The organism is Acetobacterium bakii, assembly GCF_001263355.1.
Lineage (GTDB): Bacteria > Bacillota > Clostridia > Eubacteriales > Eubacteriaceae > Acetobacterium > Acetobacterium bakii.
The window spans coordinates 94,283-151,576 of sequence record NZ_LGYO01000022.1 but is presented as its reverse complement, the minus strand read 5'-3'; the positions used below and the strand labels follow the sequence as shown (position 1 = coordinate 151,576).

62 protein-coding genes, 2 tRNA genes and 1 other RNA gene are annotated in these 57,294 nt (G+C 40.6%); 21 read left to right on the top strand and 44 right to left on the bottom strand.

Going from position 1 to position 57,294, the window contains the following annotated elements; genetic code table 11:
* Nucleotides 1-148: 148 nt before the first annotated feature.
* Both AKG39_RS20695 and AKG39_RS09635 read right to left on the bottom strand, forming a co-directional pair.
* Entirely contained in the window at nt 149-277 is a 129-nt protein-coding gene (locus tag AKG39_RS20695; protein ID WP_278277929.1) for a hypothetical protein, read from the bottom strand.
* A gap of 672 nt (nt 278-949) precedes the next feature.
* Nucleotides 950-2,233, bottom strand: a complete 1,284-nt coding sequence (locus tag AKG39_RS09635) for a mechanosensitive ion channel (RefSeq protein WP_050740177.1) — start codon at nt 2,231-2,233, stop codon at nt 950-952.
* 391 nt (nt 2,234-2,624) lie between these two features.
* Here AKG39_RS09635 and AKG39_RS09630 point away from each other — a divergent pair, with 391 nt between their 5' ends.
* Entirely contained in the window at nt 2,625-3,437 is an 813-nt protein-coding gene (locus AKG39_RS09630; protein ID WP_050740176.1) for a class I SAM-dependent methyltransferase, read from the top strand.
* A gap of 140 nt (nt 3,438-3,577) precedes the next feature.
* A complete protein-coding gene (locus tag AKG39_RS09625; RefSeq protein ID WP_050740305.1) occupies nt 3,578-4,828 on the top strand; it encodes a 6-phosphofructokinase in 1,251 nt (416 codons plus the stop codon).
* Nucleotides 4,829-4,869: 41 nt separating this feature from the next.
* On the opposite strand, the gene selD is transcribed toward AKG39_RS09625, so the two are convergent.
* Genes selD through yedE form a run of 4 tightly spaced genes read right to left on the bottom strand, consistent with a single transcriptional unit; the run spans nt 4,870 to nt 7,486 of the window.
* Nucleotides 4,870-5,907 carry a selenide, water dikinase SelD gene (selD, locus tag AKG39_RS09620; RefSeq protein ID WP_050740175.1) on the bottom strand — a complete coding sequence of 346 codons (1,038 nt, stop codon included), beginning with the start codon at nt 5,905-5,907 and terminating at the stop codon, nt 4,870-4,872.
* 33 nt (nt 5,908-5,940) lie between these two features.
* Nucleotides 5,941-6,189 carry a putative Se/S carrier protein gene (locus AKG39_RS09615; RefSeq protein ID WP_050740174.1) on the bottom strand — a complete coding sequence of 83 codons (249 nt, stop codon included), beginning with the start codon at nt 6,187-6,189 and terminating at the stop codon, nt 5,941-5,943.
* Nucleotides 6,189-6,404 carry a sulfurtransferase TusA family protein gene (locus AKG39_RS09610; protein WP_050740173.1) on the bottom strand — a complete coding sequence of 72 codons (216 nt, stop codon included), beginning with the start codon at nt 6,402-6,404 and terminating at the stop codon, nt 6,189-6,191. Before AKG39_RS09610 ends, AKG39_RS09615 begins: the two co-directional genes overlap by 1 nt.
* A gap of 11 nt (nt 6,405-6,415) precedes the next feature.
* On the bottom strand, nt 6,416-7,486 hold the full coding sequence (gene yedE, locus AKG39_RS09605; protein ID WP_050740172.1) for a YedE family putative selenium transporter: 1,071 nt from the start codon (nt 7,484-7,486) through the stop codon (nt 6,416-6,418).
* 173 nt (nt 7,487-7,659) lie between these two features.
* Between yedE and AKG39_RS09600 the strand changes: the two genes are divergently transcribed.
* Nucleotides 7,660-8,820 carry an aminotransferase class V-fold PLP-dependent enzyme gene (locus AKG39_RS09600; RefSeq protein WP_050740171.1) on the top strand — a complete coding sequence of 387 codons (1,161 nt, stop codon included), beginning with the start codon at nt 7,660-7,662 and terminating at the stop codon, nt 8,818-8,820.
* Nucleotides 8,810-9,712: a selenium metabolism-associated LysR family transcriptional regulator gene (locus tag AKG39_RS09595; protein ID WP_050740170.1), complete on the top strand. Its 903-nt coding sequence runs from the start codon at nt 8,810-8,812 to the stop codon at nt 9,710-9,712. Before AKG39_RS09600 ends, AKG39_RS09595 begins: the two co-directional genes overlap by 11 nt.
* A gap of 382 nt (nt 9,713-10,094) precedes the next feature.
* Here the strand turns inward: AKG39_RS09595 and AKG39_RS20690 are convergent, their stop codons facing one another.
* Nucleotides 10,095-10,286 carry a DUF4143 domain-containing protein gene (locus AKG39_RS20690; protein WP_201780272.1) on the bottom strand — a complete coding sequence of 64 codons (192 nt, stop codon included), beginning with the start codon at nt 10,284-10,286 and terminating at the stop codon, nt 10,095-10,097.
* Nucleotides 10,287-10,706: 420 nt separating this feature from the next.
* Nucleotides 10,707-10,943: an MAP domain-containing protein gene (locus tag AKG39_RS20870; protein ID WP_050740169.1), complete on the bottom strand. Its 237-nt coding sequence runs from the start codon at nt 10,941-10,943 to the stop codon at nt 10,707-10,709.
* Between the two features lie 279 nt (nt 10,944-11,222).
* Here AKG39_RS20870 and AKG39_RS09585 point away from each other — a divergent pair, with 279 nt between their 5' ends.
* Entirely contained in the window at nt 11,223-12,821 is a 1,599-nt protein-coding gene (locus AKG39_RS09585) for an MFS transporter (protein WP_050740168.1), read from the top strand.
* Nucleotides 12,822-13,059: 238 nt separating this feature from the next.
* On the opposite strand, the gene AKG39_RS20030 is transcribed toward AKG39_RS09585, so the two are convergent.
* The 8 genes from AKG39_RS20030 to AKG39_RS09550 form a co-directional block, all read right to left on the bottom strand.
* On the bottom strand, nt 13,060-13,218 hold the full coding sequence (locus AKG39_RS20030; protein WP_126981271.1) for a transposase domain-containing protein: 159 nt from the start codon (nt 13,216-13,218) through the stop codon (nt 13,060-13,062).
* A gap of 349 nt (nt 13,219-13,567) precedes the next feature.
* A complete protein-coding gene (locus AKG39_RS09580) occupies nt 13,568-14,335 on the bottom strand; it encodes a DUF4839 domain-containing protein (protein WP_050740167.1) in 768 nt (255 codons plus the stop codon).
* Between the two features lie 151 nt (nt 14,336-14,486).
* On the bottom strand, nt 14,487-14,900 hold the full coding sequence (locus tag AKG39_RS09575) for a hypothetical protein (RefSeq protein WP_050740166.1): 414 nt from the start codon (nt 14,898-14,900) through the stop codon (nt 14,487-14,489).
* A gap of 439 nt (nt 14,901-15,339) precedes the next feature.
* Entirely contained in the window at nt 15,340-16,698 is a 1,359-nt protein-coding gene (locus AKG39_RS09570; RefSeq protein ID WP_050740165.1) for a DUF6884 domain-containing protein, read from the bottom strand.
* Nucleotides 16,699-16,796: 98 nt separating this feature from the next.
* Nucleotides 16,797-17,117: a hypothetical protein gene (locus tag AKG39_RS09565; RefSeq protein WP_126981270.1), complete on the bottom strand. Its 321-nt coding sequence runs from the start codon at nt 17,115-17,117 to the stop codon at nt 16,797-16,799.
* 180 nt (nt 17,118-17,297) lie between these two features.
* The gene (locus tag AKG39_RS09560) at nt 17,298-17,603 is read right to left on the bottom strand and encodes a hypothetical protein (RefSeq protein WP_050740163.1); all 306 of its coding nucleotides are present in this window, start codon (nt 17,601-17,603) and stop codon (nt 17,298-17,300) included.
* Entirely contained in the window at nt 17,584-18,207 is a 624-nt protein-coding gene (locus tag AKG39_RS09555) for a hypothetical protein (protein WP_050740162.1), read from the bottom strand. Before AKG39_RS09555 ends, AKG39_RS09560 begins: the two co-directional genes overlap by 20 nt.
* A gap of 205 nt (nt 18,208-18,412) precedes the next feature.
* A complete protein-coding gene (locus tag AKG39_RS09550; RefSeq protein ID WP_126981269.1) occupies nt 18,413-18,610 on the bottom strand; it encodes a hypothetical protein in 198 nt (65 codons plus the stop codon).
* 31 nt (nt 18,611-18,641) lie between these two features.
* On the opposite strand from AKG39_RS09550, the gene AKG39_RS20865 reads away from it, so the two are divergent.
* Genes AKG39_RS20865 through AKG39_RS09540 form a run of 3 tightly spaced genes read left to right on the top strand, consistent with a single transcriptional unit; the run spans nt 18,642 to nt 19,335 of the window.
* A complete protein-coding gene (locus tag AKG39_RS20865) occupies nt 18,642-18,728 on the top strand; it encodes a JAB domain-containing protein (protein WP_083439489.1) in 87 nt (28 codons plus the stop codon).
* 57 nt (nt 18,729-18,785) lie between these two features.
* The gene (locus tag AKG39_RS09545) at nt 18,786-19,007 is read left to right on the top strand and encodes a hypothetical protein (RefSeq protein ID WP_152912171.1); all 222 of its coding nucleotides are present in this window, start codon (nt 18,786-18,788) and stop codon (nt 19,005-19,007) included.
* Nucleotides 18,988-19,335: a hypothetical protein gene (locus AKG39_RS09540; protein ID WP_050740159.1), complete on the top strand. Its 348-nt coding sequence runs from the start codon at nt 18,988-18,990 to the stop codon at nt 19,333-19,335. The genes AKG39_RS09545 and AKG39_RS09540 overlap by 20 nt, the downstream gene beginning before the upstream one ends.
* A gap of 154 nt (nt 19,336-19,489) precedes the next feature.
* Here AKG39_RS09540 and AKG39_RS19340 read toward each other — a convergent pair whose 3' ends face one another.
* The 11 genes from AKG39_RS19340 to AKG39_RS09490 all read right to left on the bottom strand — a co-directional run bounded on the left by AKG39_RS19340 (nt 19,490) and on the right by AKG39_RS09490 (nt 28,950).
* Entirely contained in the window at nt 19,490-20,446 is a 957-nt protein-coding gene (locus AKG39_RS19340) for a toll/interleukin-1 receptor domain-containing protein (protein ID WP_083439488.1), read from the bottom strand.
* A gap of 51 nt (nt 20,447-20,497) precedes the next feature.
* Nucleotides 20,498-21,430: a hypothetical protein gene (locus tag AKG39_RS09530; RefSeq protein WP_050740158.1), complete on the bottom strand. Its 933-nt coding sequence runs from the start codon at nt 21,428-21,430 to the stop codon at nt 20,498-20,500.
* Nucleotides 21,431-21,489: 59 nt separating this feature from the next.
* Complete coding sequence (locus AKG39_RS20685; RefSeq protein ID WP_278277928.1) at nt 21,490-21,624, bottom strand: hypothetical protein; 135 nt, start codon at nt 21,622-21,624, stop codon at nt 21,490-21,492.
* A 90-nt stretch (nt 21,625-21,714) separates the two neighbouring features.
* Entirely contained in the window at nt 21,715-23,664 is a 1,950-nt protein-coding gene (locus AKG39_RS20490; RefSeq protein ID WP_242852588.1) for an RCC1 domain-containing protein, read from the bottom strand.
* 10 nt (nt 23,665-23,674) lie between these two features.
* Nucleotides 23,675-23,980: a hypothetical protein gene (locus AKG39_RS09520; RefSeq protein WP_050740157.1), complete on the bottom strand. Its 306-nt coding sequence runs from the start codon at nt 23,978-23,980 to the stop codon at nt 23,675-23,677.
* Nucleotides 23,981-24,269: 289 nt separating this feature from the next.
* Nucleotides 24,270-24,734, bottom strand: coding sequence for an HNH endonuclease (locus AKG39_RS09515; RefSeq protein WP_050740156.1), 465 nt, complete (start codon nt 24,732-24,734; stop codon nt 24,270-24,272).
* Nucleotides 24,706-25,887, bottom strand: a complete 1,182-nt coding sequence (locus tag AKG39_RS09510; protein WP_126981268.1) for a site-specific integrase — start codon at nt 25,885-25,887, stop codon at nt 24,706-24,708. Before AKG39_RS09510 ends, AKG39_RS09515 begins: the two co-directional genes overlap by 29 nt.
* A gap of 383 nt (nt 25,888-26,270) precedes the next feature.
* Nucleotides 26,271-26,362: transfer RNA gene (locus AKG39_RS09505), tRNA-Ser, on the bottom strand.
* A gap of 47 nt (nt 26,363-26,409) precedes the next feature.
* Nucleotides 26,410-26,498: transfer RNA gene (locus AKG39_RS09500), tRNA-Ser, on the bottom strand.
* Between the two features lie 111 nt (nt 26,499-26,609).
* On the bottom strand, nt 26,610-27,671 hold the full coding sequence (locus AKG39_RS09495; protein ID WP_050740154.1) for a branched-chain amino acid aminotransferase: 1,062 nt from the start codon (nt 27,669-27,671) through the stop codon (nt 26,610-26,612).
* A gap of 202 nt (nt 27,672-27,873) precedes the next feature.
* The gene (locus AKG39_RS09490) at nt 27,874-28,950 is read right to left on the bottom strand and encodes a 3D domain-containing protein (protein ID WP_050740153.1); all 1,077 of its coding nucleotides are present in this window, start codon (nt 28,948-28,950) and stop codon (nt 27,874-27,876) included.
* 313 nt (nt 28,951-29,263) lie between these two features.
* Between AKG39_RS09490 and mutY the strand changes: the two genes are divergently transcribed.
* Nucleotides 29,264-30,364 carry an A/G-specific adenine glycosylase gene (mutY, locus tag AKG39_RS09485; protein WP_050740152.1) on the top strand — a complete coding sequence of 367 codons (1,101 nt, stop codon included), beginning with the start codon at nt 29,264-29,266 and terminating at the stop codon, nt 30,362-30,364.
* Between the two features lie 104 nt (nt 30,365-30,468).
* On the opposite strand, the gene amrA is transcribed toward mutY, so the two are convergent.
* From amrA to AKG39_RS09460, 5 genes are all read right to left on the bottom strand, one after another.
* Nucleotides 30,469-31,902: an AmmeMemoRadiSam system protein A gene (gene amrA / locus AKG39_RS09480; protein WP_050740151.1), complete on the bottom strand. Its 1,434-nt coding sequence runs from the start codon at nt 31,900-31,902 to the stop codon at nt 30,469-30,471.
* A gap of 143 nt (nt 31,903-32,045) precedes the next feature.
* Entirely contained in the window at nt 32,046-33,335 is a 1,290-nt protein-coding gene (eno, locus tag AKG39_RS09475; protein WP_050740150.1) for a phosphopyruvate hydratase, read from the bottom strand.
* A gap of 119 nt (nt 33,336-33,454) precedes the next feature.
* Complete coding sequence (locus AKG39_RS09470; protein ID WP_050740149.1) at nt 33,455-33,649, bottom strand: DUF6440 family protein; 195 nt, start codon at nt 33,647-33,649, stop codon at nt 33,455-33,457.
* Between the two features lie 100 nt (nt 33,650-33,749).
* Nucleotides 33,750-34,979 (bottom strand): phenylacetate--CoA ligase family protein, encoded by a 1,230-nt coding sequence (locus AKG39_RS09465; protein WP_050740148.1) that lies wholly within the window; start codon nt 34,977-34,979, stop codon nt 33,750-33,752.
* Nucleotides 34,980-35,497: 518 nt separating this feature from the next.
* A complete protein-coding gene (locus tag AKG39_RS09460; protein ID WP_242852587.1) occupies nt 35,498-37,810 on the bottom strand; it encodes an ATP-dependent helicase in 2,313 nt (770 codons plus the stop codon).
* A gap of 16 nt (nt 37,811-37,826) precedes the next feature.
* On the opposite strand from AKG39_RS09460, the gene AKG39_RS09455 reads away from it, so the two are divergent.
* Both AKG39_RS09455 and AKG39_RS09450 read left to right on the top strand, forming a co-directional pair.
* Nucleotides 37,827-38,141 (top strand): DUF6951 family protein, encoded by a 315-nt coding sequence (locus AKG39_RS09455; protein WP_050740147.1) that lies wholly within the window; start codon nt 37,827-37,829, stop codon nt 38,139-38,141.
* A 152-nt stretch (nt 38,142-38,293) separates the two neighbouring features.
* Complete coding sequence (locus AKG39_RS09450; RefSeq protein WP_050740146.1) at nt 38,294-38,596, top strand: hypothetical protein; 303 nt, start codon at nt 38,294-38,296, stop codon at nt 38,594-38,596.
* A gap of 149 nt (nt 38,597-38,745) precedes the next feature.
* Here AKG39_RS09450 and AKG39_RS09445 read toward each other — a convergent pair whose 3' ends face one another.
* Nucleotides 38,746-39,294, bottom strand: coding sequence for a permease (locus AKG39_RS09445; protein WP_050740145.1), 549 nt, complete (start codon nt 39,292-39,294; stop codon nt 38,746-38,748).
* Complete coding sequence (locus tag AKG39_RS09440) at nt 39,294-39,770, bottom strand: permease (RefSeq protein ID WP_423230039.1); 477 nt, start codon at nt 39,768-39,770, stop codon at nt 39,294-39,296. Before AKG39_RS09440 ends, AKG39_RS09445 begins: the two co-directional genes overlap by 1 nt.
* A gap of 203 nt (nt 39,771-39,973) precedes the next feature.
* On the opposite strand from AKG39_RS09440, the gene AKG39_RS09435 reads away from it, so the two are divergent.
* Entirely contained in the window at nt 39,974-40,831 is an 858-nt protein-coding gene (locus AKG39_RS09435; RefSeq protein ID WP_050740143.1) for a LysR family transcriptional regulator, read from the top strand.
* 67 nt (nt 40,832-40,898) lie between these two features.
* Here the strand turns inward: AKG39_RS09435 and AKG39_RS09430 are convergent, their stop codons facing one another.
* Together AKG39_RS09430 and ffs are read right to left on the bottom strand one after the other, a co-directional pair.
* Nucleotides 40,899-42,038 carry a 1-propanol dehydrogenase PduQ gene (locus AKG39_RS09430; protein WP_050740142.1) on the bottom strand — a complete coding sequence of 380 codons (1,140 nt, stop codon included), beginning with the start codon at nt 42,036-42,038 and terminating at the stop codon, nt 40,899-40,901.
* A 270-nt stretch (nt 42,039-42,308) separates the two neighbouring features.
* An RNA gene (gene ffs, locus AKG39_RS19335) (signal recognition particle sRNA large type) lies at nt 42,309-42,574 on the bottom strand.
* 208 nt (nt 42,575-42,782) lie between these two features.
* Here ffs and AKG39_RS09425 point away from each other — a divergent pair.
* The 9 genes from AKG39_RS09425 (at nt 42,783) to AKG39_RS09390 (ending at nt 50,723) form a co-directional block, all read left to right on the top strand.
* Nucleotides 42,783-44,468: a 2-oxoacid:acceptor oxidoreductase subunit alpha gene (locus tag AKG39_RS09425; protein WP_050740141.1), complete on the top strand. Its 1,686-nt coding sequence runs from the start codon at nt 42,783-42,785 to the stop codon at nt 44,466-44,468.
* Nucleotides 44,465-45,313 carry a thiamine pyrophosphate-dependent enzyme gene (locus tag AKG39_RS09420; RefSeq protein ID WP_050740140.1) on the top strand — a complete coding sequence of 283 codons (849 nt, stop codon included), beginning with the start codon at nt 44,465-44,467 and terminating at the stop codon, nt 45,311-45,313. Before AKG39_RS09425 ends, AKG39_RS09420 begins: the two co-directional genes overlap by 4 nt.
* A 14-nt stretch (nt 45,314-45,327) precedes the next feature.
* A complete protein-coding gene (locus tag AKG39_RS09415) occupies nt 45,328-45,762 on the top strand; it encodes a desulfoferrodoxin family protein (RefSeq protein WP_050740139.1) in 435 nt (144 codons plus the stop codon).
* 258 nt (nt 45,763-46,020) lie between these two features.
* Nucleotides 46,021-46,176 (top strand): hypothetical protein, encoded by a 156-nt coding sequence (locus AKG39_RS20025; protein WP_160316164.1) that lies wholly within the window; start codon nt 46,021-46,023, stop codon nt 46,174-46,176.
* Nucleotides 46,177-46,191: 15 nt separating this feature from the next.
* Nucleotides 46,192-46,956 carry a tetratricopeptide repeat protein gene (locus AKG39_RS09410; RefSeq protein ID WP_050740138.1) on the top strand — a complete coding sequence of 255 codons (765 nt, stop codon included), beginning with the start codon at nt 46,192-46,194 and terminating at the stop codon, nt 46,954-46,956.
* A gap of 81 nt (nt 46,957-47,037) precedes the next feature.
* Nucleotides 47,038-48,273, top strand: a complete 1,236-nt coding sequence (locus AKG39_RS09405; RefSeq protein WP_050740137.1) for an iron-containing alcohol dehydrogenase — start codon at nt 47,038-47,040, stop codon at nt 48,271-48,273.
* Nucleotides 48,274-48,507, top strand: a complete 234-nt coding sequence (locus AKG39_RS09400) for a MoaD/ThiS family protein (RefSeq protein ID WP_050740136.1) — start codon at nt 48,274-48,276, stop codon at nt 48,505-48,507.
* Nucleotides 48,508-48,517: 10 nt separating this feature from the next.
* Complete coding sequence (locus AKG39_RS09395) at nt 48,518-50,518, top strand: aldehyde ferredoxin oxidoreductase family protein (protein WP_050740135.1); 2,001 nt, start codon at nt 48,518-48,520, stop codon at nt 50,516-50,518.
* The gene (locus AKG39_RS09390) at nt 50,511-50,723 is read left to right on the top strand and encodes a 4Fe-4S binding protein (RefSeq protein ID WP_050740134.1); all 213 of its coding nucleotides are present in this window, start codon (nt 50,511-50,513) and stop codon (nt 50,721-50,723) included. The genes AKG39_RS09395 and AKG39_RS09390 overlap by 8 nt, the downstream gene beginning before the upstream one ends.
* A gap of 54 nt (nt 50,724-50,777) precedes the next feature.
* Here the strand turns inward: AKG39_RS09390 and AKG39_RS09385 are convergent, their stop codons facing one another.
* From AKG39_RS09385 to AKG39_RS09350, 8 genes are all read right to left on the bottom strand, one after another.
* Nucleotides 50,778-51,281 carry a GNAT family N-acetyltransferase gene (locus tag AKG39_RS09385; protein WP_050740133.1) on the bottom strand — a complete coding sequence of 168 codons (504 nt, stop codon included), beginning with the start codon at nt 51,279-51,281 and terminating at the stop codon, nt 50,778-50,780.
* 213 nt (nt 51,282-51,494) lie between these two features.
* On the bottom strand, nt 51,495-53,252 hold the full coding sequence (locus AKG39_RS09380) for a GGDEF domain-containing protein (RefSeq protein ID WP_050740132.1): 1,758 nt from the start codon (nt 53,250-53,252) through the stop codon (nt 51,495-51,497).
* 218 nt (nt 53,253-53,470) lie between these two features.
* The gene (locus tag AKG39_RS09375) at nt 53,471-53,782 is read right to left on the bottom strand and encodes a PRD domain-containing protein (protein ID WP_242852591.1); all 312 of its coding nucleotides are present in this window, start codon (nt 53,780-53,782) and stop codon (nt 53,471-53,473) included.
* A gap of 242 nt (nt 53,783-54,024) precedes the next feature.
* Nucleotides 54,025-54,882, bottom strand: coding sequence for an FMN-binding protein (locus tag AKG39_RS09370; protein ID WP_050740130.1), 858 nt, complete (start codon nt 54,880-54,882; stop codon nt 54,025-54,027).
* Nucleotides 54,883-55,009: 127 nt separating this feature from the next.
* Nucleotides 55,010-55,597 (bottom strand): chromate transporter, encoded by a 588-nt coding sequence (locus AKG39_RS09365; protein ID WP_050740129.1) that lies wholly within the window; start codon nt 55,595-55,597, stop codon nt 55,010-55,012.
* Nucleotides 55,594-56,184 (bottom strand): chromate transporter, encoded by a 591-nt coding sequence (locus AKG39_RS09360; RefSeq protein WP_242852586.1) that lies wholly within the window; start codon nt 56,182-56,184, stop codon nt 55,594-55,596. Before AKG39_RS09360 ends, AKG39_RS09365 begins: the two co-directional genes overlap by 4 nt.
* Entirely contained in the window at nt 56,181-56,882 is a 702-nt protein-coding gene (locus AKG39_RS09355) for a 4'-phosphopantetheinyl transferase family protein (RefSeq protein ID WP_050740127.1), read from the bottom strand. Before AKG39_RS09355 ends, AKG39_RS09360 begins: the two co-directional genes overlap by 4 nt.
* Complete coding sequence (locus AKG39_RS09350; protein ID WP_050740126.1) at nt 56,875-57,216, bottom strand: winged helix-turn-helix transcriptional regulator; 342 nt, start codon at nt 57,214-57,216, stop codon at nt 56,875-56,877. Before AKG39_RS09350 ends, AKG39_RS09355 begins: the two co-directional genes overlap by 8 nt.
* Nucleotides 57,217-57,294 lie beyond the last annotated feature (78 nt).

Sequence of the window (57,294 nt, the reverse complement as noted above, 5' to 3'; positions counted from 1 at the left end):
ATCTTTTCAGTATTTTCACTTACCATCACTTATTTATTAAACTCATATAAATTTTTTATCCAAACAAAAAACCTGCTACATAGTAACAGGTTTGTAATAAACCCTTGTTGCATATCATACCAAGCATTTCACCCTAGTGCAACCCATTTTATACGGCAGATGCATTAATAACAAAAGCCCGGTACTTAATTTCTTTCCAGTTTGATACTTTAAATCCATGTTTCGCACTCTCATCAAAGTGTTTTTTCGTTACCTGTTTCACCATTTTGTTTCTCATCAATTTTTCTCCTCCATTAAATTTTCGCCACTGACATCCATTCGATACTTATATAAATACCTCGCTTTAGATAAGCCGAGTCCAAAGGGGACAGTTCTTTTGTGCTCTTTTTGTGCTCTTTTTGTGCTCTTTTTTCGTTCTAATTTCGTCGCAGCACGCCAAAGCTGAGGTCGGTTAACCATTCCTAGTTGTCTGCTCGACCTTTGATCTTACAGATTTTTATTATCTCATTACCCGACCTTCATCAGCATATTATCCATACTTTAACATAATTAATGACATTTGTCATAACCAATCAGGAGACCGAACACTTACAAAGTGACCTCCGTTAACGTTAAACAAACTCATAAATCAATTAAATCGCTGTTTGCCATTCTGATTCTCGGAGTCTGCTCACCGATGCGATCAACCAACATGAATTTCCAGATGATTCTCGACAACCTCAGTTTTGCGATGATTACCTGGCTGATGCTGATCAAGCAGCGCCGAGTGGAAGCCTAAATCAGCTTATGCCGGGCGCACCACAAAGAAAAGCCAGCAATAATGCTGGCTTTTCTGACCATTTCAAAAGAATATCTCCGTCTTGGTATGCTTTTGATAACGCGATACCTGATCAAGAGTGTTTCAATATTGGTAATTGTTTGACTACTTACAACTTGTTTTTGGAAATTTTCATGGAATTTTAAACTTTGTAGTATCATCAGGTGGGTTTTCAGTACCGGTTTTTGCGGTTTCCTTATCAATCTTTTTAGAGAATTTACCTAAATGATATTTGGCAAATTCTCTTCCGCCGAGACCAAATGCTAACGCAAAAGCAATTGATAAACCACCTATAATAAACAAGAAGGTGGTCGTTACAATTGTTGAGGCAAACTTCAATTGGTCCAATGTCATAAAAATAGCCAAAATATAAATAATATACTTCACTAATTCACCGGTTAAAGCACTCCCTGTTGTCTTTTTAATAAATGTTGAAAGCGCATTTCCACCAAAAACTCCAAAGCCAAGAATAATGATGGCGATAAGAACCGATGGCAGATAGGCGATAATGGCGATACCGATGGTGTTTAAAACTTGCAGCTGCAATGTATTGATTGCTTCTACGATAAAGAATGTCATCAATACAACCTTGACTATCGTTCCCACTATTTCAGATATTGTAATACTTGCTGTCCCCGACATATTTAGGTACTTCGAATATTTATTGACGCCAGAATTTTCCAATAATCCTTCTACTAAATTGCCGACGATTTTTGCAATGTATCCACCGACAACTAATATAATTACTGCGACGATGATAAAGGGTAGCGCCGCCAGGATCTGATTTAACACATTTACGATTGGCGTGGAAAGAGTAGAGATTCTTAATGTTTCCAAAGCTATTGTGACTATTGGAATCAATATAATCACAAAAACTGTGTTAGCAAGTACTTTTGCCAACGTGTTCTTTTGTTTTCTCAGCTCTTGCGGCGTGGTATCTGCATCGACCGTGTATTTGTTTACAAAGCGATCAATGTTAATTGCTTCCAGGACGGCTTGGACTAATTCTCTAACAAATTTTGCCACAAAATAGCCGATAACCAGGATGACAATAGCCGCAAACAAATTTGGCAAGAAAGCTAAAAAGCTATTGTACATGTTGATGATTGGATCAGCAATTTGACCCAGCCCAAGGCGTACTAAAATAGCTGGAACAAAGGACAACAGCACTAAGTAAAACAATATTTTGGCGATAGAATTGATTAGTCGGGTGCCATCCTCGGCCGTGGCCGCTACCTTCCATTTTACAAGTGTTACGTTAAATTTGATTGCGTGTAAGCCCTTGTTCACTAAAAATTTTACCAGCAACGCAACTAGTATCGCTATAATTAATAATACAATAGCACCTATTACACCTGGTAAAGCCGCATTAAAGGAATTCCATAAACTATTCGTAGTATTTTGAATTTGATCCATTTTTTCTTCCTTTCAATAATTGTGAATACCTAAAACCCCATTATTGCCAACAGCCATTAATCCATTCGGTGCCGGTAACCTTCCCAGCTACTTCCTTGATTCCACCTAGGGTTTTATCTTTAGCTTCATCAATTCTACCTTTTGGATCTGCCATAATTAAATCCTCCCTTAAATTTTATTTTTCATATTAGAGGTATACCCAAATTATTAGTGTTTATCATGCATATGCCCTTTTTTGTGGATTGGCGGTATGTTATAGCTGTGATTATTATAAATAATTCGAAATACTTATTATAACTTAATGATAATTGGGTAATTAATGACAAAGTTGCAAAATTTAGACTAAGCGATATTACAATAAATTTTTGTATTATTAAAAAGGAGAGAAAACATGAAAAATACTTTAAACACCGATTATTTTGAGAGCCTGTGGTTAAATGATCATCCCTTTAATGATCGGAATGCTGATTTTTGGAATCTCCGGGCTGAAGAATTCAATCAATCTGTTTCAAAAAATCACTCTGTTTCGAATCGAGAAAAAAAAGTTGCCTATTTTTTAGAAAAGGGCCTCATCGATAGCAAATCCAGGGCTCTGGATATTGGATGCGGTACCGGACAATTAGCCATTGCCCTTGCTAAGGTGGTTAAAGAAGTGGTAGCCATGGATTTTTCAGAAAAAATGTTAGACTTTGCCAAAGATAATGCCAGAATTGCCGGTGTGGATAACATCCGCTTCGTTCTTTCGGATTGGGAAAGCTTCGATCTAGAAGAACCCTTTGATTTAGTCATTGCCAGTATGTCACCTGCCATTAACGGCCCGGCTGATTTAGATAAAATGTTAAGTGCTTCCAAAGGCTCCTGCTATTTATCTTCTTTCGTTAAACGTTCGGGTGCATTCAAAGAAAAACTTTACCGTGTCACCGATCAAGTTTTTAAACCCCAATATAATATCATCAATTATATTTTCAATATCCTATGGACAAAAGGTTATTTCGCTGAGCTGTCCTATGAAATGGGAAACTATGAACGTTTACTGCCTCTGGAAAAAGCCCGGGAAATCTATCCCCTGGAATTGGACATCAGTGAATCACCTGAAAAAATTAAAACTTTATATGCGTTTTTAGACCAGGAAGAAAAAGATGGCTTCATTACGGAAATAATGAACCAAATAAGAGGTGAACTTATCTGGAAAGTTTCCAAATAATTAGCAGTCTACTCTCCTTCACGTGATTTGCAATTAACGATTATCCCTATGGCTATAAAATAAAAGAATAATGCTTGAATACAAGACGGTTCATATCGTTTTGGGCCTCGAGTGAAACGAAAGGAATGCTTATAATTATGATAACACCATTAAAAGGCGCCTGCATCATCGGTCAATCAGGCGGACCGACAGCCGTCATTAATGCCAGTGCCCTTGGCTGCATTGAAGCTGCGCTTGCTTCAGAACATATCACAAAGGTGTATGCTGCTGAAAATGGCATCAAGGGTGTTTTAGACGATCGATTATATATTATGGATCTGGAGGATTCTTGTGAGCTTTCACTGCTGAAGTATACTCCTTCCTCAGCGTTTGGAACCTGCCGTTATAAACTTAAGGATTTCATTGTGGATGACACGGATTACAAGCGTATTCTCAATCTATTTCGAAAGTATGATATCCGATATTTTTTTTATAACGGTGGCAATGATTCCATGGATACCTGCAGCAAAATAAGCAGTTATCTGAATCAGAACAACTATGAATGCCGGATTATCGGCATCCCAAAGACCGTCGACAATGACCTTTTAGGCACGGATCACTGCCCCGGCTACGGTAGTGCCGCTAAGTTCGTTGCCACATCTTGCATGGAGATTTACAAAGATGCAATAGTTTATGGAACCGGTTCCATAACGATCCTGGAATTCATGGGTCGAAACGCCGGGTGGCTGACCGCTTCTTCCACGCTGGCCACCTACAAAGGTTTTGGCCCTGATCTGATCTATTTGCCTGAGATCCCTTTTGATCTTGCCAATTTCATTGCCGATGTCAGCAGCATCTACGAAAAAAAAGGAGATGTTCTGGTCGCTGTTTCTGAAGGCATTAAGGATAAAAGCAGTACTTACATTTCAGCCTATTTTTCCGATCTGACCAAGCATACGGATGCTTTTGGCCATTCAAGAATGGGCGGACTTGCCGCTGGCCTTGCAAGCTTTGTCAGCACAAAAATCGATACTAAGGTCCGAGGTATCGAATTCGGCCTTACGCAGCGATGCGCCGCCCATATTGCCTCAGAAACAGACATAGAAGAAGCCTATACGATAGGTAGGGCCGCTCTGGCAGCTGCCCTTGGCGGTGCCACAGATCAGCTGGTAGGCTTTGAAAGAATTCCCGGAACAAAGTACCAATGCCGGATAAAAATGTTCGATCTAATTGATGTTGCAACCGCGGAAAAGAAAATACCCAGAGAGTGGATCAATGCAGCCGGTAACGGTCTACTGCCGGCTTTTATCGATTATGCGCTACCACTTATTCAGGGCGAAACCAAAATGCCGAAAGAAGACGGTCTTCCCAGGTTCGCTAATCTAAAAAAAATCATGACCTGGGAAATATAACAACTGGGGACGGTTAACCATTCCAGACCTTTTGAAAAGACTTAGTCGATGACAATCCCGGACTGTCCTCTTTTAGTTACATGCCCAATAATAGCAACGTGTTCAATCGAATCCTTCAGCTCGTTGAATAGTCTGGTGGCATCCTTTTCGTTAACTGCCATCAATAGCCCTCCAGATGTCTGAGGGTCATACATAATATCCTGCATGGCAACTGAAACATTTTTAGAAACCGTCACACCTTGTTCAGCATAATCCCGGTTTCGATAAGCTCCAGCGGGAATCATTCCCATTTCAGCCAGGGCATAAGCCTCAGGAATGAAGGGAACAGAATGACTGTCCAGATGGACGGTTAAATTACTCCCCTGGGCCATTTCATAAGAATGCCCAATCAGAGCAAAACCGGTGATGTCGGTACAACTATGAATATCATATTTAACCATAATATCACGTGCGGTCTTGTTTAATGTGGCCATTTGTTCATAAACACGGTTTAAGACAGACGGCTCAACCATATCTGCCTTGGCAGCGGTTGTCAGGATTCCTATGCCAAGCGGTTTGGTTAAAATAAGCACGTCTCCTTCCCTGGCAGTGGAATTTTTCAACACTTTTTGAGGATGAACAAATCCGGATACCGATAACCCATATTTGGGTTCGATATCTTCAATGGTATGTCCACCAGTAATGATGGCACCCGCTTCAAATGCTTTCTCGTAACCACCGCGTAAAATGGCGTAAATAGTATCTTTGCTCATTTGCTTGGTAACACACATAATATTCATGGCCAGTTTTGGTTCTCCACCCATTGCATAAATGTCGCTTAAAGCATTTGTTGCAGCAATTTGTCCAAACATATAGGGATCATCGACAATCGGTGGAAAAAAATCAAGGGTTTGTACCAGAGCCAGCTCATCGTTAATTATATAAACAGAGGCATCATCGCTTTTGTCGAAGCCGACAATCAGGCGGGGATCATGAAGCGTTGGCAGTTTATCGAGAATTTCGGTTAATGTGCCGGCTCCGACTTTTGCACCACATCCGGCACAACTGGCTAATTTAGTTAATTTAATTTCGTTTTCCATTTTTAAAACCTTTCTGTACGACAAAATCAAGCATCAGGAATCTGATGCTTGATAAATTTGCCGATACCTGTTTTCTTCTACACAGACAATTTGTTCAATTTCTTCGTTGATATTTTTATCTAAACAGTATTCCTCTGAAACAGTGAATGTTACACAGGTTCCACATGAGGTGCTCAGACTTCTCGGTACTGGCATGACTGATGCGGATAAGCCATCAGCAATACATTTCTTTTTAAATCGAATGGCGCCAAAATGAGAATAGAAAGTAGCAATATAAATCATCAAATACCTGCTTGTTTTTTTGTGAGTATCATCGTAAAATCATCATTGCTTTGCGTAAAAGCAACCTGATATCCATTGTGTTCAGCATAGCGGGTAACATTTTCCAAAGCGGTTTTATTATCAACCAAGATTTCATACGAATTTTCTTGAGAAATCATGGCTTTTTTTAAAATAATCACGGGTTCAGGGCAGGAACGTCCTCTAGCGTCTAACATTTTTTTCACCTCTAAGCTAATTTTTCTTTTTTTGTATTTGCAACAGCAATGATCAGGATGACAATGATCCCAATTATGACCCCAATTTTTCCATTGAAAGTCGGGCCCTTGCTGGAGGAAGCCATCGCGAAATTATGAGCTATGGCAGCGCCAGCGAATAAGCCTAAAATTGTAATGACCGAATCGGTATTTCCTTCACCGGCCAGGATGAGTTGACGCAATGGACAGCCACCGAGCAGGACGCAGCCAAATCCGACGGTCAACATACCCAGAAAATTCCATAAACCATCGGTGATGGCAATCGGTTGATCAATAAAACCAAGTGAAAAATGACCGGTGATAAGATTGGTAATGAATGCAGCAACCAGAATTGCGACAAAACCAAAGAATAATTTCCATTCTCTGAATAAGATGACATCACGGATACCTCCGACCATACATAATCTTGTCCGTTGGGCCAGAATACCTACGATTAAACCAGCTCCCAGTGAAACCAGGATGGCTGCATGCTTTGCGCCAGGTCCGCCATCAACGGCAGTGAAGAGAATGAAGACCGGCGCTGTAATCAGTAAGATCAGTAGCACGATCTGAGCAGTTGGGAAAATCGCACTTTCAATTTTGGGAAGGCTGTAGGTTCGTTTCAGAGTAAAACCACGATTGAGAAAGAAAACGCCGACCAAAATCCCGGCGATAAAGCCGATAAGACCAATCACGGCGTTCATATCGCCGCCGGCAATCCGCAAAACCATACGATAGGGACAGCCGAGGAACATCAGACAGCCGATCATCACAAAGAATCCAAGAGCAAAACGGGTCATCGGCGAAGAACCGCCGCGGGGAATAAATTCTTTTGTTACCAATGCGATTACACAGGAACCAATTACCAGCCCGATGATTTCCGGACGGATGTATTGGACAGCGGCAGCCTGATGCAGGCCCAGGGCTCCAGCCGTATCACGGATAAAACAGGCGATACAAAAGCCCATGTTCGCCGGATTACCAAAGACCACCAATAGTGCGGAAATCACACCAATTAGTAAACCAGCAAGAATAATTGCAGTTTTTTCATTTTTTAAGTTCATAAAATCCCTCTCTTTCAAAAAAGTTACGGTATCAATATAACATGCTATGAAAAAAAACTGTAATTGAAAGATACGCAGAATCGATTATATATATAGAAAATATAAATAAATGGTTGGCGTTTTTTTCCAGTTAGGGTATATTTAAATAAGAAAACGGACAGAAGGAGTTAGTCATGTTAAAAAATAGAATTTATCTTGATCATGCCTGTACGTCTTTTCCAAAACCGGAAGGGATGGCTTTGGCGATCGTGGATTATATCGAAAAAAATGGCACCAATATTAACCGGGGAGGTTATCAGGATGCTTATGATACCGCTGAAATGGTCTTTGAGACCAGGGAAATGCTGAGTCAAATGTTTAATTGTCCCGACTGTAAAAATGTCATTTTTACGCCGAACGTGACAACCAGCTTAAATATAATCCTTAAGGGCTATTTAAAACCCGGCGATCATGTGCTGGTTTCATCGATGGAGCATAATGCGGTGATGCGTCCATTGACACAACTAAAACAATCTGGCGTTGCGTTCGATCGAATCCCCTGCAGTACAAAGGGGGAGCTGTTGTTTGAAGAGCTACAAAAGCACCTTAAGCCGAATACAAAGGCCATTGTCATGACCCATGCATCGAATGTATGTGGAACAGTTTTACCGATTGAGCGGGTTGGTTTATTTTGTCAAGAGAACGGACTTGATTTTATTGTCGATGCGGCGCAAACGGCGGGCGTTCTGCCCATCGATATGAACGCGATGGGGATCGATGCATTGGCATTCACTGGACATAAAAGCCTTTTAGGACCGCAGGGAATTGGTGGTTTTATCTTAAAAGAAGCAATGATTGAAAAAATCGAGCCGTTATTAAGTGGTGGTACTGGAAGTATTTCGCACACGGAAGAGATCCCTGATTTTATGCCAGATCGCTTTGAACCCGGGACCATGAATCTTCCGGGAATTGTCGGATTGAATGCATCATTGAAATATTTAATGGATGTCAGGATTCAGACGATTTATGAAAAAGAAATGATGCTGACATCATTATTATTGGAAGAATTAAGCCACCTCCCGGAGATCAAAATTGTGGGAATGCCGAATGCAGTAAATCGGACGGCAGTTGTTTCGGTGCAGGCGTTAAATCATGATTTGGCTGGTATTGCTTTTCGTTTGGATTGTGAGTACGGCATTATGACAAGAGTCGGTCTGCATTGCTCACCCAGTGCCCACGAAACGTTGCAAACATATCCGACCGGAACATTACGTTTTTCGTTAGGGCATGGCAATACCAAAGAAGAAATCCACTATGTCGCAGACGCATTAAGGAAGATCTTAAATGGAATTTAAACAGCTGGAAGTATTTGTCAATGTTGTCGAGCAAAAAAGTTTCTCTGCTGCAGCAAAAAAGCTTTTTCTGACACAGCCAACCGTTAGTGTGCATATCCGCTCGCTGGAAAACGAATTAAACAATCAATTAATCATTAGGACCACCAGAACTTTTTTTGTCACAAAAGACGGTAAAAAACTCTATGAATACGCGAAAAGCATTCTCAATCTTCGTGAAAAGATTTATGAGGAATTCAATGGTGACAATGAGCGATCAATAAAAATCGGGGCATCAACCATACCATCTATTTATATTCTTCCGGAGGTCGTTACGGAATATTGTAAAACATATCCGAGGATTTCTTTTCAGATTCATCAATCGGATAGCGGAGAAATCATTGAGAAGGTGATGGAAGGGGAGGTCGATATCGGGTTGGTTGGTACGAAACCAGGATATGAAGAATGTGCGAGTGATCCTTTTTATCAGGATCAACTCGTGATTGCAACATCTTCAAGCGACCATTTCATGCAGCTAAAAAAAAACAATGCATCAACCGAGGAACTTTTAAAAGAACCGATTGTAATGCGTGAGAGTGGTTCAGGAACAAGAAAAGAAAGTGATTTATTTATCGAAAAATTGGGAATTGATAAAAATTCACTTAACGTCATTGCGACCATGAATGATCAGGAGGCAATTATTAAAACAATCATCAATGATATGGGGATTTCAATCATTTCCGAAAAAGCAGTTCAAAACCATATGAATGAAGGGAAAATACTAGTTTTCAGACTGGGAGAGTTGTCGAGTTACAGATTTCTATATATCATTTACAAAAAAAACAAGGTGCATCCCTTACATATTAGACAGTTTATCAAATGTATCAAAAAATCCGGCAACCTGGGTCTTTGTTGATTTTTGACATATGTGGACAGGACACATGGGGACGGTTATGTTATTATCACCATCAAACTGATACCTCATTATCGCAATTTTTTGTTTCTATATTATGATAAATAATATGCCTGAAATCATTAATGGTTTCAGAGTCCGTAGCGGAGAAGTTGCGTTACTATTGGCAATTACGCTTACAAATTAATTCCTTCATTGCTGTTAGTCCATCAGAAAGTTCTCGCTATTTTAACCGGATTTTTCGAAGCCACCAACTCGTCCTCTTGTATTTTACACCGTTCAACTTTTAAACCTCTATAAACAGAACACCGCATATAGCGGAATTGACAAAATATTATTTTCAAATCCAAAGTTCTTTCCTGAAATCCGAATTGAATAATCCGGATCATATTTTTTTTGCATATACCGATAAGCTTCTGGATTTTACATTTTCCCTTGCTTTGACCTCAATTGGAAAGACATCACTTTTTTTCTCAATCATAAAATCAACCTCCGATGTTCCCGAAGTCCAGTAATATAACGGATATCCCTTCTGGGTTAAAGCATTCGCAACATAATTTTCAGTGAACGCACAGATAAGTCAAATAAAATGTAATAATTACACATTTTATTTGACTTATCTATGCTTTTCTTGAAAATTAAAGACATATAGGGACGGTTCTTTTTTTTATTTCTTGATCGAAGCTTAATTTCTACACGTTTTACAAAATCAAATCAATGAATAGCAAAAAAAAACATATAAATAAAAAGCACATATCGGTATAAATTGCTAGCTAAGAAGAGGACAACGCCTCTTCTTTTTTATTTGCTGAAATATTGAGCAACGACGATGGAGCACATTGTGGATGGTTCTTTTATGCTGTTTCTCTTGTTCTAAATACGTCGCTGAATGCCAAAACTGATGCTGGTTAACCATTCCAATTCTCTAATCGACAAACCTTTATCCTTACAGATTGCTATTATCTCATTACGCTTTTCTTTCTCAAATCTTTGTATCTCAATGGGACTTTGTACTCCAGCAGTTGTTTTTATGAACGCCTTGGCGTCCTGATCTTTCCATCTCGTTTTTTAATTTTTCTGAGATATCTTTGTACTGAATTGAGTGCCTTTTGTTCACATTAAGATTTGAATTCTTATTTTTTACAAATGGTTTTACGGTTATACCTGGTGCTTCCGAACCCTTTGGAACAACAACAATCTTAATGGCTTCCAATCGATACCCAAAGGTGGCCATTAAAGCTTACATAAAATAATAATACTCTTCTTGGTTATAAGTGCTGCGGTACGAATAAATTCCAGAAAACAGGGTAGCATATTTTATATAGTATATGAATTAAAGAAAGAGAGGTGAAATGAGTGAAGATGGTAGTAGTGGACTATGTATTCATATGGAAGATATGAAGAAGTACCAACAATGATTGCACAAAATATAATACAGGCAGCAAGCGAAGAATAAGATGTAAAATAATTAGCAGACTGGTGAACGATTTTATTTTTAATAAAGGGGATGGCTATGGAAGAAAGCATTGAAAAAACTAAAGGCAAATGGAATATATTATTGGTAATATCAATGGCAACATTTGTAATGGTGATTGATACAACCGCAATGAACGTATCTATAGCAAATATAGTGCAGGATTTAAATACAACCGTCAGTACGGTAAAGGGGGTAATGTCATTATATACATTAGTCATGGCATCCTGTATGCTATTAGGGGCAAAACTATCAGATGTTATCGGAAAAAAACATGCATTTAAATATGGATTGTTGATTTACACTGTCGGGACATTAATTGCAGCCTTTAGTGTAAATGTCGCGATGTTAGCAATTGGATGGTCGGTGATTGAAGGGATGGCAGCAGCGCTAATGATGCCTGCGGTACTATCAATATTAATCAGTAATTACGAAGGCCGTGACCGTGCAAAAGCAATGTCCATATATACGACAGTTGCAGCAGTAGCATTAGCAGCAGGACCAATTATCGGCGGGGCTGTAACCACGTATTTATCATGGCGTTTTATCTTTGCTGGTGAAGCGATTATCGCCATAACAGCATTTGTATTTTCAGGTGTGATACCAAAAGATTGTATTATCAAAGAAAACCGACCGAAAATCGATTTTGTTGGTTTTTTATTTTCTGCATCAGGATTGTTCTTAATTATTCTGGGACTATTAACGGCACAGACCTATGGTTGGTTTTATGCAAAGCAGCCACTTGTAATTGGAGGGGTTACCCTCTCATTATTTGGATTATCGATCTCTTTTTTAATGATAGTATTAGGAATTGCATTTTTGTTTATTCTTTTAATTTGGCTGAAAAAACGGATAGAAAAAGATAAACCGGTTTTATTTCATCCCAAGATATTTAGTAACCGCGTATTTTCACCCGCAATATCAGTGTATTTATTTGTGCAGATGACATTTGCAGGAATTATGTTCTGTATGCCGGTATTTATGCTAAATGCATTGGGTTATGATGCATTAGAGACAGGGCTTAGTTTAATGCCACTGTCGATAGCACTGTTAATAGCCTCTTTATTTATAACAAGACTGGTCTACCATTTTTCACCTAAAATTATGCTTGTTATTGGTTTAATATCTATGCTGATAGGCATTACCTTGATGCGAGCACAGTTCTGGGGAGATTTTATCGATATCAGTGGCAGCAGTTTTAGATTCGCCTTTCTTTTTATCGGATTAGGCGTGGGGACTGCATTCAGTGTAGCCTATAATCTCGCATTATCAAACGTCAATAAGGAATGGAAAAACGAAGGCTCAGGATTATTATTGACATTTCAGAACCTAGGAGCATCCTCAAGTATCGCAATTTTAGGAACAGTAATGTTTGCAAGTGTGTTTAGTAATATAGCCCAGGGGATTCTTGATTCAGGTGTTTTAAATACCACTGACATGACCAAAAATCAAATTGAGGAATTGCTCATTCAAAATTTTGAGACATTTAAAGGAGTAGCATCACCGGAATTACAAAGCATTGCAACAAATGCAATGTCTATGTCTATGGATTTAGTAGGAATTGTCCTCAGCGTTATTGTAAGTATCGGATTGATTTTAGCAGTTTTTTTAGTCCCAAACGTAAAACTGAAAGAATAATAAAAGAAGTGTACTGCTGAATTTTACTCCGTCAGTACACTTCTTTATATTGCTTTTTTTATGTCATTGCCTCCAAAGATGGCGTATAGCAAGTCCAAACCAAACCTGTTATACTGATCACATCATTATTTGAGGCACTTTTTGTAGTTATGATTAAGTCTCCTCGGGCAATTGCGGAGAACCATGGCAGGTATTTTTCAAGAACTACCCGCTGGTGCAGATAGTCACTGTTCGGAATTTATGTCAGAAGATAGGTGAGATATTCGTAGACATCAAGTTCACTGGCCTGGGCAGATTCCACCAGCGTAAAGAGAACAGCATTGGCGGTTGCAAAGTATAGTCTATTAAAAGTATCCATATAATTTTTTCTTGTAACCCCAGATTTAATTTCAGCCATTTAACTACTTCTTGATGAATTTCAATCTTTAATTACCATCTTAATGAGATATAATCAATTTTATTAATGTTAGTACCAATTGTATCAGAAATTTATAATAATTAAAGACATTCCCCTCACTTTTTGTTTTTAAGCACAAAAAAACCTGCTACTTTATTACGTAACAGGTTTCTATCTAACATCAATGTTGATGCGTAGTTTTTGGTGGCGGAGAAGGTGCGTTACTATTGGCAATTACGCCTAAAAATTGATTAGTACAGTTCACATGTCTTTCGATGGGTTTTTGATTTTTCTGAGATATCTTTGTACTAAATCTAGAACCTTCTGTACACATTAAATTGGAAACCCTTTATCTTATTTCAGTAGAAATCGGTTTGAGAAAGAAAAGACCAGAAGCCTCTTTGTATTCTTCAACTTTAGCAGTTATGCGAAGATTTTGACCTTTACTGATATTTTCTGGAATATTAGAACCAGTCAGTTTTAAATCAGAGGTTATATTGATATCTTCAAACTTAAAGCTAAGTGCATTACCAGATGATTCACCCGAATTACCGGTATAAATTAAAAGGTCAAACCTTGTATTATAATTTTCGTGTGGTGTCATATCTGCTACATACCCGTCAAATTGAATAGTTTTACCAGCATATTTTTTCGCAAATTCACTAATAAACGGATCAAAATCACTGGCCTTAAAGAGTGTTACCATATCTTCATTATTGTCCACCGTTATAATTGCATCTGCTGCCTTGTCTGCTGCCGCTTTGTCTGCTATTGCTTTATCTGCTACTACTTTGTCTGCCGCTGCTTTGTCTGCTATTACTTTATCTGCTACTACTTTGTCTGCTGCCGCTTTGTCTGCGGAGGTTTGTTCTACAACCACTTCTGCTTTATTTGTAATATTAGGATTTGTTGTTTCTAAAGCGTTGCCACCACTAATAAATCCATTAAACCATGCCAATGAATAAATTCCTAATAAAATAGTTAAAGCAATTCTCGTGTATTTACCGCCTTTATTTCCTAACCATAGTAGGACGATGCCAGCAGGCGGGATAAATATACACGCTAAAACAACTACCCACGTTTTTTTCCAAAACGGTACTTTTGCTTTTTCTTCCATTTCTTCCTCCTACTTTTAATGGTTTTTTTATTTTTTCAAGATATCTTTGTGCTAAATACTGTTAATCTTGTTAGTGCCGATACTTGAGCGGTAAGATTTTTTCAGCTGTTCTGCACTGTTTGTCGTCAAGCGAAAGTAAATAGTGTAATGCCTATTTAAGTTCCGTTACCTTATGCATTAACTTTTCCGGAGACAGTTTCGATAATTCGCGATTATGTCTCAGCTTAATACGAACATGGTTCATATTCATAAAATCTTCAACTTCTGTAGAAGTATACCCTTGTCCTTTCAGGTAGAAAGTTAATGCTTTATATGGATACTCAAACGTTTTTATATATCTTACCGCTTCCCTAGGTTCATCATCAAGTAAACCCCAATACTTCTCTAAAAGATTGATAATAACAGCATCTTTAATTCCCGCCTCAATAAGTGTTTCGATTGTAATTTCGATTCCATTTTTTCTTTCTTTTTTAATAGCTATATTGACTTTTTCGTCAATAAGATCTCTGCCAGCATCTTTGAATATGTTCCCAATTCCATTCGAAATATCATTTAATTTTGACACAGTTTCCTCCCTCTTCAGAAGCTCATCTCAGCATCATTTTTTCTTAATTATTTCATATAAATTCAAATTTGTCGAACTGTTTAATTTCCCTATTAACGTGAATTCATTTTCCCATTTACCATTATGACTAATAAACATCTAGGCATATTTCTAACATGTTGGTTAACCTATTATACAACCATTTTTCAACTCAATCTTAAGTAATCAATTCCATCCAAACCACGCTCTCAACCCTGGAAGAATTAGAAAGCATCCAATTAAGTTTCCCAACTGCTTCAAACTGCACTCTTTTTATTCATTTATTTCAATCAAAACTATGTATTCTCATACCATTTCACTGAAATAGAATCTTTGGACATAAAAAAAAGGCAACCGTAAAGGTTGCTTCGATATGTCCATCTTAACCAGGACAACATTTATGATTCACCGACTTCAATTTTTATAGCTCATCCCTTTGAAAAAAATATTTATGTTCCAATCTTGGTCCATTTCCCTTTGGTGGTTTATAAATTACGTCGTAATTCGCAAATCCTGGGACATCTCTCATTGCAGCACAAATCATCATAGGTCTCTTATTAAGTGGTATTTCTCTTCCAATATCGCCTGCTTTAATCGTTAGGGAATCCAAACCGCTGTCTTTGGCCTTTTTGAGTTTCTTAAAAAGAAAGCTTCTGATATCATCCGTAGTTGTTTTTGCGGATGATATTTTCTTGGTTGCTTTTACAATCGGCTGTTGCTGTTTAACTTGCAGCGTTTCAGTTGGGGCTACTCCTCGAACACTGTTTTTTATCTGTTTCATTTCATCTGAAGTTAAGACTTCAGCATCTAATCCAATGGTGAGCCACAACCCACTATCTCTTAACTTATTTACCGTACTGTGCCCTCCAAGCCAATTTTCACTCGAATCAAAATCACTCTGTGAATTTAATGTTGCAATGATCCCTTTTTCGAGTTTTAGTCGCTGTTCCTTGTCATCAACTTGGAAACACATAATGCTAAAGTTTTCTCTTAAATATTCTGATACTTCTTTTTCAATGTCTGACTGCTTTTTTTTGTTTATAAATATCCTGTTTTCAGACTTTGATGTATCCATTGTCCATATATCCAAATATGAGTCGTTTTTTTTATTCAGGATTGCCTTGCCAATATTTTTTCTGAAGATACTACCATCTTTGTTTTCTCGCACAAAATGATCTTTCAATCTGGCTTTTAATCGATCTTCCGAATCATGAGTACCAACTCGCACAATACGATCAACGCCATTATAAATTTCACCCTTCTCAAAAACGATGTAAATACCATTTTTGAAAGGTATTGTATCGATTTGATCATGTGAATATCTTTTTGCTCCAGCAAATAGTTTATGTAATGTAAAACAATCCGCCTCTTTATTTAGCAATTTCATTAAATAAGAGATTCTTTCACCATATCTTCTGTTTCCCAATGGCAATTGGTAATTATTAAGCTCGCTTAATAGATACTGATGATAATCTTTACCCGCCAAAATGATAAACTCATCATTTTCCAAATCAAATTTAGTTTTCATTTGCATGATCACGTTTTTACTCCATACCTGTTTTTCCTTTGACTTCATTGTTTTTAAAGCTAATTCATATGGGTCAATGATTGAATTTTCAGAAAGAAGGCCATGTTTAGCGGACAAAATATAGACTTGATCAGCAACAGTTTTTGCATAATCATATGAATATTTAAAAAGATCGCTTGGCATATACATCTCATTTGCTTTGCAGGCGTAATCTTGTTTACTCTTAGCGCATGATACTAAAGCTATTTTCATAGGAACACCTCCATTTATTTTTATGCAAAAACCCACATTCAACATTAGCAATTTATTTGATTATAGATCAATCGTCAAAGGATTCTATTCTTTCCAGGTTACACGCCTCTTATTTTTCGGTACTTATCTCTTGGATCTTCAACATAAACCCATTTTAGTAAGTACTTGAGTAACTTCGGTTCATCGGTATGAATTTCGAACACTTTTCCATCTGGCGTATAGATATCCAAATCCACATCAAATTTCGTTTGATTTTGTGCTGCAGCGGACTTTGCTCCAATTACACCAAATAACATGGTAGAAGTAATACTGTTTGAAAGACCTCTTAGCGTATTACTGGGGTAAAGGGTATTATCTTCAATAATTATCACCGTCTCAATTTCTTTAATCTCTGCTGAATGCCACCATTTACTTAGCAACAAAGAGTTGAATATAAAACTCATGCGATTCCAACCGCATTCTTGGGGGTTAAGAATTTTAATCACTGTTATAACACCTCTCAGTCATTTCGGTTTGCCACCATCTGAAATCGGGATTTTTTCATTTTCTTTTAAATCATCATAAAAATTATGCTAACCCATAACCTATTTAAGCGCTCATCATACTTCATACCCAAATTGACGTAATCTATTTCGACATATCTCTTTTTCTGACTCTGTAAAAAGTTCTGCATATTCCGGTTTTAAAACATGGACTTCCACTGACAAATCGAGTCTTTTATGCTCACACAATACCCAAAATCCATCCGTTGCACGATCCGTTGATATTAACTGTTTTGCAGCTTTAACACCGCCTTTTTGTGCAACCAGTTGTAGTAACCTTGAAGCCGAATAATTAAGATCCTTCTTTGCCGTTTTATAAATGTTCAGCATATCCGCATGAAACTTATTCGTCACGGTATCCATTGTCCATCCTCTCGATGATGCTCCAATTGTTCAGGTGATCCGTTACATCAATTGTATCTTCACGTACCTCCACAGCCTTACCGTCTTGAACAGAGAAATAAAGATGTAACTCATTACTTGCATTCAAACGATTGTCTTCATTATACATGGCTATTTCATTTGGATCATAAATGAGATAATTCCAGTTGCCATCCAAATCAACCAAAGAAAACATACATAAATCAACATAGTTACCAAGAACCTCATCAATCCTTACTACATGCCAGCCATGTTCGGAATTGCCCGAACGATCTGGGAAACTCTTACTATGGTAAAATTTTATAAGTAATGGTCTGTTTGTGTAAGATTTAGAAACTTTAATTCCACTGCCTTCATTTCTCTTTGCTTTTTGTGCGAAATAATCTGGGAACTTCTCAGTGATTATTTCGATGGCCTTTTCCCTTGCCTGAGAGCGGGTAAAAACCTCTAAATCATCAACTTCATCTTCAATTACTTCATTTTCTTCTTCGAACCTCAATGCAAATTCGTTTTTAACATACTCCATCTCAGTCTCCAGTGATTGCACTCTACTAAGAAGTTCAACAATTATTGTATCGTAATTCATTTTTCTCTCCTTAATCTTATTTTATTTTATCTTATTCTATCTCAGCCATAATGTCAATGATAATTTGAGATAAAATAGTTTTATCTCAAATTATCTCTTTTGATAAAATAAAAAGACAACCGTAAAGGTTGCCTCGATATGTTCATCATCGATGACTGTTATTCTCTGTTCTGTCTTTTTAAAGCTAGGGCTGATCTCTATTGGCCTATAAATAATAACGCTCCACATTTTGATCACATTGACCTATAACAACGACTGGCCAATATTCCCTAAAATTTATATCATTTTCCTGCGACTCTTGCCATGCTTCTTCATAGCTCATTATTCTGCCATTGCGCTTATAACGAAAATTCACTGCTTCGATTGAACCGTAATACGTAATCTCGCCATCTTTAATTTCCATGTAGCATTCATAATCATAACACTCACCCTCGTTGCCTTTTAACATTGAACTGTTGGACCACATCATTATCGGTTCAGAGGGAGCCTATTGTAGCTTAAAAGAAAAAGGACTCTTATAGGAAGAACAATTGAAGAAATTAAAAAAATCCAATGCTATTTTATTTATGGAGGTAAATATGAACACGAATCAAGAAAACAATGGTGCCAATGAAAAAGGCACTGATTTAACGGTCAAGATTAATAAGGAATTCATTTTGAGAAATATCAGCCTGATCCTTTCGATTGCTCTGGTCCTGTCTCTTTTCACAACCTTTTGTGTGGTCAATTCCAGCGAATACGGCTATGGAAATGACCTTGCTTACCGGGTTCAATGTTCTTTTGGGTTCGGAATTTACTGATGGCACCTATGTTTCCGGTGGTTTCTTTGGTCTGATCATGGTTTTGGCACCCATTTTTCTCATTGTCTGCAATTACGTGAAACAACTGGCCAACATTAAAAAGCTCATGCTTTTCTTAGCTCCTCTTGCCGGATTAATTGCCACCTTCATTGCTGAAAAAGCGATTGCAGCTGGGCTCAATGTTTCTGCATCTGCCAGTATGGGGTATTACCTGTACCTGATTATTTCCATTGCTATGATCGCTGTGGGATTCCTGCAGTACCAAAACATTCCCTTGAGCAAGAATGGGGTTTTGGAATATGTCAGTAAAAATATAGAGAAAAAATAGACCTAAAGATAGACTTTCCCAAAGGCTGATTGGTCTTTGGGAAGCTCTATTTTTTTTCATCTGAATCAATCAGTCATCTGAAAATAATATGGCTAAGTTTATAACGCAAAACCCTACTGTTGATTTTATCTCTAAAAATTTATAATGTCTTTATTTAATCAAAAATTATTCTACTTGCAATATTTTGTATATTTTCAATATGATCGGCTTCTAACCTAGCTTTCTTTTTTTTCTCATCATCGAGACACTGCAAACGATACTTCTCAAGTTCATTGGCTTTATCAACCGCCAGCAATAATGTTTTATGATGGTACTTTTCAACTTCCTCAATTGTTGTTCCATCAAGGATAATTTCATCTCCAAATATCCCTGCTATATCTGGTCGGTGCATGGTTGTGAAAGAAGAAGGACTAACCCATGCTGAAATGAAAAATTTGCACCACATACCGCTGGGATAATCTGACAATTTAAATGGTATTTTGTATAACGCACTACCTCGTGTTCCATTCATTTTTGGTAGGGTAACTTTATCTACAAGTATCCCTTTGATTTTAATATCTACATAAGTTTCAACAATTGCTTTTTCTATATCCAGTACATCATATCCTGGTGCTGTCCCTTCAGATACGGATTTAGCAACCTTTTTTGTGGTAGGCTTTTTATTTTTTTTGTTCAAAAGTGTTGTTACCAGGTTATTGTACCCATTTTTCAAATACTGATCACCCAGTAAGTCAACACCTAACCTACCTTGCAACCATGAAGGTGCAGCAGTCTCCCAATTACCTTTGCGAAGGACCGGGATAAATTTATTTTTGTTTTGTTGCACAAATAGTTCGCCTGTAATGATATCTCCCTCATATCCGACCCCCCCAAGACGATTATCAGATTTCTTTTTATACTCGGGGGTACAGATAATCAGGACGAAATCATTTTCTCGAATGGATGTTTCCATATATTGAGGTAATTGGTCTCCAAGAGTTAAATCCCACTGATCAATTGAAATTTGAATACCTTCTTCCTGAAGTTTAATGGCAAATTCTTTTACCCAATTTTTATGTACGTCATCTTCCCATGAATATGAAATGAAAACCTTTGGAATGACTGAATTCATATAATCCTCCTCTTGAATCTTATCTTTTCATTGATTTAGGTTGAGTAACCCTTAACACTTATACCACTTATCCACATTCAGTGTTTCTGATGTTTTTTTTGCATTTCTTTTATTCATCACAGGACTCTGCGGTATTTCCAAATAAATATTATGATATATACAATCGAAAAGCTCTAAAAAGTTGTCATAAAAGTCAATAGCCTCCCCATAAATATCATCAAACGAAAAAGACTCTTCAGTATAAGCATAATCTTTACCTCTGAATTCTTCTCCGTTATTGTATTTAATATTAATTAGCCCATTTTCTACACCGTTGATTTCAATTTTTCCTATCGATTCCAAGGGCGAGTCTGAATCATAAAAATCCATAACAAATTCTTTCTTTATCTGATTTTGTTTTAATCTTGTCAATTCTTCGATTTGTTCCAGACCATCTATTTTCAATTTGAGATGTGAATCAAATTCTTTTAGTTTAATCGTACTTCTGTGTTTCATATCATTTGCTACTGATCTTACTGTAAATGGTTTCGAATCACAATACATATATGAATTTTTAAAATCCGTAATTTTTTCGCCAAGAATCTTCTGTTTACAATCACTTGCCTCCCTTAATAAAAAATTTCTAACCTTCCAGATTTTACATTCACTCTCTAATTTTTCAACCCATCCATCAATATTTCTTTCAATACTTGAATTCTCACCAAGTCCGATTCGATAGTAAAACCATGGAATTTGCAGTAACAGATCAAATGAATTATTCAAATCAATCAGTGCATGACGTAAATGGGTTCTTCTAATAATTTGGGTTTCAACACTATCTTCTTCATACTCATCAATATTTGAAAATGTCAGCGCAATACTAGCATCGCCAAGAGACGATAGAACATCCAACATCTTTCTTATTGCTATCCTGCTATCATATCCAGGAATTTCATGGTAGTATTCTGGTGGAAATATTTCCTCTAAATGACAAATTTGTTTCATTTTTTATTCGCCTCCAGTAACAATTTAATTTGATTCTTCTTGTGTCTGTTCTATTTCAATCACCAATACACTTTTTTTGCAATCCAGTCAGTTTTTCTTTGCCCAGTTGTTTTATCATAAAACTCGATTTCGTAATAAAGTGGAACTCCAGCTTCAATTACAATTATTTTCTGATCTTTTTCTGAAATAGCCATTGTTTCAACTTTAACATTTGGCTCACTACGAATTGTTGCCTTAGTCTTAGTAATCGCATTTTACATAGTGGACATCATAAATGAAATGACTTATTTTAAAGAAAACCCTATCCCAGTCCATTTCTCCACATTGCATTGTCCCTCTTGATTTGCCCCAACAGCAACTACTGTTCCATCAGATTTTAGGCCGACAGTGTGGTCTCCTCCCACGGTTGAAATGTCTATAATACCTGTCCATTCCCCCACATTGCATCGTCCGAACTTATTAGATCCAACAGCAACCACCGTTCCATTTGATTTTAAGCCTACGGTAAAGTCAGAGTCGGGTGAAATGCTTATGATATCTGTCCACTTTTCCACATTACATTGTCCAGCCCCATTGGATCCAACAGCAACTACCGTTCCATCTGATTTTAGTCCAAAGGTATTACTATAATTAGCTTTAATACCTATTACATCTCTCCATTTTTCCACATTGCATTGTCCAGCCTCATTGGTTCCGACAGCAACTACGGTTCCATCTTCTTTAAGTCCAACTGTGTATCGATAGCTGGCTGAGATGTCTTCAATATCTGACCAGTCCTCCACATTACATTGCCCGTCCTCATTTAAACCAACAGCAATGGCTGTACCATCAGATTTAAGACCAACAGTGTTTCTATCAGTCGCAGAAATGGCTTTGATATCTCTCCATTTTTCCACGTTACATTCTCCATACTTATTAGCTCCAACAGCAACAACTGTCCCATCTGATTTGAGTCCAACAATATGTCCACCGCTCACAGAAATAGCTATGATATCTGTCCATTTTTCTACATTGGATTGCTCATCCTCACTGTATCCAACAGCCATGACCGTACCATTAGATTTTAATCCAATGATATTACCATAAGTAGTTTTAATGCCAATGATATCAGTCCATTTTTCCACATTATATTGGCCATACTCATTAGTCCCAACCACAACGACTGTTCTATCTGAATTTAAACCTACTGTATAACCATTGCCGGTGGCAATGGTATTTAGATATTTTTCATTAATTTGTTTTAAAAAATCTTCGGTATCTTTGTAATCGCCAAGGGAATTAAGTAATAGTTTTGCTTCTGAATATTTTTCCTCAGTCATCAAATTAATTGCTTTATCATAATTTGATGACTGTATTATTGGGGGCATTATTACAGTTGTTACTATAATTATTATACTAACAAGCACTGTAACAATTGGAATTATGATCTTAGTATACTTTCTTATTTTATTTTTTTTAATTATTTCTTTTTCTTTCTGAATCTCTTCCTGAACTTTTTTTTCCTCAGCTAGTTGTGCATTTTCTATTCGTTGTTTCTCTGATAGCTCCTCTTGTTTTTTATTGTATTCTTTTAATTTCTCGGTTAAACCAATGATGTCGGTATTTTTAAAAATCCATTCTTTATTCATTCCACAGTAAAGGCAAGTCTTATCTTCATTGTTATTAGGATACCCACATGAGCATTGCCAATATTCATCCTGTAACACGGGAATGAATTTTATATTCTGGGATGAGACTCCAGACATTCCAGACAATTCAAATTCCCTTTTACATTGAGAAAGTAAATCAGATCCAATTTTTTCAATCGATTCTTGTTCCGGAAAGTTAACTCCTATTTCTTGAGCATCATTTCTCCACACTTCTTCATTGGTAAATACCACTTTAGTGAAAATTATTTTTACTTTTCGTGTATTAGGTTCGATCAAAATATTGGCTTGATTATCTCCAAAGCTATCCTGAGGTTTTACTTCTAAATCAAGATAAGCAAACTCCTGGAATTTACTTTTTATTATTGAATCGTTTGCAGCATCATACATATAGGCTGAGATGCTTAAAAACTTAATAGACTTCTTTGAAGCATTTTTTAGTCTTAACCGTAGGATAGTAGTATTATTCACGGTATCACTCAACAAAGCCCCTTTTTCAATAGCAACAGGGCACCCTAAAATAAAGGTTTCTTGAACTATATCGGATAAATGTTTATATCTTTCGTTTGCCATGATATCTCCAATCATTCAAAAGTTGTTACCATTGTGGTAAATCATCTGCTATTACTGTTTTTCTTTCTGTTACCACTTCTTGTTTTGTTATTCCTATTTTTTTTATTTCTTGAATTAACTTGATCCGTTCTTCTTCTCGCATTTTTTCTGAAAGTGGTAGACCCGCGACATAGATCATTGCGAAGATTCCAAAAAAGAATCCAGCAAAGAAATAACCATTTAGACCAACTTCTTCACTATAACCTTTGTTTTTGGCAAGAGATGCCGTTGCCAACCCTGTACCAACACCGATGCAGATAAGTATTAATATTAAGATGTATAAACCAAACATTGTAATTTCTCCCCTCTTTTTTTATCTATTTCATGTTAATGCTGAATAGACATAATGTCAAGTTATGACTCAATGTTGAACATGAAAGGAAACTTAACGTGACAAATACCCTCAAAACGAGTTGATATTGTTTCAATTCAAATGGTGAAATAAGAGATTCTTCACTACGATGTCATAAGGATAACCATACCGTTGCAGGCAGCCGGGTTGGAATTTTTTTGAAGATTCAGATCAGGTGCAGTTAATTGTCTGTTGTCTTTTACTTATTTCACTTGTAATAAATTTACTGTTAGAATTGTATTGTAAATTGACCATTATCTATTTTAATAATCCTTTTATTATCAATTAACTTTCCAATACTAATTGCATCCCTTGCATAATGAAACATCTTATGGTGATTTGCGCAGAGAATGATAACGTTTTCCTTTGATTGAGAACCATCATCAGACAGCATCTTTATGTGGTGAGCCTCGCAATAATCATTTCCATTATCCATGTGAAAAGAATATCCACATAATTGACACTTGTATTCATACTTTTGTTTTAATATTTTCACAATTTTTTGATATCTTTTTATTCTAATATTAGTAGTCTCTTTTGTTTCTTTCTCTGGGATATCTATATCCTCTAATAAGTCAATTTTTATTTGTTTATTTTCAACAGAATCATTCCATAATTGCGATTTGCCATTTCTATTAACATATAGATTTAATACTTCTTCTATTTCATATGTTTTGAATACTAAATTCTTCATTTTCCCCTCTACACTTTTTACAAGCTAAATGTTTTTTACCATCTTTTTTAAATTGAACTAAAACCCACTCTTCGCTTATTGCTTCAACATTATTCCCACAATAAGGACATTCTAAATAGCCCTTTTTCTTAACCCTAAATTTTTCATTGATAGTTCTATCGTTAAATATTTTTTCTATTTTTGCATTAACCATTGTATTTGAATTATTATCTTCAAGTAATTTCATACACATTTCGTTAGACTTATCAGATAATCTGGCAATAGTAAACATATCAAGTCCTTTGTCGAGTAATTCCGAAATTCTTCTTATCACAAATAAATCTGCCGACTGTGTTCCAATACAATCTTTCATAATCTTAAAAAAAACATCATACTCCTTATTAGAATATGGTTCTCCGTTATATTTGATAAATAATTTACTTTCCTGTGCTGTGCAGAAGCTTAAAACATATTTTCTAATTTCTAAATACATTTTTAAAAGGCCAATTAATTCTTCATCAAGAGGTAACCTAATTGCGCTATCTATTGTAAGTACACCATTTTCTATATCCAAATCTTCCAACTTTAATGAAATAACGATTGAATTTCCAAGTGCAAATTTCATTATTAATTTTATTGGAATAATTGATACAAAACGATAATAATTTTTTGGTTTTTTAATAGCTCCGGCTTTAAATCCGTCATTATAATTTTGAATTCCATCATATATAGTGTCAACGCTAAAATTATTCCGTAAAAAATCATTTATACCTTCATTTAATTTTTCATATTGCTCGTCAGTAGCACAACTCTTGTTTTCAGTTTCTTTTAATGATGAAATGATTTTTTTTGCCTTTATAAAAAATTGATTCTTCAGACCGATATCCATAAATATTTCATTTTTTATTTCGTAATCATCCATAAGCATTTTAAAGAAGCGTGTTACAAATGAAATGTAATTATCTCCCGTTATTTGTGCGTTGACAGGATAATTTTCGATATAATAGTTCAAACTTTCAATTAAATCATCTACACTAAGCAGAGAAAAATATTCATTGTCAAACTCTCCGTCGTCATCAGAAACGCCAAACTTTTCGTATAAGTATTCAATAAAAGCTCTTATTTTTTTATTTATTTTTGTATTTTTGTATTCTTCTAAATTAAAATCTTTCATATGATTCCATCTCATTTTTCTTTCCTATAATTATTTTTGCAACAAATCTCCTTCTTATTTTCTGAATATTTCTTAAGTGAGAGCTGTCGTTCCGTTTAACGGGTGCCACACCTGCAAAGTATAGTCTGATTAAAAGTATCCTTATAATTTTTTCTTAAAACCCAAGATTTAATTTTAGTCATTTAACTACTCCATGATGTATTTCAATTTTTAATTACCATCTTAATGAGATATAATCAATTTTATTAATGTTAGTACCAATTGTATCAGAAATTTAAAATAATTAAAGACATTCCCCTCACTTTTTGTTTTTAAACACAAAAAACCTGCTACATAACGTAACAGGTTTCTATCTAACATCAATGTTGATGCGTAGTTCTTGGTGGCGGAGAAGGTGGGATTTGAACCCACGCACCGCGTAAACGGCCTATACCCTTAGCAGGGGCACCTCTTATAGCCACTTGAGTACTTCTCCAAAGGTAATAATGTTTGTATTTCTATTCAATTTTTCTCAGCATTTGATGGCCGAGAGGGTGGGATTCGAACCCACGTGGGCTTGCACCCTAACGGTTTTCAAGACCGCCCCGTTGTGACCGCTTCGGTACCTCTCGATATTCAAAATGCAAGACTAATTCTACCAAGGAATAGAACCAAAGTCAAGCGTTTTGAAAAACTTTTTTTTATTAATCGTTTATATATTGAAATTCCCTGGGTTTTAGTCCTTATACTCTAACAATCCAGTTTAAAGTGTCCTTAATATGACCACTTTGCACCCCATAGAGGGTGTCATAGATCTTTTGGGTATACTCACCAATCTCGCCATTATTAAAGGTCATTTCCTTATCCTGCCAGCCTAAGGTGCCAATGGGTGAAATCACCGCGGCGGTTCCGGTTGCAAAGGCCTCTTGAATCTTTCCCTGTTGATGAAGCTCATAGAACTCGTCAATGGTGATACGCCGTTCGACCACGGTTTCGCCCCAGCTTTTCAATAGCTCAATCACGCTTTTTCGGGTAATCCCACTAAGAATCGTGCCTTCTAACGAAGGTGTGACGAAAACCCCATCGATTAGAAAAAACACATTGCTGGTGCCGACTTCTTCGATGTATTGTCGTTTCTCGCCATCCAGCCATAAAATCTGCTCATAGCCTTTAACATGGACCTTTTCCTGAGCCGCCAGTCCCCCGGCATAGTTACCGCCGCATTTAGCTTCGCCGGTCCCACCGCGAACAGTTCGGGCGTATTCGTCTTCGACATAAATTCGACAGGGGGCCAGTCCGCCTTTGTAATAGGATCCGACCGGTGACATGATGATCATGAATTTATAGGTTTGCGATACCCGCACACCAATAAAGGGGTCGGTGGCAAAAATGAAGGGTCGAATGTAAAGGGAGGTTCCCGGTGAGGTTGGAATCCAGTCTTGATCCATTTTCACAAGCGTCTTCAGAGCATTCATTACAAATTCCTCATCGAGCTGTGGAATGCACATCCGCTCATTTGAACGATTCATCCGTTTGAAGTTTTCTTCAGGCCTGAATAACTGGACCTCTCCCTGTGGTGTTTTATAAGCTTTTAAGCCCTCAAAAACCTCTTGGGCATAATGGAGAACCATCGAGGACGGCATCAACTGTATGGGGCCGTAGGGCATTATCACAGGGTCATGCCACCCCTGTCCTTCTGTATAGTCCATCACAAACATGTGATCTGAAAACGTTACTCCAAAAGCAAGTTTTTCCGCTGCCTGCTTTTCTTTAGGCTGTGTTGTTTTAATAATTTTAATATCCATGTTTACCTCCGTAATCCATAGTAAAACCTTTGTTAATTTTATCTCATATATAAGTATAACAAGCTTTGTATACAAAATACAAGTGTAAAGTTCCAGAATAATGTTCTTTGTAAATACAATCATCGGAATCGATTATTCTTGCCAGTTAAAATTTTAAGCAATAAAAAAACGATGGCTTTTACGCCATCGCTTTTGGATTAACTTAATTCATTATAAAAATCTCAATATTTTGTCTTCCCCATTGGACGCATTCTTCCTGGGTGTTCATATAAATATCGATGACACCGTTGGATACTGCGCCCCCGCGATCTTCGACAGTGTAGATTCCGCCAAGGGCTGGAATATACACCTGGGTTCCGAAGGGTAGTCCGCTGCCTGCGGCAATGGTTCGTCCTGCTTCGGGCATGGTTCCTGATGCGGTCCCATTTCCGGTGGCGGTATAGGCGGTGGCACTGACGGTCATGCTGCTCTTAAAGCCACTTTCCTGGTTAACAGTTGCTTCGCCGTTACCGGCCGCACTTGCTTCAACATTAACATTTCCGGTTGTGGATGTCACTTGAACAGACTCAGGCATTTTGATGGTTGTCGCCGGTCCTACTTCAATAATTTCTTCCACTGCCGGGGTAATCACGTTACTGGCCAGAACTTCTTTTGCGACCTCAACACCATTTTCGTATCGAATGCGTTCTTTCACATTGCTCAGTCCATTTTGACCAACCTGAACCACCGTCCGACTTCCAATGGGAAGAGCCGAGTTTTCTTTAATGTTGGCTGTCATCGGAATGACTTTATCATTGGCAGACTCCACAACATTTACCCGGATCACTTTAATATCTCCGGTTTGAGTTGTAATCAGAGTTTTGCCCTCCGGTTCAACCCGGTCATCGTCATCGAGTTCAATGTAGTTTTCTTTCAGTAATCCGCTGATATCTTCAGCACCGGTAAGAAAAGCAATGGTTTTCCCATCAACGATGAGGTTTCCTGAAATCTTTTTCTCAATTTCCACGTTAACAACATCTTTTAAAAGTGTTGTCAACGGAACGCTGGTTTGATACTCAGCGCCGGCCGGCAGGTCATTCTCAATGAGAACTTCCTCTAAGGTTTGAAGTAATTTTCCTTTTGCCACGTAATCTTTACCTTCGACTCTGACTTGGATGTCTTTTTCGATGGTAAAGGCACTGGAAACCCCGACAACCAGGAGCAGGATTAATGCAATGAATCCGATCCTTATGCCAGGGTATTTCTTAAGGAAACCCTTTGATTTTTTTCTATTTTTCATAAATAATACCTTTCAATTCGTCAACACAAATACAACATATAGATACATATTTGTTACACCAAGTTTACCACCTTGACCATTTTATGTCAAGGATAATATGAGTTGCGGGGAGGCATCTGGTGACCACTTCCCATTTCTCAATCTTGATTTTCCGCATTCCTATGCTATAATGGGGGTATCTACTAGGTTTTTCAAGCTATATTTTTTTTTGTGGGACTTTGGCACTAATTGATGAAATTGGCTTCCGATACCTGTTCTATACAATAAAAACACAACAGCATCAAGCTATAAGCAAAATAAAACTGGAGGCACTATGCTCACTACCGAAAACAAAACCCAGCTCATTACCCTTCTCCAAATTGAGCTCCTCACTTGGTTTGAGGGGTCTAAACGGGACCTGCCCTTTCGCCGGACAAAGAATCCCTACGCCATTTGGATTTCTGAAATCATGGCCCAACAAACGCAAATCGATACGCTTATTCCATATTATACCCACTTTATTGAATTATTCCCAGATGTGGCTGCTTTGGCTCTGGCCACCGAGGATCAGGTCATCAAGGCCTGGGAGGGTCTGGGCTATTATTCCCGGGCTCGGAATCTTCACAAGGCTGCTAAGATCATTATGAGCGATTATGATGGATGCATGCCAGATACCTTTTCCGGTCTCATTAAGCTGCCGGGAATCGGACCTTACACCGGCGGTGCCATCGCCAGCATTGCCTTTAATGAAAAGGTAAGTGCGGTGGATGGTAATGTCCTGCGGGTCATCTGCCGTTACTGCAACAGCTTCATGGATATTGGTGAGGCCAAAACAAAAAAAATCGTGACTCAGTGGGTTGAAGCAATTCTGCCTGAAGCTGCCGGTAACTTTAATGAAGGCCTGATGGAACTGGGGGCTGTTATCTGCACCCCTCAAAGCCCCAAATGTCTGGTCTGCCCGGTACGTCTGGGCTGTCAAAGCTTTGCCTGTGGCACCACCGGGGAGCTGCCAGTGAAAAAGAAAAAGCAGAAGCAGGTTCGCAAAGAAATGGAGGTGGGGATCTTAAAGCATCAGGGCGAGTTGTTCTTTGTCAGGCGTCCCAGCTCAGGTCTTTTAGCTGGGATGTGGTCCTTCCCCATTGTGGAAACTACTACTGACACCGGGGTGGACATAAAAAGAAAGCTCGAGGAGTATTTTCCTGAGCTTTCTGATCCGGTTTTCATTGGTGAGAGTCGGCATGTTTTTTCCCATATTATCTGGGAGATGAAGCTTTACCAGTTTGAACTGCCATCTGGGGTTTTTGAATCCCCGGAATCCTACACTTTTGGCAAAGACAAGGAAACCCTTCCGATAAGGACTCAGTTTAAATCCCTTGACGCCATTGATGACCTGGCCCTGCCGGTGGCCTTCTCCAAACTGTTAATCCTTTTATAACCGCTGCCTTCGTTCCCGTTATGGGGATTATCAATTGATAATCCCCATAACGGGATTTTTTTTGCAATTATCCGTTGCGGTGCAACACCCGATAAGGCACCCTTTTAACGATGGCGCTCGACTTCGAAGCGACTCAGAATAATATCGGTTTCTTCTTCCGGGATACCGGCCTTGGATCGTGCAATGGCAACCTGTTCTTCCGGGGTGTTGACACCTTCAAGATCCGGCAATAAAAGCCCCCGATGCAGATCTTTCTCAACAATCACACCGTATTTTTTCACATCCAAATCGGCCAATCCCGTTACCTGTTCCGGTACACCGAGAATATCGACCTTGATTTCCAGATCCATCAGCTCGGATTCCTCCACCGGTAAAAACCGGGGGTCATAGGCAGCGGCTTCAATGGCGTTGCGAATGATTTCCTGGGCAATATTTTCGGTGACCGGTCCAGTGGTTCCAATACAGCCCCGGAGCTCGCCATTTTTATGAAGAGATACAAATACTCCGGCTTGTTTTGTCTGTAGTTCGGTGAGGATTTCCGGGTCAATGTCCACCTGATCTTTGTAATTATCAAAATTTAATTTGCGCCCCCGCTGAACCCAGGAATTAATGGTGGCCCGGGCCAGTCCGGCGATGGGTCCTTCACTGGAACGTCTTTCTTTATAGGAGATGATCTTATCCTTTTCGTAACGCTTGGTGAGACTGGGAACGGTTCCTTCTACCAGGGAAATATAGGCTGATAAATATCCGACGCCAAAAGGGCCCTCATAGGAAAAGACTTCGGCTTCGGTTTCGAGACCATCCACGGCCCCCAGTCCCATGACGATCGGACGCAGACCACATTGTCCGGCGGGCTCATAAACCTGGTGGGGAATGGTTAAAATGGAATAATAATCTTTTTTCTCAATGCCCGAAATAATATTCTCGTCAAACAGCGCACCCATGGGATTAAACTCATAGGGTCCTTCGGTTTTAAGGCAATGGGACAGATCCGCACTCACTAAAATCATGGCGTCGGTGCCCTGGGCTTCAATGGCTTCACGGATGGCACCACCCATTTCGTACAGCTCAATCAGACTGAGCTCCCCAATGGTAATGTGCACAATTTTATAATCCCGATAATATTTGTCAATGAAGTACAGTGGCACAAAAACACCGTGGTCGAGGTTGAGTTCAATCTCATATTCCTTGGCGATGGACTCATTTAAAAAAATCGTATGACACTGGTTTCTTGCAAACGCAAGATTCAGTTCATCCAATAGACCCATATCACATTCTTTTGCCATGAAAACACTTTCATTTCCAAATTTTTCCATGGTTCCTGTCATTTGCGGCTCATAAACCACCGCGACCCCATCTCTGAATACATTGCCATGGGGGGTAATGCAGACAATCGTTTTCGGTTTTATTTCTGCCACCTTCAGGGCCAGATTTCTTAATCCTCTGGTGGTTTTTTGGGCGTCATCTTCCCGGCCTTGTCCAATTTCCGGGATTAATGCCGGCGGATGAGAGGCAATTCCGATACCTTTTAAGTACATATATTCACTTCCTTATTATCATTTTTATTTCACGTAATTCTTCTTGTCATATTTTATGCTATCACACTTTAAAAAACAATGCTGAAAACAGAAAAAAGAAAGACGCTCCGCCCGCAGGAGAAACGCCCATTTCATAATCGGAATTATTTTAGGCTGTATAATGAATCCAACCCGTCATACTCCGCCAGGTTTCCCAGATGTTCTTCGATACGGATGAGCTGATTGTATTTGGCCACCCGATCGGTTCGTGATAACGCCCCGGTTTTAATCTGGCCGGCATTAACCGCAACCACTAAATCGGCAATGGTCACATCCTCGGTTTCCCCGGAACGATGGGAAACCACAACCGTATAGCCGGCCCGTTTGGCCATTTCAATAGCGTCCAGGGTTTCTGTCAAGGTTCCGATCTGGTTTACTTTAATCAGAATGGAATTGGCAATTCCTTCATCGATGCCGCGCTGGAGGCGTTCAGTATTGGTCACAAAAATATCATCACCAATAAGCTGAATCTTTTTACCCAGACGATCGGTCATCATTTTCCAGCCGGTCCAGTCCTCTTCATCCAGTCCATCCTCTATGCAGATAATGGGGTATTTTTCAATGAGTAATTCATAGAAATCCACCATTTCAGCCGCTGTTTTTTTAAGTCCTTCACCGGCCAGGGTATAGGTATCGGTTTCTTTATTATATAGTTCCGAAGCCGCCACATCCATGGCCAGGGAAATGTCTTCTCCGGGAATATAACCGGCCGCTTCAATGGCCTGAACAATTACCTGCAGGGCTTCTTCATTCGATCCCAGGTTCGGTGCAAAGCCGCCTTCGTCGCCAACTGCGGTGGCCAGGCCCTTATCACTGAGCACTTTTTTCAAGTGATGATATACTTCCGCGCCCATCCTAACTGCTTCTCTAAAGGTTTTCGCGCCGACCGGCATAATCATAAATTCCTGAATATCGACATTGTTATCGGCATGCTCACCGCCGTTTAGAATATTCATCATCGGTGTTGGCAGTATTTTTGCATTAACCCCACCCAGATAGCGAAACAAGGGTAATCCCAGTGATTTTGCCGCCGCATGAGCCGTGGCCATGGAAATACCCAGAATGGCATTGGCGCCGAGTTTGCTTTTGTTGGCGGTGCCGTCCAGGGCAATCAGTGCTGCATCCACACCGACCTGATCGGTGGCATCCAGGCCAATAATATATTCTGCCGCATAGGCAACATTTTCCACCGCTCTTAAAACACCTTTACCCATATAGCGATCCGGATCCCCGTCTCGCAGCTCGACGGCTTCAAAGGCTCCGGTGGATGCCCCGGATGGCACAATGCTTCGGCCCATGGCCCCGCCTTCCAGATAGACATCAACCTCAATGGTCGGATTCCCTCGGGAATCTAATATTTCTCTTGCAATAACATCGTCAATAATTGATTTCATTTTATCCTCCTACTTAAATGGTATCTACTATATTATATACACAGCATCTTCTTTTTTAAACATCTTTGAACCACGAAAAAAGGCGCTGAAAAAGAAAAACTTTTTCAGCGCCTTTTTAATTATTTTTCAGGGGCAATCAAAGGTTCGCCTTCCTCATCAATGAGGACAGTAAGACCAGCTCCAAAAGTGTCAAAGTGGTAAAGGTAATTAATACCGGTATCTGTATCTTCAAGGATCTTACACCCGGATGTTTCTCCAAGAGCTTCATTCAATACAATTTTAAATCGATTTTTCTTTGGTTTTTTTGTTTTCATTTTAATCCTTTTCTCCTCTTAAGTTAAGTAGGCCGTCATCATTATATACAATTCGGAGAAAAAAATCAATTTATCAATATAAATTTTTTCAATCTCTCTTTTACGCGAATCGATGATCGACGATCCGAACACTTTTTTTCTCGGACCTTGGCAGGGATCCCATGGGGCTGGCAATGGGGATGATGCTCAAACCAACCCTTGATTTAAATGAATTTTTCACTTCTTTTTCAACCCTGGCCTGATCAACACCAGCGAGAATTTCAAAGCTTAAGAACACACAGTCCTTGCCCTCTTTATGATCCACCGTGGCCAGATACTCACTGCTGACACCATCGACATTTTTTAAAATTTCATCGATTTGTCCCGGATAAATATTAACGCCTTTGACTTTCACCATGTCATCGCTTCTTCCCACGATCCGGTCATGCCTTGGATGCACGGACCCACAGGGACAGGGTTCCGGGATAAACCGGGTAATATCATGGGTCCGGTACCGCAGCAGCGGCGCCCCTTCTTTTTTAAAGGTTGAAATGACCAGCTCCCCAAAGTCTCCCATTGGCACCGGCTTGAGGGTTTCGGGATCGATGATTTCAAAATACAGATAATCTGACCAATAATGCATGCCCTGATGTTCAGGACAGTCAATGGAGATCCCGGGTCCATAAATTTCGGTGAGTCCGTAAATATCAAACAGCTCGATACCCAGTTCTGTTTCGATGCGATTACGCATTTTTTCGCCCCAGCGTTCAGACCCAAAAATACCTTTTGTCAAATGCAGCTTGCCACTCAGATTTTGCCGCGCTACCTCTTCGGCCAATAACAGAGCATAGGAAGAGGTTGATGCCAGCACCGTTGTTTTTAAATCCACCATCATCTGCAATTGCTTTTGGGTATTGCCCGGTCCCATAGGAATAGCCATGGCCCCAAGTTTTTCGGCGCCGGCCTGAAAACCGATGCCGGCGGTCCATAAACCATACCCTGGGGTAATCTGAATGCGGTCCTCATTGGTCATGCCGGCATATTGGTAACAGCGGCTGAACATAATCGCCCAATCTTCCACATCTTTGGCGGTATAGGGAATAATCACGGGAGTCCCGGTGGTTCCCGATGATGAATGGATCCGAACGACCTCGCTGTCAGGGACGGCCTGCAACCCCAACGGATAGGAATTACGCAAATCGCTCTTATCGGTAAAGGGCAACTTTTCAAAATCTGCCATGGTGTGAATGTCCGCCGCAGCCACCCCTGCTTCTTTAAAGCGCTGTTGATAAAACGGACTTTTTTCTTCCAGTCGGCTGACTAAGCCCTGTAAATTTTTCAGTGTTTCCATCGTTTTCTCCTTCTAGTTTATAATGTTATAGGTAATTGCGAAACTGCCATGAGCTTCGCTGCCAGTTTCGCACGAAACAATTTTTACACTCTACGTCGGACACTCTCGCCTCGACGTTACAAAATTGTTTGTGGAAACTGACATCAAAGCAATTATTGTTCGATTCATTAATTTACTTTCCCATTTAAAAACAAAAAACTCATCCTTTTATAGTATTTTCATACTATAAAAGGATGAGTTATATAACCCACGGTACCACCTTTATTCGCAAAATGCGCGCTTAAACTTTTCCAAATGCCATCACATTTGTCATCCGTTAACGTTGATGAAACGTTGTGAAATACTCAGGCCTGGCCCTTTCCTCACACCCTCAGGTGCCCATTATACCAATCCGCTTTCTGCCGGGTTTTCACCATCCCCAACTCTCTTTAAGTGCGTTATCGGTTTTACTCCACCATCACAGGTTTTCTCTTTTTCTGAGTATAGTCTTTTTTCACATTTTTGTCAAGGTTGGAATGCTACTTTATGACACCATTGCCAATACAAACCGCCAGATTCATTTTCTTGACGCCGGTTTTCTCAAATTGAATGCTGGCGATGGCTCCATCCAGTTCCAGAATTTCTCCGGCACCAAAACGCTGGTGATGAATGACAGTGCCCTTGTTATAGCCGGAAAGGTCAATCTCCTGGTTGTCTGGGCCTGATCCGGTAAAATCCCGCCACTTTGTCATGGGATTGCCAAAGGACTGGGCTTTTTTATTGATGGGCCCACTTCCCGGTCCAGCTTTACCGTTTTTTTTCCGGGGCAGGCCATCAATTAAATAGGAAATAAACTGGGACGGCTTGCCGGTTTTAGCACTACTCTGGGCACAAATAAAAATTAGCTCTTTTTTAGCCCGGGTGGCACCCACATAAAAAAGCCGGACCTCCTCGGCATAGAGTTTTTCATTTCCCGGACTCGTTGACACAACGCTGGGCAACTGGCCTTCGATGGCATCGATCATAAATACTTTTTCAAATTCCAGACCCTTGCTGGAGTGCAGGGTGGAAAGGGTCACTCGCGGTTTTTTGCTCCCCTGGATCTGGGTTTCTCTTAATCGCTGTTCTAAATTATTCAGGTTATCAAAAAAATCCGGAAAGTTATCCACACGACTGCCCAGAGTTTTGAGTACCGCCAGCTTTTGTTCGATGTTTTCTTCGGACTGACCGGAGCTGATCCGAAAATTCAAATAAGAGGTATAGCCCAAATCATCAAGAATCATTTGAATCCCTTTTTGGGGGGTTGCTTTTTCCAGGCGCCGAAAGGCTTCCTTTAATTCTTTGAAGCGTTTGACCTGCCAGGGCCGTTCCCCGCTGGTTTTAATCAGGACATCAAAGATATTCTGGTTCAGGCCCAGATTTTTACCCAGCTGATTCACACTTTCCCGGGAAATCGCTGCATCCATTTTAAAGCAAATCTGGGTGAACAGCTCATAATTCATTGGATCACAGGCGAATTGGTAAAAGGACTGGATATCTTTGATGGTAAAATGCGTAAAAAACAGGGGGCTATGTTCCTTAATCTGATAGGCTATTTCTTCGCGTTCCAACAGATCAACAAGGGGAATGGCGGACTCGTTGTTGCGATACAGCACGGCGATTTCTTTGCCTTCGCGTTTAATCGCTTCAATGATGAGATGATATTGGGCCTCGTTGGATTTTACCCATTCCCGGACAATGGGTAAACCATTAGCGTTGGGTGTTTTCATTTCTTTGGTATACCGTTCGCTATTCAGCTTGATAAAGGCATTGGTTTTATCCACAATATACCGGGTACTCCGGTAATTGGTTTCCATTAAAAGCACCTCGCCCTGGGCCCAGGTTTCTTTAAAAGATAACAACGACTGGGGAAAGGCACCCCGAAAACCATAAATACTCTGATCCTCATCCCCGACCATAAAGAGGTTGCCGGTTTTTCCGGTTAGCAGCTCCAGGAGTTCGAATTGAATCCGGGAGGTATCCTGGGCTTCGTCTAAGTGGATATAGGGATACTTCTCCCTGAAAAACAAAAGCAGCTCAGGATATTTTCGGAGCAGTCCCCAGGCATATTTTAAAATGTCATCAAAATCCATCAGGCTCTGTTCCAGTTTATAGGCCTCATAGGCTTTGTAGAGTTTCATAAAGTCAATTTCCATGGCGGGGAGTTTTTCAATCTCTTTGACGGTTAGCAGCATATTTTTGCAATAACCGATTTGCTGGATAATCTCCCGGAGCTCGATTTCACCGGGAAAGCTGTCAAAAATTTTCCGATACAAATCCCGAACCACCGGGGTCACATTCCCCAGTACTCCATAGACCCGGCGGTGGAAGCACCGTTCATAGTAGCGAATCACCGACAGCGAAAAACTGTGGATGGTACTGAATTGCAGGGCTTCGGCCTGGGCTGCCCCAAAAAGTTTTTGGTAGCGTTGTTTTAAATCCCGGGCCCCCATGCGACTAAAGGTCAGGGTCAGGATTTCGCCGGGATCAATTTTTTCAACCATTAACAAATAGGCAATCCGGCAGATAATCACGGTGGTTTTCCCGCTTCCCGGTACCGCCAACAGCAAGGTTTGCCCCTTGGTACGGGCCACTGCCATGGCCTGCTGTTCATTGAGATTTAGTTTATAGTGTTGTTTGAAGTCTTCATAATTTTTCATAGCTTCTATTATATCTGAAAATGGGTGGGAAATCCAGCGGGTTTGATTTAACTGCATGTCCACCAGCAAGATATCCTCCGGTGAAAATTTACAACAATTGATTCGAAATCGACCTTCAAACATGGTATACTGCAAAGGTAATATTCTAATCATTCGGAGGAGAAAAATAATGGCAAAAGCAGAAATCTTTGGTGGCGTTTGTGGCTTTACAACGGTTGTAACAGCGGAAAAGTCCGGGCGAGGCAATATTTTACTGGATATTGCTTCAGGTTGTCCGGCATTTAAAGATCTGGGTGACGATCTTAAAGAGGTGGATGGTATGGTCTGTGCCTTTAGTAAGGTTGGTGAAGGTCCGATTTATGATGCCTGTCGCATCCATTGCAAACACGGCGCCTGTCCTGTTCCCATGGGGATCGTCAAGGCTGTGGAAGTTGCGGCTGGTTTAGCCTTACCCAGGGATGCAACCGTCATATTATCGAAATAATAAACACTTTCAAAACTTTTATGCATCTTTTGTTTTTTGGCACACACTTTCATTCTTGTCAAGTTTTTATCTTGATAAGAATGAAATTTTAAGTTATAATAAAGATACAAAAAAATAACATCTGTTTTTGGGATGTGGAAGGGAGTATCATTATGAGTTTTGAATTTGGAATGAAGGGTTATACCTTTGGCATGATTGCCTTAATTTGTCTAGCCGTTAACATTTTGCTTACCGTTTTTCAGATTGGACAAGTACTTTCTTCGATTCTAGGTCTTGCTGTTCTTGTTTTAGCTATTTTGGCTTTTGTTTATGGTAAAAAAGAACTGGCTGCTGATCCTGAAAATGGCAAGGCAAAAACCGGAAAAACCATTGGTCTTGTTGTTATTATTGTCGAAATCGTTCTTTTTGTTATTTCACTTGTATTCGTCGGAATCCTGGCTTCCATGCTTTTATAATTTTATAAACACTACGTTTCTATGGAATACGCGCCTTGAAAAACGGTGATGTTTCCATATGTTCAGCATCAAAATTACGATCCTAGTCATTATTCTACCTTAAACAAGCACCCATTGAATGAATCAATGGGTGCTTCCTTTTTTACCTCTTATTCCATTTTTCTTGCCAACTCATAAATATGAAGTTCATCATCCTTGGTCAATATTTTTTCCATGGCATAGGCAATAATCAGCACTCCAAAAACATCCATCACCAGACGGATCAGGGTGAATTTCATTCCCATGGAGGACACTTCAAAGAGCAAAAGTGGAATTTTCATGGAGGCCCAGGCGCCGACAATAATAAAGACATTAGCCAGGCGACTGCCTTTCCTCAGAAAAACTCCGGCCACCGGGAAAGCGCCGTAGAGCGGACCGGCAGCAGCAGCTCCCAGGAAGAAGCCGAGCAAAACACCCACAATGCCGGAATCTTTGCCCATATATTTGACCATGGTTTCTTTTTTGACCCAGACATCCAGTAATCCAATTAACACAAATATCGGCGGCAGTACCCCCAGCATCTCAAAAACGCTGTCCACGGTTAATCTGTAAACATTTTTTCCCAAAACTGGATTGAGGAGCAAAATGACCAGTGAAACCACCAGCATCACCAGAAAAAAACGATATTTCTTTAGGATTTCCATTCTCTTTTTATTCATTATAATAACACCCCCATGACAACCGCCACCAGCATTGAAAACACAAACCCCATGCCGTTTCTGAGGAAGGTTGCTTTTTTCCCAAAATAGAGAAACTCAACCGGCATGGTAACAATGCCAACCATCATCAGCGTTGAAACAAAAGCCCCGATCTGCATATACCCGGCGCCGTTGTCCAATAACGCGGCCGCCAGGGGAAAGGCCAGAAAACCAGGAATTAATGTGACGGAGCCGATAACAGATGCGATCAGAACACCGATCCATCCGGAATCTTCACCGATTACCTGGGAAATCTGCTGTGGTGTCAGCAGACTGAGGATGATCCCAATAAGCAGAATAATCCCCAGAAACTGGGGCAGAATATTGTCAAAGGCTTTCCACGCCTTTTTCAAGGCTATTTTTGTTTTCTCTTTGCTTTTAATGAGTGACACGATCAGTCCAATTGCCGCCAACCCATAGAATACTATCGTCACTATCATTTTTACCTCTTTTTTTTCCTTAAAACTCAGTTCCCGTGAAAACGCTTTACATCTTTCCGATCTGTTCTTCTGCTATTTTACCATTTTCCTGAACAGCCATGTTTTATAATTGATTGATTTATTATATCGGATATTATATAATTTGTGAAATGAATTATACCGATATTAGTAATTCGTTATTATGATTAAAGGAGTCTGCAATGGATACCCAGCTTTTAAAAACCTTTATACAATTGTCAGCAACTAAAAATTTTACCCAAACTGGCAAGCTGCTTTTTATTGCCCAGTCTACGGTTACCAATCGGATCAATGAATTAGAAAAATCTTTGGGGAAACCACTATTTTTAAGAAATAAAAAAAAGGTTGAGTTAACCTTCGAAGGGCAATTATTTTTAAATTATGCCAAACGACTCATTGAATTGGAAGACATGGCGATCCAACAAATTAATTCAGCGGATTCCAAGCAAAAGCTTATCCGCCTGGGGGCTACCAATTCCATTTATGAATGCTATTTATTTCCTATTATTCATTCTGTGCTGTCCAATGATTTAAACACCTCAACTAAGGTTGTGATCAATCACTCCTTTGATCTTTTTTCTTTACTTCAGGATGGCTTAATCGACATTGCCTTTACTTATATTCCATTTAATAAAAAAGGTTACCTGTGTACGCCGTTCAAAGAAGATGAATTGGTTCTTGTCACAAATAAAAAGAATACCGAATTTATTAATGGGATCTGTCAAAAGGACTTAATTTCTCTTGACTATTTATTCTGTAACTTTGCACTTCAAAAGGTTGGCCTATTTATTCGGGAATTATTTCCGCCACATCATCAATTTACCTTTGAAATTGATAATAGCAGCAAAATAATCCCGTTCTTGCTGGATGGCCGTAGCTACAGCTTTCTGCCGCTGAGTTTAATCTCCCAGTATCTTGATAGCCGCGCCCTCATAGCCATTCCCTTAGTGGATTTTAAGACACCAACCATCAAGAGCTACTACACTTATAAAAACGACAATGCTTTGCTGCTGGCAAATATCATTTCTTTATTAGCATAAATTGTACCAAATACCAAAGCCCCAGTGAAAAACACTGAGGCTTTGGTATTTCTATGATTGCTTCTACTTAAACTCCGTAATAGGCCTGATCCATAACCATTTTCATGCTGTCTCGGGTAACAGCCACCGGATTGGTGGTGGTGCAGATATCATTCATGGCTTTGTCCAGCATTTCCTCCCGGGCTTTGAGATAATCCTCTTCCGGAATTCCAAAAACTTTCAGTGATGCCGGAATATTCAAGGATTCACTTAAAGACACCACTTTATTAAATAGGGTGGCCGTTGAATTCCCAGAAATGTTCGATATTCCGGAACCGCTCAGCAACCGGGCAAATTGGTGCTGCACTTTTTCATCCTGGCCATTAAAATTAATGACATAGGGCAGCACAATGGCATTGGCCAGACCATGGGGCATATGAAAATTGGCGCCAAAGGCATGGGCAATACTATGGGTAATCCCTAAACCGGCACTGTTAAAGGCGATCCCAGCCATACAGGAGGCAATCTGCATACTGCTTTTGGACTCCAGATCCGATCCATTCACATAACTGGGGTGAAGACTTCTAAACACCAATTCCACTGCTTTGTTTGCATAGCACCGGGCAAAGGGATTGTTTTCGGTGGAAATAAATGCTTCAATGGCATGGGTCATGACATCCATACCGGTGGCGGCGGTGGCTCCCGGAGGAACGCTTTCAATCAGTTTGGGATCTAAAATGGCAACATCCGGCATCATCAGAATATCGGTTAAAGGAATCTTAACATTCTTCTTTTTATCGGTAATTACCGCATATTCGGTAACTTCGGACCCGGTTCCCGCGGTTGTGGGAATGGCAATGAAGGTTGGCTTATGAACATACTGATCCTCAAAGAAAATCCGTTTAAAATTTATATTGTAATAGATAATGGCTTTGGCAGCATCAATAACCGAGCCGCCGCCAAGGGCGATTAAGGCATCGGGTTTCTTCATAATAATGTGCATTAGGCCCTTTTCCACCACTTCGGTGGATGGATCCGACTCAATATCCGAAAAGATATGATACTCAATTCCTTTTTTATCAAGTTTGTCCGTTAACAGTTTTAATAAGCCGAACTGAACCATTCCCTGATCCGTGGCAATACACACTTTTTTAAAGTTATAATTGTCAATTTGATTAAGGGCATCTTCCCCATAATAAATCGCCGGTTTTACTTGAAAAAATCGCATGGGCTTTCCTCACATTTCATAAATTTTTATTCTAAGCATTGGACCCGTCGCTGGAACCTTCTGCACACAATTTCATAATTACGATTATTATAGCAAGAATAATATGTGAAATATAGCGCATCCCTAAATTTTATTCAATGAGAACCATTAAGTATCAGAATTTTTGCATAAAAAAAACGCCAAATACTATTTGGCATTTAAAGTTGCATCAATACGGATAAATAGTTGTGGCGAATATCCGATTTTGTGAACTATTCGACTATTTTTTTGCCGTGCACCCCACTTCGGCAAACAACCTCCAAGCGTTACTTTGGCAGTTAGCTCGAGTCAGAGTATCCTCCGGCACATAAAAGATCTTACTTACCGCTGCTTCATTCCTGACCTGACGGGGTTCATAAGTTTCTATTGCGAAGGGTCCAACTGTCAACACCACTTTCCTCCGGCAGACCTCAAAGCCTGGAGCCTCGATGGGGAATTCAACCCTGCTATAGCGGATTGCAGGTTACAAAGCACCGCTAACTCTCCATCTAGCACGACTAGATGTATTATAACGTATTAAGCAAAAATTAACAAGGCCAAATAAATTTCTTAAGCAACTTTTGTTTCATCATCCGCAAATCGGAGCCATTATATGTTATACTTAAAAATAATCAATCCACGGTATTCCGTTTGACGATTGGGTATCTAAATTACAATAGCCGCGTTTTGCTTACGGCTAATCTTATCTTACAAGGAGGAAATTGAATGTATAATATACTGTTAGGTGGCGCCGCCGGAGATGGCATTGAAACCATGTCGTCGCTGCTGGAAAGAACTTTGAAAAAATCGGGCTGTTATGTCTTTTCTATTCGCGATTTCATGTCCCGGGTAAGAGGTGGCCATAATTTTGCCCAGGTTCGTTTTGCATCAGAAGCTATTGCCGCCCATCGTGATACTCTTGATGGCATATTTGCGGTTGATCAGACTACCTATGACCAACATCATCAGCGGCTTCATGATCGCGGTTTTATCCTGTGTGATGTATCCCTGAATATCGAGGACCCCCGTGCCATTAAGCTGCCCTTAAAAGAAATTGCCAAACGTCTTGGCAATCCCAAGGTCATGAGCAGCGTTGCCATCGGCGCACTGCTTAAATTATTCAGCTTTCCCCTTGACTACGCCTTGGAAGTCATTCCTGAAAACCTTCGCCCGGACTTAGTGGACGTTAACCTTAAAGCGGTAACCGAAGGCTTCGATGCTGTGGAATCGCAGTTCCAGGTCACCGCCAAGAATGCCAAGCAGGATCTCCTGCTGACCGGAAATACCGCCCTCAGTCTTGGCGCTCTGGCGGCAAATATTAAATTTTATTCGGCCTATCCGATGTCACCTTCCACCACCATCCTTGATTATCTGGCTGCCCAAAGCGCGAAGATGAATATTGTGGTCGAACAGGCTGAAGATGAAATTGCGGCCATCAACATGGTTCTGGGTGCTTCCTATGCCGGAGCCCGGGCCATGACCGGCACCTCCGGCGGCGGCTTTTCGCTGATGGTAGAAGCCCTTGGCTTTGCCGGGATTGCCGAAATTCCCGTGGTTATAGCAAATATTCAACGGCCCGGTCCGGCCACCGGCTTTCCCACCCGAACGGAACAAAGCGATTTAAAATTTGTAATTTCGGCTTCCCAGGGTGAATTCCCGCGGATGGTTATTGCTTTGCGCGATCATACCGATTGCTTCTTCCAAACCGCCCGGGCCTTTGGCTTGGCTGAAAAATACCAGATGCCGGTGATTCTTTTAAGCGACCAGTATTTAGCCGATTCCGCAGCCACTGTTGCTGTTTTTGACACCAATGGGCTTTACTCGGATCTTTTCCCCGAAAAATCCGTTCCAGGCAATGAAACGAAACCTTACCGCCGTTATCAGCTTACCGAAAGCGGCATCTCCCCGAACAGCATTCCCGGTGAAACCGAATCACTGGTCCGGATTGACAGTGATGAGCACGATGAGTTTGGGCAAATTACCGAATCGGCAGACGTCCGCATTCAAATGGTGGATAAACGCATGAACAAGCTTGAATTATTAAAGAAAGAACTCCTGGAACCGGATTTTTGGGGCGACGAACAGTGCGAAACCCTGCTGATCGGCTTTGGTTCCACCGCTGGTGCCATCAAAGAGGCGATCACCATTCTTAATGCCCAAGGCGGTCACTATGGTGCTCTTTTATTCGGGGATGTCTATCCCCTGCCCCAGCAAAAACTCAAGCAATATGCGGCCCTGGCAACGGAAATGGTCAACGTCGAACAAAATGCCACCGGACAGTTAGCATCACTGATCCGCGAAAACGCGCTTATTTCCTGTCACCGCAGTATTTTGAAGTATGATGGCCGGCAAATGTCAGTGGACGATATTCTAGCGGGCATTCAAAATCCCAAGGGAGGTCAACTATTATGAACAATCAATTTGTAAGCTCTGAAACCGCCTGGTGTCCCGGCTGCGGTAATTTCTCCATTATTGATACCCTTGTCGGGGTTCTCAATGAACTGGATTTATCCCCCCACAAAGTAGTTTTAGTGGGCGGCATCGGACAGGCCGCGAAAACAAATCAGTACGTCAGTGCCAATGGATTCAGCGGTCTCCATGGCCGGTCGATTCCTGCCGCCGTGGCTATTAAACTGGTTAATGATGATTTAACCGTGATCGTCAATACCGGGGATGGAGATTCCTACGGCGAAGGTGGCAATCACTTTATCCACAATATTCGCCGGAATGTGGACATTACCCATTTTGTCCACGACAATCAAATCTATGGCCTCACCAAGGGTCAGACTTCACCGACTTCTGACGCCTGTCAGTTGGATCATAAAACCTCGGCCTGTAATCTAAGCACACCTTTTAATCCTCTGCTGGTTGCCATTGCCTGCGGGGCCACCTTTGTGGCCCGTTCCTTTACCGGACGCAAGGACCACCTGGCGATGGTAATGGCGGCGGCTATTCGTCACAAGGGCTATGCCCTGGTGGATATCCTCCAGCCCTGTGTCAGCTTCAATAAGGTGAACACCCATTCTTTTTACGATAAGCGAGTTCAGGAACTGGATGCTTCCTATGATTCGTCCAATAAAATGGCGGCCATTGAAAAAACCATGGAATTCGGGGATACCATTCCCATTGGTATTCTCTATCAGGAAAAAGGGTTGACCTACGAAGATAAGCACCCCCAATTGTTCAACGATGTTCCAGTCATCCATAAAGCCCACAACATGGATGATATAAATGAGTTATTTAAGGACTTTATTTAAAGAAGAGGTTTTAAATGGAAAAAAAATTATTCTACCAATGCAACGACTGTAACAGCATTCTGCTGGAGATGAATGGCACCGTTTCACAGTACTGTGATCATAATCTGACACTGCTGACTCCCAATGCCCTAAAAGCTTCCGAAGCCCAGCATATTCCGGTTCTTGAGTTTAAAAAATCAAATCTGCACGTCACTGTTGGCAGTCTTCCCCACCCGATGATCCCGGAACATTCCATTCTCTGGATTTTTGTCCAAACCCGAAATGGCGGGCTCTATGTCTCTCTGACACCCGAGGATCTGCCGCAAGCTGATTTTTTAGTCCATGAAATTGATGTCCTGGGAGTTTATGCCTATTGCGATATTCACGGGCTTTGGATGGCTGATCATTCCGCACTTGATTATGAAGAAACCGTCTGTGCCCCGGAGTTCCCCCAGGGCTGTATCGGATAACGGTTATGTATCGACAACCTTCTTGGCGGACATTTATTGACACCCTCCCGTACCGACCAGTTGTTAATCAGTTGTATGCTTCAAGGCGTACAGTCTAAGGACTGTTCGCCTTGATGCACACAACACGATCTAACAACTGTCGGTACTGCTTTATATATTTTTCTGCATTCTCCGGCATGATATTAATTTGGATATGCGCACTGTAGATAAAAAAGAAAGTAAGTTCTGGGGACAATCGTAACATCAGTTGTCGGCATCATGGCGAACAGGCTCGCCTGTACGATCATGCAGCCGACAACGATTTACCATTGTCCCCAGGACGGATGCGGCAACAAACCCAGGGCAGCTCATGCTAAAAAGCGTGAGCCGCTCTTTTTTTTGGTTAACTTGTGCTATAATGAAAAAAATCAGTAAATGTGAGGACAATCTATGAATCCAATCAAAATAAATTTATTAAAAACTCTTGCCCAAAGCGGCGACTCCGATGCCATGCTGGAGCTGGCGGATTATTATTATATTCACGAAAATAAACGCAGTTTATCCGCTGAAAATTTTCAGATGGTTTTTGATTATTATAGCTGTTTAGCCGAAGCCGGCAATGATCATGCGATGGTAACCCTGGGTGCTATGTATTATGAAGGGGTTAACATTCCCCAGAATTTTAAGCTGGCCAAAGAGTGGTACGAAAAATCGGCCCAACTGGGCAATCCTCTGGCAATCAATAATCTGGGCTATTGCTATTATTATGGCCGGGATATTCCCAGTGATCTAAAACAGGCCTTTTATCTTTTTGGTAAAGCGGCCCAGCTGGGCCACCATAACGGCATGTATAAACTGGGTGATATGTATTATAATGGCAACTATGTTCCCCAAGATTCCCCAGCCGCCTTTTACTGGTACCGTCAGGCAGAAAAAATCACCGATGAATCCATTCCCGAATACCCCAATATCGCCTACCGCATCGGCCATTGTTATTTACAGGGGGATGGGGTTGTCCAGGATTTACTAGCTGCTCTAAGATGGCTGCAAACGGCGGAACTGGGTTGCTACACCTTTATTCAAAAGGGTGATGCGTATGCTCATCTGACGCTGGTTCGGGTTAAAGAGGATCTGGAAGTATTACATCATAATCTGGATACGCTTAAGGGTCATTGTGGAGCAGAATTAGGCTATCACAATCCTTTAAATATGTAAAAGTGTTTTTAATGAACTTTTCAGTACCTCGTGCTATACTGGAAAAATAATACAGCCTGAAATGAAAAATGGAGGTTAACCATGAAAAAAATATTCGAAGTCATCCAAAACGTTCCCTACCGTACCTCACAATTAGTCATGAAAGAGGCCACCAAAGTTCTTAAACTTCCAATCCCTCCGGTGCTTAAAGGATCTGGGATGGTTCGTCGTTTCCCGGAAATAATGAAACTCACCGATGTCACTAAGGTCTTAGTGGTAACCGACCGCCCGCTGCTCTCCCTGGGCTTGTTGGATCCCTTCCTATGCGCTTTGGAAACCGCGGGTATTGAACCGGTCATTTTTGACAAGGTCCAGCCCAACCCTACCTTTGAAAATGTGGAAGACGGTTTGGCACTGTACCAAAAGTCCAATTGTGATGGGGTCGTGGCGTTTGGGGGCGGTTCGCCCATCGATTGTGGAAAAATCATAGCGGCAAAAGTCACCAATCACAAAAGCATCCCGAAAATGCGGGGGCTTTTCAAACTGAATCATAAACTGCCACCGTTTTTTGCGATTCCCACCACCTCGGGCACCGGATCTGAAGCTACCATCTGCGGAGTTATCACCGATGTCAAGAATCATGAGAAATTTGCCATTAATGATCCCAAACTGGTGCCCCTGGCCACAGTCCTTGATCCGGATCTCACCATCGGACTTCCACCGGCGCTCACCGCCACCACCGGAATGGATGCCCTTACCCATGCTATTGAAGCCTATATCGGAAAATTTGACACGCCCTTTGTAAAAGAAAAAGCGTTAGCTGCTACCGACGTTATCATCAACAACCTGGAATCCTGTTACCAAAATGGTCAGGATAAAGCACTGCGCTTGAATCTTGCTCAGGCATCCTTTGACGCAGGTCTGGCCTTTACCAGGGCCTATGTGGGTTACGTACATGCCATCGCCCATGCCATGGGTGGTTATTATGGAGTCCCCCACGGTTTAGCCAATGCCATCGTACTACCCTATGTTTTAGAGTTTTCCCGGGAAGCAGCCGAGGAAAAGCTGGCTGAACTTGCATATTTTTCCGGACTGGGTGAACCCATGGATGATGACAGCGCCCTGTCCTTTCACTTCATCAAAAAAATAAAATCCATGAATGAAGCCATGGGCATTCCAAGGGTTATTGAAGCACTTAAAGCCAATGACATCACCTTCCTGGCAAAGCGCATCTTAAAAGAAGCCAATCCTACCTACCCGGTACCCCGGATTATGCATTTTGACGAATGCTGCGATATTCTCAAACAGCTTTGTCCGGAAACTGCTCAGGCTCTTTAAATGAAGGTCCAGGTCTATCCCCCACCCTTTGCCAAACTTAAAGATTTGGATGAGGATGGCATGTTAATCCTGGAAGCCGGTGCCACGCTTTATACGGTTTATCGACGACTGTGGATTCCCCTGGCTTTGCAGCCGCTGGTTATTTGCAATGTGAATTACGAACGCGTAAAAATGAAAACCCGGTTAAGGGATGGAGACATCATCAGTTTCATTCTCCCTCTGGCCGGAGGATAAGAGGTTAATTTTGAAAGGATATTGCGGAAAAATACTCATGGTGGATTTAACAAAATCTACCTTTGAAGAAATTGAAATCCCCGATGCGATTTATGAAAACTTTCTTTCCGGTGTTGGCCTGGGTGCCTACATCCTCTATAAATATATCCCCAAAAATGCCGCCCCCCTGGGGCCTGATAATATTTTAGGCTTTATCAGCGGCCTGCTGACCGGCACCGGCAGTTTTATGACCGGCCGTTGGATGGTAGTGACTAAATCTCCACTTACGGGAGGTTTCGGGGATGCCAATTGTGGCGGAAATCTTTCCCCTTCAATTAAACATTGCGGCTATGATGGTATTTTTTTTAAAGGAAAATCCAAAAATCCGGTGTTTCTCTTTATCGACAATAAAGGTCCCCAGCTTATAGATGCCTCCAAACTTTGGGGACAGGATACGGTTGATACCGAAGAACAGATCCGCACCATGATTCCTCATAAAAAAAGTCTTTCCATTGCCACCATTGGGATGGCCGGGGAAAACCAGTCCCTGATTTCCGGAATTTCCCATGACGGCGGACGCATGGCAGCCCGTTCCGGGGTTGGTGCGGTGATGGGTTCCAAAAATTTAAAAGCTTTGGTTCTCTGCGGATCCAGGCTGATCAAATCTCAAAATCCTGAAGTCATCAAGACCATCAGCCAGGCCTACGCCAAAAAAGTGAAGGCTTCCAACCTTCCCGGTATGGCCACTGGTGCTTTCCTTCCAATCATGGGAAAGTCAATGGTTGCTACGGACAAAGCCATTCCCCTGGATGGTATGATGTCCACTGCCATTATGAAAAAATGGGGAACCGGTTTTGGCAACACCATGAACATGCCTATGGGCGACAGCCCGGTAAAGAACTGGAAAGGCTCAGTTTTGGATTTCCCTTTTTCAAAGTATCGAAATATGAATCCCGACCGGGTTCAAAAACATGAAATCAAAAAATATCACTGTTATTCCTGTGTGATTGGCTGTGGCGGCATCTGTGACATTGATAAGGTCACCAATGGCCGTTTTCCACTTACCCATAAGCCGGAATACGAAACCGTGGCTGCTTTTGGCGCCCTACTGCTAAACAAGGATCTGGATACTATTTTTCTCGTCAACGAGTTGCTGAATCGCGGCGGAATGGACAGCATTTCCGCGGGAAACACCATTGCCTTTGCCATGGAATGCTATGAAAAAGGGTGGCTCAGTCAGACCGCCACCGGCGGACTTGATTTAACCTGGGGAAATGCGCAAACCATCATCACCCTGGTTGAGCAAATGATTGCCGGTACCGGTTTTGGCGCGGTCCTTCAACACGGTGTTAAAAAAGCCAGTGAAATTTTGGGGATTGCCACGGATTCATTCGCCATTCACGCCGGCGGCCAGGAGCCTGGTATGCACGATCCCCGGTTGGACCCCATCCTGGGTATCCATTATTCCTGTGATCCCACCCCGGGTCGTCACACCATCGGTGCCGGAAGCTATTACACCTACATGCGCCTCTGGGAATCGGTAACCTGGGCCCCTAAGGTGAAGCTTGGGGAAGACAAAAAAGAAGAGTACGAAGCCAGCAGCCAGGTGGGGCTAAAATCCATGGCCAATGCCTGTATCAAACAGGTTCTGGATGGTTCCGGCGGCTGTCTCTTTGGCATGATCGGCGGTCTCAATCATTTTAAGATCTTTGACTACCTCAACGCCGCTACCGGCTGGGATAAAACCGCCGATGACTACATGAGCATCGGTTTGAGAATGCAAACCCTGCGCCAATGTTTTAATGTCCGGGAGGGGATTAATCCCCGGGACTTTAAAATGAACGATCGTCTCAGTGGTTTTCCCCCGCTAACCAAGGGTCCGCTGAGGGGAAAATCTTTTAGCATGAAAGACATGATGTCCATCCATTATCAGTTTATGGGCTGGGATCGAAACACCGGAATTCCCACCAAGCAGCTGCTCGAGGAGCTCGGCTTTTGCGATTTGGATATGGAGGTGATCAACCATGGCTGATACCCAAAAACCGGTTGTGGATTACGCCCTTTGCATGGCCTGTGGGATTTGCGCCACGGAATGCCCGCTGAGCTGCATTGCTCTTCGAAAAACCGATATTGATGCCGATCCTAAGGCCTACCCGGTTCTGGACGATTACTACCGCTGCACCGGCTGTACCCGGTGCGAAAAAGCCTGTCCCGTAAATGCCATTCGGATGGCTTGAAAAAGCAAGAATGCCCCTAAGCTAAAATAGTTTAGGGGCATTCTTATCTTTTTATTATTTGACAATGGCGTACATACATGAATCCATGATTTTTCCATTTTTGTAAATATTCTTTTTTAAAATACACTCTAACTTTAATCCCGCTTTTTCCAGAACTCTGCGGGCGCCGGTATTTCCGGCAAAAGGTCGGGCAAAAATTCTGACAATGTCATAATTTTTAAATCCATTTTCACAGGTTTCCGTAATCGCCTTTGTCATAATACCCTTTCCCCAAAAGGGCTCTCCCAGCCAGAAGCCCAACAAGGCGGTTTTGCATTCGACATCGTCCAGAATCGTAAAACCAACCGATCCCACCGCCACCCCATCAACAACAATGGCCTTGATGGATTGTTTTCTTCGGTCTGTATCCCGGCATTGGTCAATAAAGGTATGAGCATCGTCCAAGGTGTAGGGTGAGGGAAACTCATTGCGTAAATTCTCAGCCAGTTTCGGATTATTGGCATAGCGTACAATGCTTTCCGCATCATCCAGTTTCCAGTCTCTTAATTCAAATTCCATGTTAAGATCCTCCCTTATTAATTTATTTTTAAGCATTATTTCGTATTTCCACCTCTTTAAGAAGCAGACTTTTTTATATCTAATTTACTTATACCCTAAAATAGCTCAATTCCATATTGCTTAAAAAAAATAAATTATGTTATTACAAAAGAGAATTTTCATCAAAATTTAATTCTAAATGGCCCCATAAAGAAGTCGCTGGTCTGAAAAATATTATTCCTGTTCAAATGTTGGTTTAACATTAATTCTTTCCTTGGCAATTTTTTTCATGCCGGCCAGCAATTCGGTAATCTCAAAACCATTTGCAAATGTCTGAGTTTGGTTATTGATCACCACACAGGTCAGCGTGATCAGTGGAAATTGCTCGACCACCCCGTGTCTGTTAGCGGCGGTAATAAATCCATTTTGAATATCTGTTTGGTCATAAAAGCCCAGCACCTCATGCTCAAATTTATTCACAATACCCTCAAAGTATTCCTGGGTGACATGTTCTTCCAACATAACAACAAAATCATCTCCGCCCACATGACCGATAAAGTCTTCTTCACAAAATCCACAACACAAAATATCCGCCAACAGCTTTATGATTAAATCGCCATTTGCAAATCCATAAACGTCGTTGTAGGCCTTAAAATTATCAATGTCAAGATATGCCACACTATAATTTGGGCACAGTGAGACACAGTGGCTTAAATTTTGCTCAATCAAAAGGTTTCCCGGTAAGCCGGACAGAGGATTAAGATGCTTTGCCGCTGAAATTTCTATTTCAGTGGTTTTTTCCAACAAGCTTTTAATCGTCACGGCGCCGACACATTTTTCGTTTTCTGTAATAATAATAAAATCATAGAGCTTATCATAGGAGCGTGCCATGGCCATGGCAGACACAATGCTGATAGGGGTCTTATAATCAACGGATAAAAAGTTTCTGTCCATAACCTCAGAAATCGGCTTGTTCTGATAGAGCACAAAGCCAAAATGGCCACTGAGTTTCAATGCCAGTTTTTCCTGGGTGACAATCCCCACCGGCATTTCATTTTCAACCACGCATACCCCAAAACAGCTGGGATTTTTTTTAAAAACATCGTAGATATCCTGAGTCATTTCAGTTGCAGAAATGATCCGGGTGGGGGCGCATAAATTGGCAATGTAAATTTTTGAACTGCTGCTTTGTGAGGTATGGTTTTTCTTTTTATTTAATTTCTTCAGGTCCTGTAACACCGCTTCTCTAATTTCTTGAACCATACTATGGGGTTTCTGTATAAAAAAGCCCTGTCCGTACTGGACCCCTAAATTTACCAGGGTGTCCAGTTCATCATAGGTTTCGATGCCTTCGGCAATCAGCTGAATATTTGATACCTTGGACAATTCAACCATGCCCTTTACCAGCGCAAATTTTAAATTATCGGTATTAATGCCCCGAATCAGATTCATATCGAGCTTAATATAACTGGGACTGATGTCGCTGATCAGATTTAAACCCGAATAGCCGGCCCCGGCATCGTCAATGGCAATTTCGTAATCCTGGCTTTTATAGTGGTCAACAGTTGCTCTGAATCCAGCCATATCCGAAATGACATTTTTTTCGGTTATTTCAAAAATAATATTTTTCGGTGAAATATGATATTGTCTCAAAAAATCCTTGGTAAAGCCCTTTCTGAATGCATCATCGTGCATGGTATTGGGATTGACATTAATAAATAATTTTTTGTTATAGGGCGGCACCATAAATTTAAAGGCTGCTTCAAGGGCGGTTGTTCGGCAAAGCAATTCCAAATCCCATAATTTATTATATTCACCGGCAAGATTAAACAGCATTTCAGGATTTTCTATTTTACTTTCACCAGTGATTCTGCTCAGCGCCTCATGGCCAAGAACATAACCATCTCTAAGGGAAACAATGGGCTGAAAAACAGTTCTTATCTGTTTGTTTTTTATGATAATATCTAAGGCTTCCTTTGTTTCTTCTCTCATATTGCTGCTCCTTCTGTGATAAGGTCTACCGAGTTAATAGCAAAACTGACCGTAAAGCTCACGGTATTTTCGCAATTACCTATAAAGTCTATAGAGTTATATTATCACAATTATGTGGCTCTTAAATCAAGAGAAAAGTCATTATTTGTAAATTTTGTGTTAAATTTTCATAAAAAAGAAGGTCCCATTTAAGTGAACCTTCCTTTTAACAGTTTTCGTTATTCGGCAGCTGGTTCTTCCATCATCCGCATGCGTTCGATGTGCAGGGCCAGATAACTGACTTCTCTTTCGGAAAAAGCTTTTCCCAATTCTTCATCCAGTTTTTCACAGACACTAGTGGCGATCCGAAAGGCGTAGGCACAGTGGGTTTTTGTATAGTCAATCATATCTGAATTCAGTTTTTCGTTTTTAATGATCCGATCAATCATATAGCGAATATGATACATCAGCCTGGAGTAGGCGAATGAACCGGGCGCAATGGTTATGGCACAATCCGCTTCAATTTGCTTGATGGCATTTCCGACAGCCACGATATAGATCCAGTTGGTTTTAGCATTTCCCTGAAGGATCCCAAACAGGGTAAGGTCAATGAGCCCGCCGGAGAAGGTCATTCCAACGCCAACATTCAATATGTGCATAAACATATAGGATAAGCCTGCCAGAACACAATGAATCACATTGGGTTTGTCAAGTATTATTGATAATTAGTGCCCCTTCAACCTGATCCATCTGCTTTTTAACGTGTGAATGGTGTCTATTGGTATCCTTGGATCTACAGACTCGGCAAGGTTCCTGAAACTACAGCCGGTTGCAATGCATTTAAAACTGCCTGCATAATACCGTTGGAGGTATAGGTGGCGCCGGAGATAGTATCTACCACCGGATTCTGGGCTGCTATAATCGCTTCCGGCACCGCATATATTGCGCGGCCATAATATTTTTCATCACGTTCATTATGGGAAACCACCTCTACCGCGGTGATTTGATTGTTTACTACGGTGACACTCACCGTAAGCTCAGGTCCAAACCCTTCAGCTACGCCAGTATAAGTGCCAGCCGTTAGGTCCACATTTCCTAAAAAAAGATTGGCTTTTTCCACAACGGTATCCGTGACTGTTGATACCGGTTCTGCGGCTTCCGTAACATTGGCTGTTGTGGCAATCTCTGTGGTTTTTCCGTAAAGCTGTTCAACAGTGTTCTCGATCTCCCTTTGAACGCCTGTTAGAAAAGTATTTGGACCCATTGCCCCGCCAACTTCCCAAAGGTGTAAGCCAAGAAAAGCAATAAGAACCACGGTTAACCAGCGATGGGGTTTAATCCAGGAGAATTTCCCTTTCATTACTTTGCGCAGCATATAGGTCAGCCCCAGCAGTATTCCGATGAGTAGACAGGCGGTTCCAAAATTAAAGGAAAGCATGACACCTGATGAAAAAAAACCATGAATAGCAGCAAATGCCACAAAAGCAATCCCCATGGGTTTATGAGCATTTCTCAGTTTTTTGTTGATTCGGGCAATCCCGAGTTTTTTTTTCTTGCCCTTGTTAAATATTCTCAGTAAATAGATGATCGATAAAAGCACGGCTAAAAACACACTGATCCATGCTGTAATGACATTGATTAAAAGCATCATTTTCCCTCACTCCTTAAGCTTTTTCTTTATCTTAACATGCTAATGTGGCAAAATTGTGTCATTTCTTACATTGCATTTTTACATTTTAACATGTTAATGTGATGGCGAAGTGAAGCGGCGGTGCATTTTATCTAAACATCAGCGGCAGAACACCAAAAAATACCATTCCCAATCCTCCCGCAAGAAAAATCAGCTTGATCGGATGGAGCTTAAACCTGAAATAAATAAAACAACATATCCCAAAAATGATGATTTCTTTGTATTTGAGCGCCTGCAGAAAACCCTCAAAGTCTGCTATTGAAGCGCCGTGGTTTATTAACACATTATCCATAAGAATAAATACCGCCGAGGCAATCAACCCAATCACCACTGGCCGCATCCCAAAGAGGGCCCCCTGAACCCATTTGTTACTCTGAAAATTGACGAAGGCTTTTGCAATAATAAGGATGATAATAAATGAAGGTAAAATCACCGCCAGGGTTGTGACAAAGGCGCCTAATAGCCCAGCGGTTTCCATTCCCACAAAGGTGGCAATGTTTACGGCAAAAGGGCCCGGGGTCGATTCTGCAACCCCAATAAAATCCGTCAGTTGGGTTATGGTAAGCCATTGATTAGCCACCACTTCCTGTTGAATCAGTGGAATCATGGCATAACCGCCGCCAATAGTGAAAAGACCAATTTTAAAAAAGGTGATAAACAGTTCCAGAAAAATCATTTCTTCACCTCATGATTGTTATTTGCCGGATTCTTTTTTAAAAGCACCTGGTACACAAGTCCGACTATGGCTCCGCCCAAAATAAGAAAGACAACATTAATCTGAGTAAACGATGCTAAAAGAAATGCCAGCACCAGGAGAATAATGGTTAACGGATTATACTGTCCCTTTTGTCCCATTTTAACCACCGCTCCGAGAATAAGAACAATAACACCCGCCCGAATACCGTTAAAGGCATAGGCAACCCATTCCAGGTTTTGAAATTGAACAAAGAAAAGTGAAATAATGCTGATGATTACAAAAGATGGTATGGCAACCCCCAGAGTTGCCAACAGCGAACCCCAAAAACCTGCCACCTTGTAGCCCACAAAGGTGGCGGTGTTTATGGCAATAACTCCCGGTGTTGATTCCGCAATGGCAAAAATATCCAGGATATCCTTGGTTTCAATCCATTTGTGCCGTTCTACTATTTCATATTCAATCAGCGGGATCATGGCATAACCCCCGCCAAAGGTAAATAGACCAATTTTAAAAAACGTTAAAAACAATGTTTTGAACTTGTTACCCTGCTTTTCTATTTGTTTCAAATTAAATCCCCCTCCAAATCCATCCATTCCAGTACTTCCTCAAAATTTGAGGAGCTGCTGCAACACCATAATACATAGTTTTCCGGACATTTGTATTCTTTCAAAAAAACACTTACCTTTTCCTCGCCCTCAAAAATACTTACCCCTCCAGCATCTAAAAGTTTTCCTTCAAGCCTGACCGTAAAGCTGCTCATGGGCAGTGCAAATCCTCTGCCGGTAAACTTCATATAACTTTCCTTAATGGTCCAAAGATCAAAGAACCCTTTCTTTTGCTTTTCAACCGGCAGGTCAAAAAGCCATACCACTTCTTCTTGGGCAAAATAACGCGTTGCCAGATCAAGGTTTAATCGGTCCATTTTCTGAAGGTCCAAACCCACGGCTTTATTGGACAAAGCGCAGACCACATAATTCCCGGAATGGGAAAGGTTATAATGAATTCCGGAGTGCTTTAATAAGCGGGGTTTCCCCTGTTCGCTTTTTTCAATAATTAAATTGCCTTTAATACCAAAGCTTTTTAACATCGCCTTTTTCATTAAAACCTCGGCTCCCAGGGAAAGGGCTTGGGACTGTATTGATTTTTGCCGCACCACCTTTTCTCTTCGTTCAGTAGTAACCTGGTCTAAATATTTTTGCAATATTTTTGGATTTTGTAGGGGCATGGTATCGGCAATAAATATCTGTGTTTTAAACTCATTCATCTGAAAACTGAATTCCTTTCTCTGTTGCCACACCTCTGGCCCAGTCACAAAGGGCAGACAACACCGGAATAATCTCCATCCCATGTCTTGTCATCGTATATTCAACCCGGGGAGGAACTTCAGGATAAATTTTTCGAGTGATAATCCCATTTTTTTCCAACTCCCGCAACTGACTCGTCAGCATTTTCGGGGTAATTCCGGGAAGCAGTCGTTTCAATTCACTAAACCGCTTTGTCCCACCAGAAAGCTGGTGGAGGATCAGAAGTTTCCATTTCCCGCCAATGAGGTTCATACTGTAGTCAAGGGCACAATAAAATTTTGCTTTTTCTTCCATTTTTTCTCCTAAAAAAATATAGTATTAGGTAATTGCGAAACTTAAAAGAATCAAACCATGGTTGCTTTGATGTCAGTT

Coding starts and splice junctions, on each gene's coding strand:
- AKG39_RS09370 (WP_050740130.1), bottom strand. CDS start 54,882: ATGATGCTTTTAATCAATGTCATTACAGCATGGATCAGTGTGTTTTTA.
- AKG39_RS09490 (WP_050740153.1), bottom strand. CDS start 28,950: ATGAAAAATAGAAAAAAATCAAAGGGTTTCCTTAAGAAATACCCTGGC.
- AKG39_RS09555 (WP_050740162.1), bottom strand. CDS start 18,207: ATGAATTACGATACAATAATTGTTGAACTTCTTAGTAGAGTGCAATCA.
- AKG39_RS09350 (WP_050740126.1), bottom strand. CDS start 57,216: ATGGAAGAAAAAGCAAAATTTTATTGTGCCCTTGACTACAGTATGAAC.
- AKG39_RS09595 (WP_050740170.1), top strand. CDS start 8,810: ATGGAATTTAAACAGCTGGAAGTATTTGTCAATGTTGTCGAGCAAAAA.
- AKG39_RS09410 (WP_050740138.1), top strand. CDS start 46,192: ATGAATCCAATCAAAATAAATTTATTAAAAACTCTTGCCCAAAGCGGC.
- amrA (WP_050740151.1), bottom strand. CDS start 31,902: ATGTACTTAAAAGGTATCGGAATTGCCTCTCATCCGCCGGCATTAATC.
- AKG39_RS09495 (WP_050740154.1), bottom strand. CDS start 27,671: ATGGATATTAAAATTATTAAAACAACACAGCCTAAAGAAAAGCAGGCA.
- AKG39_RS09450 (WP_050740146.1), top strand. CDS start 38,294: ATGAGTTTTGAATTTGGAATGAAGGGTTATACCTTTGGCATGATTGCC.
- mutY (WP_050740152.1), top strand. CDS start 29,264: ATGCTCACTACCGAAAACAAAACCCAGCTCATTACCCTTCTCCAAATT.
- AKG39_RS09630 (WP_050740176.1), top strand. CDS start 2,625: ATGAAAAATACTTTAAACACCGATTATTTTGAGAGCCTGTGGTTAAAT.
- yedE (WP_050740172.1), bottom strand. CDS start 7,486: ATGAACTTAAAAAATGAAAAAACTGCAATTATTCTTGCTGGTTTACTA.
- AKG39_RS09400 (WP_050740136.1), top strand. CDS start 48,274: ATGAAGGTCCAGGTCTATCCCCCACCCTTTGCCAAACTTAAAGATTTG.
- AKG39_RS09610 (WP_050740173.1), bottom strand. CDS start 6,404: ATGTTAGACGCTAGAGGACGTTCCTGCCCTGAACCCGTGATTATTTTA.
- AKG39_RS09470 (WP_050740149.1), bottom strand. CDS start 33,649: ATGAAAACAAAAAAACCAAAGAAAAATCGATTTAAAATTGTATTGAAT.
- AKG39_RS09570 (WP_050740165.1), bottom strand. CDS start 16,698: ATGAAAATAGCTTTAGTATCATGCGCTAAGAGTAAACAAGATTACGCC.
- AKG39_RS09515 (WP_050740156.1), bottom strand. CDS start 24,734: ATGAAGAATTTAGTATTCAAAACATATGAAATAGAAGAAGTATTAAAT.
- AKG39_RS09380 (WP_050740132.1), bottom strand. CDS start 53,252: ATGAGAGAAGAAACAAAGGAAGCCTTAGATATTATCATAAAAAACAAA.
- AKG39_RS09355 (WP_050740127.1), bottom strand. CDS start 56,882: ATGAATGAGTTTAAAACACAGATATTTATTGCCGATACCATGCCCCTA.
- AKG39_RS09435 (WP_050740143.1), top strand. CDS start 39,974: ATGGATACCCAGCTTTTAAAAACCTTTATACAATTGTCAGCAACTAAA.
- AKG39_RS20870 (WP_050740169.1), bottom strand. CDS start 10,943: ATGGCCACCTTTGGGTATCGATTGGAAGCCATTAAGATTGTTGTTGTT.
- AKG39_RS09510 (WP_126981268.1), bottom strand. CDS start 25,887: ATGAAAGATTTTAATTTAGAAGAATACAAAAATACAAAAATAAATAAA.
- AKG39_RS09425 (WP_050740141.1), top strand. CDS start 42,783: ATGTATAATATACTGTTAGGTGGCGCCGCCGGAGATGGCATTGAAACC.
- AKG39_RS09585 (WP_050740168.1), top strand. CDS start 11,223: ATGGAAGAAAGCATTGAAAAAACTAAAGGCAAATGGAATATATTATTG.
- AKG39_RS09600 (WP_050740171.1), top strand. CDS start 7,660: ATGTTAAAAAATAGAATTTATCTTGATCATGCCTGTACGTCTTTTCCA.
- AKG39_RS20490 (WP_242852588.1), bottom strand. CDS start 23,664: ATGATTGGAGATATCATGGCAAACGAAAGATATAAACATTTATCCGAT.
- AKG39_RS09455 (WP_050740147.1), top strand. CDS start 37,827: ATGGCAAAAGCAGAAATCTTTGGTGGCGTTTGTGGCTTTACAACGGTT.
- AKG39_RS20030 (WP_126981271.1), bottom strand. CDS start 13,218: ATGGCTGAAATTAAATCTGGGGTTACAAGAAAAAATTATATGGATACT.
- AKG39_RS09550 (WP_126981269.1), bottom strand. CDS start 18,610: ATGGAAATTAAAGATGGCGAGATTACGTATTACGGTTCAATCGAAGCA.
- selD (WP_050740175.1), bottom strand. CDS start 5,907: ATGGAAAACGAAATTAAATTAACTAAATTAGCCAGTTGTGCCGGATGT.
- AKG39_RS09520 (WP_050740157.1), bottom strand. CDS start 23,980: ATGTTTGGTTTATACATCTTAATATTAATACTTATCTGCATCGGTGTT.
- AKG39_RS09615 (WP_050740174.1), bottom strand. CDS start 6,189: ATGATTTATATTGCTACTTTCTATTCTCATTTTGGCGCCATTCGATTT.
- AKG39_RS09635 (WP_050740177.1), bottom strand. CDS start 2,233: ATGGATCAAATTCAAAATACTACGAATAGTTTATGGAATTCCTTTAAT.
- AKG39_RS09365 (WP_050740129.1), bottom strand. CDS start 55,597: ATGATTTTTCTGGAACTGTTTATCACCTTTTTTAAAATTGGTCTTTTC.
- AKG39_RS09445 (WP_050740145.1), bottom strand. CDS start 39,294: ATGAATAAAAAGAGAATGGAAATCCTAAAGAAATATCGTTTTTTTCTG.
- AKG39_RS09420 (WP_050740140.1), top strand. CDS start 44,465: ATGAACAATCAATTTGTAAGCTCTGAAACCGCCTGGTGTCCCGGCTGC.
- eno (WP_050740150.1), bottom strand. CDS start 33,335: ATGAAATCAATTATTGACGATGTTATTGCAAGAGAAATATTAGATTCC.
- AKG39_RS20695 (WP_278277929.1), bottom strand. CDS start 277: ATGAGAAACAAAATGGTGAAACAGGTAACGAAAAAACACTTTGATGAG.
- AKG39_RS09415 (WP_050740139.1), top strand. CDS start 45,328: ATGGAAAAAAAATTATTCTACCAATGCAACGACTGTAACAGCATTCTG.
- AKG39_RS20025 (WP_160316164.1), top strand. CDS start 46,021: ATGGCGAACAGGCTCGCCTGTACGATCATGCAGCCGACAACGATTTAC.
- AKG39_RS09560 (WP_050740163.1), bottom strand. CDS start 17,603: ATGGATACCGTGACGAATAAGTTTCATGCGGATATGCTGAACATTTAT.
- AKG39_RS09405 (WP_050740137.1), top strand. CDS start 47,038: ATGAAAAAAATATTCGAAGTCATCCAAAACGTTCCCTACCGTACCTCA.
- AKG39_RS09530 (WP_050740158.1), bottom strand. CDS start 21,430: ATGAAACAAATTTGTCATTTAGAGGAAATATTTCCACCAGAATACTAC.
- AKG39_RS19340 (WP_083439488.1), bottom strand. CDS start 20,446: ATGAATTCAGTCATTCCAAAGGTTTTCATTTCATATTCATGGGAAGAT.
- AKG39_RS09460 (WP_242852587.1), bottom strand. CDS start 37,810: ATGATTAGAATATTACCTTTGCAGTATACCATGTTTGAAGGTCGATTT.
- AKG39_RS09390 (WP_050740134.1), top strand. CDS start 50,511: ATGGCTGATACCCAAAAACCGGTTGTGGATTACGCCCTTTGCATGGCC.
- AKG39_RS09465 (WP_050740148.1), bottom strand. CDS start 34,979: ATGGAAACACTGAAAAATTTACAGGGCTTAGTCAGCCGACTGGAAGAA.
- AKG39_RS09385 (WP_050740133.1), bottom strand. CDS start 51,281: ATGGAATTTGAATTAAGAGACTGGAAACTGGATGATGCGGAAAGCATT.
- AKG39_RS09545 (WP_152912171.1), top strand. CDS start 18,786: ATGAACACGAATCAAGAAAACAATGGTGCCAATGAAAAAGGCACTGAT.
- AKG39_RS20685 (WP_278277928.1), bottom strand. CDS start 21,624: ATGGCTATTTCAGAAAAAGATCAGAAAATAATTGTAATTGAAGCTGGA.
- AKG39_RS09430 (WP_050740142.1), bottom strand. CDS start 42,038: ATGCGATTTTTTCAAGTAAAACCGGCGATTTATTATGGGGAAGATGCC.
- AKG39_RS09580 (WP_050740167.1), bottom strand. CDS start 14,335: ATGGAAGAAAAAGCAAAAGTACCGTTTTGGAAAAAAACGTGGGTAGTT.